Below are 57,671 nucleotides of genomic sequence, written 5' to 3' on the forward strand. Positions count from 1 at the left end.
GCCCGCCCAACCCAACGCAAAAGCGTCCCCCCCCGCGGGGCGCCCCATCACACCAACCCGGGGCCGGCCCCCGGGGGGCCCCCCCCCCTCACGCCCCGCCAAAAACCGCCCGCGCCGGCATAGCAGATCGTCGCCGCGACCACAGCAAGTTGCGGCAACAATTGCTGTCCGAGGCCGCCTAGCGCCGGGGCGCCGACAACGAGGCATATGCCGGCTATTCCCGCGGCGACGCCGAACAGCTTGCGCATGGTCGCCGGTTCGTGGCGGGTGATGAGGGCGGTCAGCAAAAAGGTGAAGATCGGCGAGGTCGCATTCAGGATCGTGGCCAGCCCGGCGTCCAGTGAGCGCTCGGCCGAGGCGATCAGCGTGAACGGCACGACGCTGTTGAGGCATGCCTGGAATGCAAACCGGCGCCAGCTTGCGGCATCGCCCGGCAAGGCCAAACCGCGCCAGCGGATCAGGGCAAACAGGATCCCACCCGCGATCAGGGTTCGCGCGGCGATCAGCGTCACCGGCGGGACCGTCGCGACGCCGACCTTGATGAAGCTGTAGGACGCGCCCCACAGCACCGCCAATATGACGAGCAGCACCAGCTCGATCCTGGTGTCGGTTTTCATGGACATGGCCGGCGGGAACCTCTGGGCATCGCTCATCATGCTTGTAAGCCAGGCACGCGGGAAATGCTTCGGCCGCCATCCAACGATGGTCGCGATGCTGACATTCGTCGGATCGCCGCATTGGCGACTAGGCAAAGCCGCATCAAACCGCTAGACCCGCCCGCGCCCGGCGTGGCAGAAAGCCGGTGGTTTTTTGGCGGAGACATGAATTGATGCCGGACTATGACGTGCTTTGTATCGGAAATGCCATCGTCGACATCATCGCCCAGTGCGACGAGGCGTTCCTGGAGACCAACGGCATCATCAAGGGCGCGATGAATTTGATCGACACGCGGCGCGCCGAACTGCTCTACAGCCGCATGGGCCCGGCCATTGAAGCCTCGGGGGGCAGTGCCGGCAACACGGCGGCCGGCGTCGCCTCCTTCGGCGGTCGCGCCGCCTTCTTCGGCAAGGTCTCCAACGACGCGCTCGGCGAAATCTATGCGCATGACATCCATGCCCAGGGCGTCGCCTTCGACACCAGGCCGCTCAACGGCGAACCGCCGACGGCGCGCTCGATGATCTTCGTCACGCCGGACGGCGAGCGCTCGATGAACACCTATCTCGGCGCTTGCATCGAGCTCGGCCCGGAGGACGTCGAGGCCGACAAGGCGTCGGGCGCCGCGGTCACCTATTTCGAGGGCTATCTATGGGACCCGCCGCGCGCCAAGGAAGCGATCCGCCAGACGGCCAAGCTCGCCCACGCCGCCGGGCGCGAAGTGTCGATGACCCTGTCGGACTCGTTCTGTGTCGACCGCTATCGCGACGAGTTCCTCGACCTGATGCGCTCAGGCACCGTCGACATCGTCTTTGCCAATAGCCACGAGATCAAGTCGCTCTACCAGACCGCGTCCTTCGACGAGGCGCTGGCGCAGATCCGCAAGGATTGCAAGATCGCCGCCGTCACTCGGTCGGAAAAGGGCTCGGTCATCGTCCGCGGCGACGAGACCGTCACCATCGAGGCCACCAGGATCCGCGAGCTGGTCGACACGACCGGCGCCGGCGATCTCTACGCCGCCGGCTTCCTCTACGGCTACACGCAAGGCCGCAGCCTGAAGCAGTGCGGCGATCTCGGCTCGCTGGCGGCCGGGCTGGTCATCCAGCAGATCGGCCCAAGGCCACACCAGAATCTGCGCCGCGAGGCCGAGCAGGCAGGATTGCTGTAGCGACACCTCTTCCTTCTCCCCTTGTGGGAGAAGGTGGATCGGCGCGCAGCGCGGAGCGCTGCCGCGCCAAGCGGGAACACCCCTCATCCGACCTCGCTTCGCGAGGCCACCTTCTCCCACAAGGGGAGAAGGGAGAGGCGCTGCTGCTGCCCCGCCGCTCAAGCCCCCGCGCTATACGCCGCAATCGCTGCCATATTGACTATGTCCGAATCCTTGGCGTTCAGCGAGACGATCTGAACCGGCTTGTTCAGGCCGACCAGCAGCGGGCCAATGACGGTCGAGCCGCCGAGCTCCTGCAGCATCTTGGTCGAGATCGAGGCCGAGTGGAAAGCCGGCATGACCAGCACGTTAGCCGGGCCGGTCAGCCTGATGAACGGGTACTGCGCCATGGCGCGGGCGTTGAGCGCCACGTCGGCGGCCATCTCGCCGTCATATTCGAAATCGACGCGGCGCTTGTCGAGGATGCGCACCGCTTCCTGGACGCGCTCGGAGCGCTCGCCCTGCGGATGGCCGAAGGTCGAATAGGCGAGCATGGCAAGCCTCGGCTCGTAGCCCATGCGGCGGGCGAAGCCGGCGGCCTCCTCGGCTATGTCGGCGATCTCGACAGCATTAGGCATATCGTGCACGGCGGTGTCGGCGACAAGCACGGTGCGACCCCGCGCCAGCACGATCGACACGCCGATGACGCAGTGGCCGGGCCTTGCGTCGATGACGCGGCGGATGTCGTCGAGCGCCGTCGAATAGTTGCGGGTAACGCCGGTGACGATGCCGTCGGCATCGCCCAGCGCCACCATGCAGGCGGCGAAATGGTTGCGGTCGTTGTTGATCAGCCGCTGGCAGTCGCGGAACAGGAAGCCTTTGCGCTGCATGCGCTCGTAGAGATAGTCGGTGTAGACGGAGTTGCGCCGCGACAGCCGCGCATTGATGATCTCGAGGCCTTGCTTGCCGAGGTCGATGCCGGCGTTCCTGGCGTTTTCCTTGATGATGTCGTCGCGGCCGAGCAGGATGGCGGTGCCGAGCCGCTGGTTCACATAAGAGACGGCGGCGCGCATCACCTGCTCCTCCTCGCCCTCGGCAAAGACGATGCGCTTGGGCTGGCGGCGGACGCGGTCGTAGATGCGCTGCAGCGTCGAGGCGATCGGGTCGCGGCGGGCGGAAAGCTCCTGCGCGTAGCGGTCGAGATCGAGGATCGGCTTGCGGGCGACGCCGGAGTCCATCGCCGCCTTGGCGACCGCGATCGGGATCGCCGATATCAGCCGCGGATCGAACGGCACCGGGATAATGTAGTTGGGGCCGAATTTCGGCCGGTTTCCCTGGTAGGCGGCGGCGACGTCGTCGGGCACGTCCTGGCGCGCCAGTTCCGCCAGCGCCCGGGCGGCGGCGATCTTCATGTCGTCGTTGATGGTGGTCGCCCGCACGTCGAGCGCGCCGCGGAAAATGTAGGGGAAGCCAAGCACGTTGTTGACCTGGTTGGGATAGTCGGACCGTCCGGTCGCCATGATGGCGTCGGTGCGGATCTCGGCGACTTCTTCCGGCGTGATTTCGGGGTCGGGATTGGCCATGGCGAAGATGATCGGGTTCTTGGCCATCGACTGCACCATCTTGGTGGTCAGCGTGCCCTTGGCCGAGAGGCCGAGGAACACGTCGGCGCCGTCCAGCGCCTCGGCCAGCGAACGCGCGCCGGTTTTCACGGCGTGCGCCGATTTCCACTGGTTCATGCCTTCGGTGCGGCCCTGGAAGACCACGCCCTTTGTGTCGCACAGGATGATATTTTCTGGCGCAAAGCCCATCGCCTTCATCAATTCGATGCAGGCGATGCCGGCAGCACCCGCGCCGTTGCAGACCATCTTGGTGGTCTTCATGTCGCGGCCGGTGACCTCCAGCGCATTGATCAGGCCGGCGGCCGAAATGATGGCGGTGCCGTGCTGGTCGTCATGGAAGACCGGTATGTCCATCAGCTCGCGCAGCCGCTGCTCGATGATGAAGCATTCCGGCGCCTTGATGTCCTCGAGGTTGATGCCGCCGAACGAGGGCCCAAGGAAGCGCACGCAGTTGATGAATTCGTCGGCATCCTCGGTGTCGACCTCGAGGTCGATGGAATCGACATCGGCGAAGCGCTTGAACAGCACCGCCTTGCCTTCCATCACCGGCTTCGAGGCCAGCGCGCCGAGATTGCCGAGGCCGAGGATGGCGGTGCCGTTGGAGATGACGGCGACCATGTTGCCGCGAACCGTGTAGTCGAAGGCGCGGCTCGGGTCCTCGGCGATGGCGAGAACCGGAACGGCGACGCCCGGCGAATAGGCAAGGCTGAGATCGCGCTGGGTCGCCATTGGTTTTGTGGCGACGATCTCCAGCTTGCCCGGACGCCCCATGGCATGGAATTCCAACGCCTCCTGGGCGCTGACGGAGGGCCCGTTGCTTTCGGTTTTCTTGGCCATGGTACTTTTGGTTTCCTCGCCCGTACGGCACCGCTTGCGATAGGTGCGCATGCTTTCTTTTGTGGAAGGTTCGGGATTAAGGCTACACTTCGCCGCTGTAAACCGCCAAGCATGGCTTGCAAAATTTTGGAAGCAGCTTCTTGAACGACGAGACGCCCATTCGAAGCGACAACGCCACGCCGGCCTTCGCGCCGGCGACGCCGATGATGGAGCAGTATATCGAGATCAAGGCAGCGAACCCGGATTCGCTGCTGTTCTACCGCATGGGCGATTTCTACGAGCTGTTCTTCGACGATGCCGAGAAGGCGAGCCGGGCACTCGGCATCGTGCTCACCAAGCGCGGCAAGCACCAGGGGCTCGACATCCCGATGTGCGGCGTGCCGGTGCATGCCGCCGACGATTATCTGCAGAAGCTGATCGGCCAGGGGTTCCGCGTCGCCGTCTGCGAGCAGATCGAGGATCCGGCCGAGGCGAAGAAGCGCGGCGGCAAATCGGTGGTGCGCCGCGACGTCGTCCGGCTGGTGACGCCAGGCACCATCACCGAGGACAAACTGCTGGCGCCGTCGGAATCGAGTTTTCTGATGGCGCTGGGACGGGTCAAGGGCGGCAGCAGTGATCACGCTTTCGCCTTGGCCTGGATCGAGATCTCGACCGGTGTCTTCCGCGTCGCCGAAACCACCGCCGACCGGCTGCTCGCCGATCTCTTCCGTGTCGACCCGCGCGAGCTTATCGTCGCCGAGCCGGTGTTTTACGACCCGGAGCTGAAACCGGTATTTGACGTGCTCGGCCGCGTCGCCAGCCCGCAGCCGCCGTCGCTGTTCGATTCGGCATCCGCTGCCGGCCGTATCGCCCGCTTCTTCGAGGTGGCGACGCCTGACAGTTTCGGCACATTTTCGCGCGCCGAGCTGTCGGCGATCTCAGGCGTCATCGCCTATGTCGAGAAGACGCAGAAAGCCGAGCGGCCGCCGCTGTCGCGGCCGCAGCGCGAGGAGCAGGGTTCGACCCTGTTCATCGACCCGGCGACGCGCGCCAATCTGGAGCTGCTGCGCACGCTGTCCGGCAGCCGCGACGGGTCGCTGTTCAAGGCGATCGACCGCACGGTGACCGGTGGCGGCGCAAGGCTGCTCGCCGACCGGCTGATGGCGCCGCTGACCGACCCGGCGGCAATCGCAGCAAGGCTGGACTCGGTGTCGTTCTTCCGCTCCGAGACGCGCCTCTGCCAGGCGGTGCGGGCAAGCCTGAAGAGCGTCGCCGACATGCCGCGCGCGCTGTCCAGGCTGGCGCTCAACCGCGGCGGCCCGCGCGACCTCGGCGCGCTGCGCGCCGGTTTCGAAGCGGCCGGCGCCATCGCCGAACTGTTCGGGCAAACCGCCTTGCCGGGCGAACTGACCGCGGCGTTGGGAGCTATCAAGGCACTGCCCGGTGAGCTGGCGACGCATCTGGCACAGGCGCTCGGCGACGAGCTGCCGTTGCTCAAGCGCGACGGCGGCTTCGTCCGTTCCGGCTACCACGCCGAACTCGACGAGATGCGGGCGTTGCGTGACGAGTCGCGAAAGGTCATCGCCGGGCTGGAACGCTCGCTGATCGACGAGACCGGCATTCGCTCGCTGAAGATCAGGCACAACAATGTGCTCGGCTACTATATCGAAGTCACCGCCAATCACCATGCGCTGATGACCGGCAGCGACGGCGCCAAGGCGCGCTTCATCCATCGCCAGACGATGGCCAACGCCATGCGCTTCACCACCACGGGACTCGCAGAACTGGAAACCAAGATCGCCAACGCCGCCGACCGGGCGCTGGCGATCGAGCTTGCCGCCTTCGAGGCGCTGACGGCCGAAGTCGTCGGCCAGGCCGACAGGATCCGCGCCGGCGCCGAAGCGCTCGCCGTGCTCGACGTTTCGGCCGCACTTGCCCTGCTTTCCGAAAGCGAGGCCTGGTGCCGCCCCCTGGTCGATGCCAGCCTTGCCTTCGAGATTGCCGGTGGACGCCATCCGGTGGTCGAACAGGCGCTGCGGCGTTCCGGCGAAGGCCCGTTCGTCGCCAATGATTGCGATCTGTCGCCGCAAGGCGATGCTAAGGCCGGCGCGATCTGGCTGCTGACCGGTCCCAATATGGGCGGCAAATCCACCTTCCTCAGGCAAAACGCGCTGATTGCCATCCTTGCCCAGACCGGCTCCTTCGTGCCGGCGGCATCAGCCCATATCGGCGTCGTCGACCGGCTGTTTTCGCGGGTCGGCGCCTCCGACGACCTGGCGCGCGGTCGCTCGACCTTCATGGTCGAGATGGTCGAGACGGCGGCGATCCTCAACCAGGCCGGCGAACGCGCACTGGTCATCCTCGACGAGATCGGCCGCGGCACCGCCACCTTCGACGGCCTGTCGATCGCCTGGGCGGCGGTCGAATATTTGCACGAGAAAAACCGCTGCCGGGCGATCTTCGCCACGCATTTCCACGAGATGACGGCGCTCGCCGGAAAACTGCCGCGGCTCTCCAACGTCACCATGCGGGTCAAGGAATGGGAAGGCGACGTGGTCTTCCTGCACGAGGTCGGCAAGGGTGCCGCCGACCGTTCCTACGGCGTCCAGGTGGCGCGGCTGGCCGGCCTGCCGGAAGCCGTCGTCGGCCGGGCCAAGGAAGTGCTGCACCAGCTCGAAGCCGGCGAGGTTTCGGGCAAGGCCAACCGCCTGGTCGACGACCTGCCGCTGTTTTCCGTGGCGGCGCAGCGGGAAGCGTCGAAGCCGGCGAAGAGTGATGGGCTGGGCGCGGCGCTAGCGGAGATCAATCCCGACGAGATGACGCCACGCGAGGCGCTGGAGGCGCTGTACCGGCTGAGGGGGATGGCTGGGAAGTAGTCTCGGCTATTGTTCGTCTGATGGCGTTGCTTCACACCCCCCTCTGTCCTGCCGGACATCTCCCCCGCAAGGGGGGAGATCGGATGTCATGACTGCCTTCGCTAGCTTCCAACGCCGAAGAAGACGTGCTGTCGATCAAGCTGCCAATCTCCCCCCTTGCGGGGGAGATGTCCGGCAGGACAGAGGGGGGTGTGAAGGAACGCAACCTCAGTTTCTGGTCCTCCCCCTCAAATCATCGCCAAACCACGCTTCCGCCTCGGCGGTTGGAAGGCGCGGTCAATTTCGGCGAAATCTCCGCTCGTGAGCTCGATGTCCAACGCCGCGACATTCTGCCGGATATGCTCCGGGCGGCTAGCTTTGGGAATGGCGATCACCCCGTCCTGTGCCATCACCCAGGCCAGCGCGATCTGCGCCGGCGTCGCACCGTGGCGATCGGCGATGGCATCTAACCTGGCGTTGCGCGCCAATACCCCCTGATCGACCGGCGAATAGGCCATCAGCGGCATGCCGCGTTGCCGGCTCCACGGGGCGAGGTCGAACTCGACGCCGCGCTGCGACAGATTGTAGAGCACCTGGTTGGTCTGGACATTGCCGCCGGCCGGCAACCGGACCAGCTCCTCCATCTCGCCGGTATCGAAATTGCTGACGCCCCAGTGGCGGATCTTGCCGGCTGCCTTCAACGCTTCGAATGCCTCTACCGTTTCCATCAAAGGCACGCTGCCCGGCCAATGCAGCAGATAAAGATCGATGCGGTCGGTGGCGAGATGCCTCAGGCTGTTCTCGCAGGCCCGTTTCACGCCGGTGCGCGAGGCATTGGACGGCAGCACTTTGGAGACCAGGAAAACCTCGTCGCGGCGCCCGGCGATGGCCTCCGCCACCACCTCCTCGGCGCCGCCGCTGGCATACATTTCGGCGGTGTCGATCAGCGTCATGCCGAGATCCAGCCCGAGTTTCAGGGCATTGGCCTCGTCGCCACGGCGGCGGCGGTCTTCGCCCATCTTCCAGGTGCCCTGGCCGAGCACCGGCACGGCTTCGCCGCACGGCAGGGTGGTCGTTCGTATCGTCGATGGCATGGCATGCTCCAGTTAGGCGACATCATAGCCGCCAAAGCGAATCCAGGTGAAGCCTCTTCCCCGGATTCGCTCTGATAGCGTGACGCCTACTTCACCGGATGGGCGGCGAGCCAATCCTGCATCTGCTTGATCTCGGCTTGCTGCGCGGCAATCACCGCTTCGGCCAGCTTGCGCATTTCCGGATCCTTGCCATTGGCGAGCTCGATCTTGGCCATGTCGATGGCCGCCTGGTGATGCGGGATCATGCCGCGGGCGAAATCGACATCGGCATTGCCGGAATATTCGATCGCCATCATGTCGGTATGCATCTTGTCCATCGCCGCCTTGTAGCCCTCGGTCGAGGGGCTCTGCGCGCCCATTGCGCCCATGTCGTGCTTCATCTCCTCGGCTTGTGCCGGAACGCTTTCGAGGAAAACAGCAAGCAGCATTCCCGCCGCCATCATCAAAAGCACGATCTTCTTGGCCAAGGTCATTCATTGTCTCCTTTTTCGAACAGGGTCTATCTGGAAGTTTTACTCAGAGTTTCAACGTCCTGAGCCGCAATGCGTTGGCTATCACCGAAACCGAAGACAGGCTCATCGCCGCTGCCGCGATCATCGGCGACAACAGCGTGCCGGTGAGCGGATAAAGCACGCCGGCAGCTACCGGCACGCCAAGCACATTGTAGAGGAAAGCGAAAAACAGGTTCTGGCGGATGTTGCGGATCGTCGCGCGGGCCAGCATTCGGGCCCTGACGATGCCGTTGAGATCGCCCTTGACCAGCGTAATTCCCGCACTTTCGACCGCAACATCGGCGCCTGTGCCCATGGCGATGCCGACATCGGCGGCGGCAAGTGCGGGCGCATCGTTGACTCCATCGCCGGCCATGGCGACGCCGGCACCGCTGGCGCGCAACTCCTCGACCAGCGCGTTCTTCTGTTCGGGCAAGAGCCCTGCACGCACCGCGTCGATGCCGAGCTTGGCTGCGATGGCCTTGGCGGTGCGCTCGTTATCACCGGTCGCCATGACGATCTTCAGCCCACTGTCATGCAGCGCCTTGATCGCCTCGGCGGTGGTCGCCTTGATCGGGTCGGCAACGGCAACGAGACCGGCGAGCTTGCCTGCGACAGCGGCGAACATCACGGTCTTGCCGTCGGCCTGCAGCGCCTCGGCGCTGGCCAGGACCGAAGCCGTATCGATGCCGAGATCGGCTATCATCGCGGCATTGCCGAGCGCCACCTTCTGTCCGGAAACCGTGCCGGAAACCCCCTTGCCGGTAACCGCCTCGAAACCGCTCGCGTCCGGGACTTTGACGCCGCGTTCGCGGGCGCCTTCGACGATCGCCTCGGCCAGCGGATGCTCGGAGCCTTTTTCCAGACCGGCGGCGAGCGCCAGCAGCTCGTCCTGTGCCATGCCTTCGACGGCAATGACGTCGGTCAGCCGCGGCCGGCCTTCGGTCAGCGTTCCCGTCTTGTCGACGATCAGCGTGTCGACCGAGGCAAAGCGCTCAAGCGCCGCCGCTTCCTTGATCAGCACGCCGGCATGCGCGCCGCGCCCGGTGGCGGTCATGATCGACATTGGCGTCGCAAGGCCGAGCGCACACGGACAGGCGATAATCAGCACCGAGACCGCCGAGACGATGGCAAAGACCAGGCTGGGTTCCGGTCCGACGATCGCCCAGGCGATAAACGCAATGATGGCAACCAGCACGACGGCCGGGACGAAGTAGAACGAGACGCGGTCGGCCAGCCCCTGGATCGGCGCGCGCGAACGCTGCGCCTTGGCGACCAGCTCGACGATGCGCGCCAGCGTCGTCTCGGCGCCGATCTTTTCGGCGCGCATGATCAGCGAGCCGTTCTTGTTGAGCGTGCCGCCGGTGAGGTTGTCGCCTTCGGTCTTTTCGACCGGCAGCGGCTCGCCCGTGATCATCGATTCGTCGATGGAAGAACGCCCTTCGAGCACAATGCCGTCGACCGGCACGGCATCGCCAGGCCGGACGCGCAAGCGGTCACCGGCCTTGACGGTTTCGAGCGGCACGTCGTTTTCGGAACCGTCCGAGCCGATCAGCCGCGCCGTCTTCGGCGCCAGGTCGAGCAGCGCACGGATCGCCGAGCCGGTTTTCTCGCGGGCGCGCAATTCCAGCACCTGGCCGAGGAACACCAGCGCGACGATTACCGCCGCCGCCTCGAAATAGACCGGCACGGTGCCGTCATGGCCGCGGAACTGGTGTGGAAAGAGGCCTGGAAACAGTGTGGCGACGACGCTGTAGAGATAGGCGGCACCGACGCCGAGCGAAATCAGCGTCCACATGTTGGGGCTGCGATTGCGGATCGAATCCCAGCCGCGCTGGAAGAACGGGAATGCCGCCCACAGCACCACGGGGCTGGCCAGCGCCAGTTCCAGCCAGACCTTCGCACGGTCGTCGATGAAGGCCTGGAACGTCAGGCCGAGCATCGGCGCCATGGCGATGACCAGCAATGGGACGGACAGCACCGCGCTCACCCAGAAGCGCCTGGTGAAGTCGACCAGTTCGGGGTTCGGTCCCTCGTCGCCGGTCGGCACCCCCATCGGCTCCAGTGCCATGCCGCAGATCGGGCAGGAGCCGGGCTTGTCGCGGATGATTTCGGGATGCATCGGGCAGGTGTATTGCGTGCCTTTCGGCATCGCCTGCGGCGCCGGCCTGTCGCCGAGATATTTTGCCGGCTCGGCCTCGAACTTCGCCTGGCAACCGGCGGAGCAGAAATAGAAGCCTTGGCCCTCGTGCCGCAAGAAGTGCCTGGCCGTGGCGCGGTCGACGCTCATGCCGCAGACGGGATCGGTTGCGGTCAGATATTTCTGGGGTTCGGCGACGAATTTCGAACGGCAGCTTTCACTGCAGAAATGATAGCGATGGCCGCCATGCTCGGCCGTCGGCTTGCCGGCGGCCGGATCGACGGTCATGCCGCAGACCGGATCGCGGACGACGGCGTCTGCAGCAGAGGAGGCGCCCTTTGCCGAGCAGCAATTGCCATGGGCGTGATGATGGTGATCGGAATGCGTCATGCCGAAAGCCCCTGTATTTCGATGTTGGGGCGGAGGTAGTGCTTCCAGTAACTGGAAGGTCAAGGGCTGTTTTCTATTTTTCGCGCCTAAGCCCTAGCCGAACCGACCGCGGGCGCGAGATGATCGTCCTGTCGGCGGCCGTGGAGAACGCGTCCGTCCGCCCCATACCCAGCGCCGCGAAAACGCGCTATAGACGCCGCCGAAACGGCGAGGCCGAACGGCATTCATGGCAAGAATATCCCTGAAGCTCGAGGAACTAATCGACGGCGAAGCCTTGCGCCGCGAGATGACCGAACTGACCGCGGCCACGGCAGGCGATGGTTCGGGCAAGGCCGCGCGCAGCGGCGTTCTCAAGCTGCTCAAAAGCCGGCTCGCCGACGGCCGCGCGATCGCCGAACGCATGCTGATGGACGACGGCAGCGGCACCGCCTGCGCCGCCCGGCTGTCGCATCTGATGGATGAGATCATCCGCGCGCTCTACGATTTCGCTGCCACCCATGTCTATCGAGTCAAAAACCCGTCATCGGCCGAGCGCATGGCGGTCGTCGCCGTCGGTGGCTATGGCCGCGGCACGCTGGCGCCGGGGTCCGACATCGACCTGCTGTTCCTGCTGCCCTACAAGCAGACGCCATGGGGCGAGCAGATCGTCGAATATATGCTCTACATGCTGTGGGACCTCGGCCTGAAGGTCGGCCACGCCACCCGCAACATCGACGAATGCCTCAGGCTGTCGCGCACCGACATCACCATCCGCACCTCGATCCTGGAGGCGCGCTTCCTTTGGGGCGAGCAAAAGCTCTATGACGAGCTTCTGCAGCGCTTCGACCACGAGGTGGTGCGCACCACCGGGCCCGAATATGTCCAGGCCAAGCTCGCCGAACGCGACGAGCGTCACGCCAAGGCCGGCGAGAGCCGCTACCTGGTCGAGCCCAACGTCAAGGACGGCAAAGGCGGCCTGCGCGACCTGCAGACGCTGTTCTGGATCGCCAAATATTTCTACCGGGTGCGCACCGGCGAGGAACTGATCGACAAGGGCGTCTTTACCGACGCCGAATACCGGGAATTCCAGAAGGCCGAGGACTTCCTGTGGGCGGTGCGCTGCCACATGCATTTCCTCACCGGCAAGGCCGAGGAGCGGCTGCATTTCGACATCCAGCGCGATATCGCCGAGCGGCTCGGCTACACCACCCATCCCGGCCTGTCGGCGGTCGAACGCTTCATGAAGCACTACTTCCTCGTCGCCAAGGACGTCGGTGACCTGACCCGCATTTTCTGCGCCGCGCTCGAGGAGGAGCAGGCCAAGCATGTGCCGGGCTTCAACCGCATCTTTCTCACCTTTTCGCGACGCAAGCGCAAGCTCGCCGGCACGGCCGATTTCATCGTCGACAACCACCGCATCAACATTGCCGATGACGAGGTGTTCGAACGCGACCCAGTCAATCTCCTCAGGCTGTTCTGGTTCGCCGACAAGCACGGCCTGGAATTCCACCCCGATGCGCTGAAGCTTCTGACCCGCTCGCTCGGCCTCGTCGGCAAGGCGCTCAGGCGCGACGAAGAGGCCAACCGGCTGTTCCTCGATATCTTGACCTCGGACCGCAACGCCGAGCTCAATTTGCGGCGCATGAACGAGGCCGGACTGCTGGCCAAGCTGATCCCGGATTTCGGCAAGATCGTCGCCATGATGCAGTTCTCGATGTACCACCACTACACGGTGGACGAGCACCTGATCCGCTGCATCGGCGTGCTGGCCGAGATCGAACGCGGCGACGGCGAAAAGGTCCATCCGCTTTCCCACTCGCTGATGCCGGGGCTGAAGAAGAGCCGCGAGGCGCTCTATGTCGCCGTGCTGCTGCACGACATCGCCAAGGGCAGGCCGGAAGACCATTCGCAAGCCGGCGCCAGGATCGCCCGGCGCATCTGCCCGCATATGGGGCTCTCGCCGGCTGACACCGAAACGGTCGCCTGGCTGGTCGAGAACCACCTCGTCATGTCGATGACGGCACAGACCCGCGATCTCAACGACCGCAAGACGATCGAGGATTTTGCCGCCATTGTGCAGTCGGTGGAGCGGCTGAAGATGCTGCTTGTGCTTACCGTCTGCGATATCCGCGGTGTCGGGCCTGGGGTCTGGAACGGCTGGAAAGGCCAGCTGCTGCGCACGCTCTACTACGAGACCGAGCTTTTGTTGACCGGCGGGTTTTCGGAGGTGTCGCGCGCCAAGCGGACGGCGGCGGCGCGCGAGCAACTGGCCGAGGCGCTTGCCGACTGGCCGGAAAAGGCCCGCAAGCGTTATGTCGGCCAGCACTACGAGAATTATCTGCTGGCGGTCGATCTTCCCGACCAGGTGCGCCATGCCGAATTCATCCGCGAGGCCGATCACGCCGGCAAGAAGCTCGCCACAATGGTGAAAACCCACCAGTTCGAGGCGGTGACCGAGATCACCGTGCTGGCGCAGGACCATCCGCGCCTGCTTTCGGTGATTGCCGGCGCCTGTGCGGCGGCCGGCGGCAACATCGTCGACGCGCAGATCTTCACCACCTCGGATGGTCGGGCGCTCGACACCATCCTGATCTCGAGGGAGTTCGACCGCGACGAGGACGAGCGCCGCCGCGCCGAGCGTGTCGGCCGACTGATCGAGGATGTGCTGTCGGGCAAGAGCTGGCTGCCCGAAATGATCGAGAAGCGCACCAAGCCACGGCGCGGCGCCAAGGTTTTCCGTATCCCGCCACGCGCCGAGATCCGCAACACGCTGTCGAACCGTTTCTCGGTGATCGAGGTCGAGGGGCTGGACAGGCCGGGCCTTCTGTCGGAGATCACCGGCATGTTGTCGGACCTGTCGCTCGACATCGCCTCGGCCCACATCACCACCTTCGGCGAAAAGGTCATCGACACATTCTACGTCACCGATCTCACCGGCCAGAAGATCGACAGCCCGTCGCGCACCGCGACTATCCGCAACAGGCTGATCGCGGTGCTCGATGGCACGGCGTCCGAGCGCGGCAAGACCAAAACGGCCGCCGAGTGACTGTTACCTTCCATTTGCCCCAATCGCACAGGCAGTCTTCAAGCGCATGAGCCTTGTCAAGAAATTCGCCACGGTCGCTTCCGGCACGCTGATGAGCCGCGCCCTCGGTTTCGGCCGCGAGATGCTGATGGCTGCCGCACTCGGCACCGGGCCGATCGCCGACGCCTTCAACGCCGCCTTCCAGTTCCCCAACACCTTTCGCCGGCTGTTCGCCGAAGGCGCCTTCAATGCCGCCTTCGTGCCGCTGTTCGCCAAGGAGATCGAGACGCACGGCACCGACGGCGCCAAGCGCTTTTCCGAAGAGGTGTTCGGCGTCCTGTTCACGGCGCTTCTGGCGCTGACCATCGCCATGGAACTGGCGATGCCGCTGATCGTGCGCTACCTGGTGGCGCCGGGCTTTGCCGACACGCCGGGAAAATTCGAGACGACGGTGGCACTGGCGACCGTCATGTTCCCCTACCTGATCTGCATGTCGCTCAGCGCCATGATGGCCGGCATGCTGAATTCGCTGCGCCGCTATTTCGCTGCCGCGGTGGCGCCGGTGTTCCTCAACGTCATCCTCATCGCCGTGCTTGCCTATGCCTGGTACAAGGGTTCGGATGCCCGCACCGTCGGTTTCGGTCTGGCCTGGGGCGTGCTGGCGGCCGGCCTGGTGCAGCTGGCGATCGTGTGGGCGGCGGTGCGCCATGCCGGCATTTCGATAGGCTTCCGGCGGCCGAAGATGACGCCGAACGTCAAGCGGCTGCTGATCCTGGCGCTGCCGGCGGCGATCACCGGCGGCATCACCCAGATCAACCAGCTGATCGGTACGGCGATCGCGTCGGCGCAGGACAGCGCGGTGTCGTCGCTGGCCTATGCCGACCGCGTCTACCAGCTGCCGTTGGGCGTCGTCGGCGTCGCCGTCGCCATCGTGCTTCTGCCGGAACTGTCGCGGGCGCTGAAATCGGGCAATCTGGTCGAGGCCGCCAATCTGCAGAACCGCTCGGTCGAGTTCACTTTGTTCATGACCTTGCCGGCGGCCGCCGCACTGCTGGTCATGTCCGAGCCGATCGTGCGGCTGGTCTATGAGCGCGGCGCCTTTGCCGCCAACAATTCGACGCCGACGGTCGCGGCAATCCTGGCGATCTTCGGCCTCGGCCTGCCGGCCTTCGTGCTGATCAAGGCGTTCACCCCTGGTTATTTCGCCCGCGAGGACACGCGCACGCCGATGATTTTCGCCGCCATCTCGGTGGCGATTAACATTACGACGGCACTGACGCTGTTTCCGACGATGGGCGCGCCCGGCATTGCCGTTGCCTCCGCCGTCGCCGGCTGGGTCAATGCGGCGATGCTGCTCGCCGTGCTGATCCGGCGCGGCCATTGGGGCCGCGACGTGCCGCTCATGAAACGCATCCCGCGGCTGGTGCTGTCGGCGGCGGTGATGGCGGCGGCGCTCTATTTTGCCGAACACTGGTTCGCCGCAAGGCTGGCTTCCGGCTCGCCTCTGGTGATCAAGGCGGTAACCCTGCTTGCGCTCGTCGCCGGCGGGGCGCTGCTCTACTTCGTCACCGCCTTCGCCATCGGCGGCGCAGATTTCGGCATGATCCGCCGCAATATCGGCCGGAAGGGATCCCAGCCGGTCAAGGAGCAATCTCCGGATTCATGAGGCGGAAAATTCGTCAGCGCCAATTTTGTTCTTGCTTTGTGCCGGCAGCTATGCTACTAATTTCGGTATGGTGCTAATTGGCTCCAGCGACCCGCCCGCCGAGGCGGGTTTTTGTTTCTGGTCGGCGCCATCCCCTCAAACAGCCTTCTGTTCGGCCAAGGCCAAAGCCCTGCGCGCCCTGGCCAACGCCCCTCTTGATCGTCTCCTCGCTCTCGTCCATAAGCGCGCCGTCGCAAGACTTTCGCCGCGCGCGAAACGGCCCTCCACAAGCCAGGGAAACACCATGACCGACCTCAACCAGTCCCCCTTCAAGCCGCTCGTCTTTTCCGGCGTTCAGCCAACCGGCAATCTGCATCTCGGCAACTATCTCGGCGCCATCAAGAAATTCGTCGCCCTGCAGGACACCTCCGACTGCATCTATTGCGTCGTCGACCTGCATTCGCTGACCGCACAGCTCGTCCATGAGGATCTTCAGGACCAGACGCGTTCGATCACCGCGGCGTTTCTCGCCTCGGGCATCGATCCGACCAAGCACATCGTCTTCAACCAGTCACGGGTGATGCAGCACGCCGAGCTTGCCTGGATCTTCAACTGCGTGGCGCGCATCGGCTGGATGAACCGCATGACGCAGTTCAAGGACAAGGCCGGCAAGGACCGCGAGAACGCCTCGCTCGGCCTGCTCGCCTATCCCTCCCTGATGGCCGCCGACATCCTCGTCTACCGCGCCACCCATGTGCCGGTCGGCGACGACCAGAAGCAGCATCTGGAACTGACCCGCGACATTGCGCAGAAATTCAACAACGACTTTTCGGACCGCATCGCATCGCTTGGCGTCGGCGTCGAGATGCAGGTCGGCGAGGAGACGGTGAACGGCTATTTCCCGCTGACCGAGCCGGTCATCGGCGGCCCAGCGGCGCGCATCATGTCGCTGCGCGACGGTTCGAAGAAGATGTCGAAGTCCGACCCGTCGGACCTGTCGCGCATCAATCTGACCGACGATGCCGATGCCATTTCGAAGAAGATCCGCAAGGCCAAGACCGATCCGGAGGCTTTGCCCGGCGAACTGGACGGGCTTGCCGGCCGGCCGGAAGCGGAAAACCTCGTCGGCATCTATGCCGGCCTCGCCGAAATATCGAAAGAGGCGGTGCTGACGGAATATGGCGGCCAGCAGTTTTCGGTGTTCAAGCCGGCACTGGCCGACCTTGCGGTGGAAAAGCTGGCGCCGATCGCCGGCGAGATGCGCCGCATCTCCGGCGACCGCGCCTATGTCGACGCGGTGCTGCGGGATGGCGGCGAGCGTGCCGGCGCATTGGCCGAAGCGACGATGAAGACCGTGCGCGACATTATCGGTCTGCTGCAGGGCTGAGCTGCACCAATATCGCCACAGCCGCCGGTCGCTTGCGGGCGGGCTGTGGCGGTGGCAGATTGCGACCGAAACCATCGAACAGGGTGAATATGGTCTCCAAACGCCTCAGCCGCGAAGCCGGTCATCGCCGCAAGTTCCTGGCGATCATCGACGACACGCCCGAATGCGAGCGCGCCGTCGCCTACGCCTCGAAGCGGGCGCAAAGCACGGGCGGCGTGCTGGTGCTGCTCTATGTCATCGAGCCGGATGATTTCCAGCACTGGCTGGGCGTCGAGAAGATCATGCGCGAGGAGGCGAACGCCACGGCGCGCGCCGCACTGGACAGCTACGCCAACAAGGTGCGCCAGAAGCTCGGCATCGAGCCGGAGCTGGTGGTTCGCGAGGGCAAGCCGACCGAAGAGATCCACAAGCTGATCGAGGAAGACCAGGACATCGCCATCCTGGTGCTGGCGGCAGGCGCCGGCAAGGAAGGACCCGGGCCGCTGGTCGGCGCGGTCGCCGGCAAGGGCGCCGCCTTTCCCATCCCGGTCACGGTGGTGCCGCAGAACCTGTCGGACGAGGAGATCGACAGCCTCGCCTGAGATGCGCTGATATTCAGGTGAGGCCGGCCTGCAAATGGCGGCTTCCTCCGCTTCCGGTGCTCACGTACCCAAAAGTACGCTCCGCTCCGGTTCTCGGAACCCACCATTTTCGACTCGGCCTGACCTGAATCTCAACACATCTCCAATCGTTTCAGCGAGTTAGCAAAACATTCCGCCCGCCAGCCGTTCCCGCGATGCCTTTCGCTTGAATGTCGGGCGGATAAAGCCTAATTAGAATTATTCCAAACTAGCTGCCCGAAACGGGCACGGAGACGGCCATGTTCATCCAGACCGAGTCGACGCCAAACCCGGCGACGCTGAAATTCCTGCCCGGCAAGGAAGTGCTGCAAGAAGGCACCGCCGATTTCCGCGATGCCGACAGTGCCGCGACGGCTTCGCCGCTGGCCGGCCGGCTGTTCGAGATCCCCGGCGTCACCGGCGTCTTCTTCGGCTACGATTTCATCACCGTGACCAAGGACGGCCCCGACTGGCAGCATCTGAAGCCGGCTATCCTCGGCGCCATCATGGAGCATTTCATGTCCGGTGCCCCGGTGATGGCCAAAGCCGGCCCCGCCGCCGAGACCAGCCAGACCGGCGAATTCTACGACAAGGCCGACGAGGAGCTGGTCGTCACCATCAAGGAGTTGCTCGATACGCGGGTGCGCCCGGCGGTGGCCCAGGACGGCGGCGACATCACTTTCCGCGGTTTCGAGAACGGCACAGTGTTCCTGCACATGAAGGGCGCCTGCGCCGGCTGCCCGTCGTCGACCGCGACGCTGAAGCACGGTATCCAGAACCTGCTCCGACACTTTGTGCCGGAAGTGCAGCATGTCGAACAGGTCTCCTGACGCGCCGTTTCTTCGTCAACATCGATAGACAACAAAAAACCGGGCCAAAGTGCCCGGTTTTCTGTTTGCGACGTCTGTGTTGTTGCCTAGACGGTCCGCGTATAAGGGTTTTATATCACAATGACCTTGGCGCCGACCGAGGTGCGGTCGTAGAGGTCGATAATGTCCTGGTTCATCAGCCGGATGCAGCCCGACGACATCGCCTTGCCGATCGAATTCCATTCCGGGCTGCCATGCAGGCGGTAGCCCATGTCGCCGCCCTTGTTGAACAGGTACATGGCGCGCGCGCCGAGCGGGTTCTTCAATCCCGGCTCCATGCCGCCGGCGAACTTGGCCAGCTCCGGCTGGCGCCTGATCATCTGCGAAGGCGGCGTCCAGGTCGGCCATTCGCGCTTCAGCGCGATATGGGCGGTGCCGCGCCATTCGAAACCCTCACGGCCGACGCCGATGCCGTAGCGCATCGCTTCGCCGTCGCCCATGACGAAATAGAGGAACTTGTTCTGCGTATCGACGATGATGGTGCCCGGCTTTTCCTTGGTGTCGTAATCGACGATCTGCCGGCGGTATTTGAACGGCACCTTTTCGATCGGAACGCGCGGCAGGTGATAGCCGGCGTCGGTCACCGCGCCGTAATTGTTGGTGAAGATCTGCGAGCCGATGGTGCTGCAACCGGCGACAGCCGTCGACAGCGCCAGGGCCGCGACGATTGCAAGTGACTTCATGCGCATGAAAAGGTCCGATGCCTGCCCAAACAACAGCGGCTCGAGTCGGCCGCTTTTTTCATCTTCATTCATGCTGGCATTTGCTTTGCTTGCCAAGCGGGCGATGCCTATATCCTTGGGCTTGCGTGCTGGTAAACCTGCGACTATGGCATTTCGGCAACAGCCCCCGCAGGATTATGCTGCAAAATCAATGGGCCAAGAACAAGAGCCGGAGACGAGGAAATCGCCGTGAACGTCGGTGGCGCTGCCCGGCGCTCTGGCCTGCCGGCCAAGACCATCCGCCCCTTCGAGGAGATCGGCCTGAGACGCGGCCGCTGCAGGAGATAATCCTGACGGGCCGGGTCTAATAAAGGACGCCGCGAAGTACGATCCAGGCCAGAAGCCCGAACGTGCCGATCACCAACCAATGCACCAAGGACCGTGCCGATCTTTTCAGGCAGTCCATCGGGGCGACCAGGAGCGTCGGCCATTCAACTATCGATCATGACGTAGGCGGCACCAAACACGGCAACGATGATTGCCCCAAGCACCGCCCATCCTTTGATGGCCGAGCGGATTTCCTCCGGCGTCGCCGATTTCCGGTCGTCATCTTCCGTCATGCTGTAACCCGTGGCCGACATTGAAAGCGCAAGCTGCCGGCGCTGCCAAGAGGGTGCAGCGGACATTTTTTGCGCAAAGGTGTAGGAACGTGCGCCGTTCCAGAGCAAGCGTTGCCCAGCCTTCGACACTCCGCAAAGCGCGGGCGGCGGTCACGATCCCGGTGGGCGATACCGGATCGACTTGGCTTTCCCCAGCGCCTCCATCGTCTCTTCGACACTTAACAGGACGGTGGTCTCGTACGAGCTGAGCGCGCCTCCCGCACCGATGGCGAGCATGACGGATGCCATGGATACATTGTCCGGCGCCTCCCACAGGTTCCAGCCATCGTACTCTCCGAAGGCATACCAGAACCCGTGCAGCTTGCCGCCGACCGACTCGATGTAAGAACGGGCAGCCTCGCGTCTATCCTCGGGATTATCCATCAAGCGCGCCCAGGTTTCGGGCCTGTAGCTGAATCGCGTGAGATACATCGGCATGGTTCGTCTCCTCCCAGAGCTGCCCCCACCAAGACAGTTAAGCGCCCCAATCCGGGAGAACGCGAGTCCGTTTCCGAGGCGTAGTACCGGTGGCTTAGTTGCGGGACCGCTAATAGACCTGTTTCAATTGCCTTTCCCAAGGGGAGTAAAGTCAATGGCCGCATATCTCATTGCCGATGTCGACATCACCGACGCCGCCGTTTTCGAGGAATACCGCCGTGACGTGCCGGCAACCGAAGCCCGCTACGGGGGCAGGTACATCGCTCGCGGCGGAGCCACCAAAGTTCTGGAAGGCGATTGGGAACCTCATCGCCTCGTCATTGTCGAATTCCCTGATATGGCGTCCCTCCTGGCATGGTACGACTCTCCGGAATACGGCCGCCTCAAAGTCATCCGCGAACGCTGCGCAAAGACGAGGATCATTGCTCTGGAGGGCATGATTCCGGTTAGCTAGAGGGCTGGGTCGATGACAATGGCAAATCTGAGTTGCCATATCTGGGGCGGCCCGGCGACAGAACAGGATATGAATCAGCAAGCTTCAAACTTTCGGGCGGAAAATGACGGCCAACGATGGGAGGATGACGCCGGAAGCACTCATTGAACGGGACCTACACATCAATATGGCCCCACACCGGATCGGCAGACCTAGGGTTGTGTCATGGCGTTGAAAATGCCGGCGCCAACTATCGCACATAAGACTGCGGCCCCAAGCCCTCCCACAATGATGCACCACCAGGCGCGGCCATTTCCCCGAAGTACGGGATTCATTTTTATCATCCGTCGCGCCAGAAGCCCCCTGATAGAGTGCATAAGAAGACCCGAAACCGGCGAGCCAAATGACGGAAAATACGACGCCCCGCGTGAGCATCCTATTGAGCCTAGTCTGCTCGACCGTCAAACTTGCATTCTCAGTAACCATGCTTCGCCACCTTTTTGATTACGCTGCGACCACTATCGGGCATGCAGCGGTGAATATTAGATCAACCGCGACGCCTCGCGAAAACATAGCTCCCCTCACCAGTAGGAACCGCATTCATAACGCGAGCGGCCCGCCTTGTGGAAGAGCGGGCCTTGTGGCGACCGCTCCACAGTATTTTGCAGATAGGTTTGTCAGCCAGGTAATCGCCTAGCCATTCCCCTACGGCTGGGTAGCGCCGATGGCGCTTGTAAGGACGATGGGCGATCACTATCTACAAAATGATAGCGAACAAGCTGGAAACGTCGGTGCGAATCCGACGACCCCGACCAATCGGGGTTTCGTCTAGAGTAGGACACCACACTTGGTAAACGCCGCTCCCTTCCGGTCGAGCGGCGTTTTCGTTTCCCCCCTAAGGGACCCCTAAGGGTGGGTAGCGTCAGCCTGCTGGTCTGCCTCTACGATCCGATCCGGGCAAGATATTGTCGCCTACGAGACGGTCTTCGGACGATAGTTTGGGCGGTATGAAAGGACCGGTTGCGCCGATCTCGCCTAGCCAATCTTCATAGCCATCGTTCATCTTGGCTTTCAGAGCGTCAGGCTCAATTACTCCGGATTGGAACAGGCTCATGAGACGCCGCCCGAAGTGTTGCCGTGCGGGGTGCCATTCGGGGATTCCAGCTTCGTCGCAGTAGCCTTTGAGCACGGTAGCGAGCATTGAAAGCTGCCTGGGGTCGATTGAAGTGTCGTGTGACATTTGCTTTTCCCTTGTGGGGCGAAAGCGTGATCGACTCTTCCAAGCGCCAGGCGCCCGTTCAAATTGGCCAGCGACGTTCCTTCAGTACGCTTTAGTCAGGGATTAGCGAGTCAAATCGGTGCCGGCCTGTCTCGTCCTTAACGAATCCGCACCTTGGGTTTGTCAACCATACAATCGCCCGCAAAAACCGGGTTCAAACCGTGAACAAAATCTGGCATGGTGCGGCCATGCCGATCATCTCACCTCTACCCCTCAACCCGCTCATCGATGGCCGCCAGTCGGAGCGCGCCATGCTGGTCAGGCGTGGCGTGCAGCGGCTGCTCAAGCAGATGGGCGCGCATGTCTTGCCCGAACTGTCGCTGGCGACCGGGCGCCGCGCCGATCTCGTGGCGCTAACCCGCCAGGGCGACATCTGGATCATCGAGATCAAATCCTCGATCGAGGATTTCAGGGTCGACCGCAAATGGCCGGACTACCGGCTGCATTCCGACCGCTTCTTCTTCGCCACGCATCCGGGCGTGCCCCAGGAGATCTTTCCGGAAGAGTGCGGCTTCATTCTCTCCGACGGCTATGGTGCCGAGATTTTGCGCGATGCGCCCGAGCACCGCATGGCGGCGGCGACACGCAAGGCGCTGATGCTAAGGATCGCGCGCACCGGCGCTGCGCGGCTGCTGGCAGCGGAGCTTGCCGGGGTGTCGGTGCCGGCGCTGGAGGGTGAGAGCGAGTAGGGGGTTTCCCTCTCCGTAGTCATGGAGGCTTGCGCTGCCCCGGCTGCCGCCACCTTGCATAAGAGATGACGTATGACTGCGGTGTTCCGCAAGGAACGCCAACAGCCGGGTGTAGCCTTCGTCTTCCCAGTGCAGGTCGAGATTTGGAAATGAAACCCGGCACGAGGACGAGATCGAGCGATCCCTGGCCGACCACCTGATAGGCGATCCGCACGTCGCCACTGAGGGCGTATCGAGTTTCGATCGGCCTCACGAGTTGTCCGCCCGACCCGACGATTTCTTATCGCCGGATCATAGCAGAGGCGCGCGGCTTGCGGCAGATGAAACTTTAGAGCGGGTGAATGTAGGCCCGCGGCGCCTACTTCTGTGACGCGGCGGTCTCGGTGTTCGCTCCGCCGACGCTAAAACCTGCGCCCTCCGGCGCGCCCGGCCGCTTGATGTGTGGCGCGGCCGCGACGACAAGCTCGTTGAACCCTTCGCCGCCGCTGTCCAGCATCTGGAACAATTGCCGGCGCATTCTCGGCTCCCAGAACTTGTTGATGTGCTCGGCGACGCCTGCAATGCCTTGCTCGCGCGGCTTGGAGTGGAAAAAGGCGGCGATCTGGTTGGCCATGCGAACCAGCTTTTCGCTGGTGCTCATGAGGTGGCCTTCGTCATGCGACATGCTTGGCAACTCCGGAAACCACGCGGTCAGGATGGGTGAAAATATCGAAATCGTCGCCGCGCACCAGCGCCACCAGCGTCATGCCGGCGTCGTCCGCGGTGCGGATGGCAAGTGCCGTCGGCGCCGAGACGGCGATGATGACGGCCGAGCCGATCGCCGCGGTCTTCTGCACCATCTCGACCGAAACACGCGACGTGACGACGATGGCCCCCGACCTGCCGTCGATACCGGTCCTGGCCAGTGCGCCGGCCAGCTTGTCCAACGCGTTATGGCGGCCGACATCTTCGCGCGCCATGACGATGCCCTTGCCGGGAAGGTAAAAACCGGCGGCGTGGACGGCACCGGTTTCGGCGTGCAGTGGCTGCAGCTTCGACAAAAGCTTGACCGAGCGGACGATGTCATCGGCCTGAAGTGTAAGTTGCGACGCACCGACCGGGTTTACCGAGCGCATCGCCTCCTCGATCGATTCGATACCGCACAACCCGCAGCCGACCGGGCCGGCCAGCCGTCTGCGACGCGCCTCGAAGCGGGTGTTGGCGCTGTCCTTCAGCCTGATCTGGATATCGATGCCGGCGCCGTGGTCCTCGACCTCGATCGCTTCGATTTCGTCCGGCGAGGCAATGATGCCTTCGGTCAGCGAGAAGCCGAGCGCGAAATCCTCGAAATCGGCCGGGCTTGCCATCATCACCGCATGCGTGGTGCCGGCAAAGGAGAACGCCACCGGCGTCTCTTCCGGCACCATGCGGTTGGCGGCCGCAGTGCCGCCCGCGCGGCGCGCGAGGCGCGAGATCTGCGCAATGGCTTTGCGGCGCGCGGTCAAGGACTACTCCGCCGCTTCCAACTTCGCAATGCGGCGGCTTTGCTTTGCCTGCTCGTCATAGTCGCGCTGCCATTCCGACGGGCCGTTGGATGCACCCACCTGCACCGCGGTCACTTTGTATTCCGGGCAGTTGGTCGCCCAGTCGGAGAAGTCGGTGGTGATGACGTTGGCCTGGGTGTCAGGATGGTGGAAGGTCGTATAGACGACGCCCGGCGACACCCGCTCGGTGATCAGCGCGCGCAGCGTCGTCTCGCCGGAGCGGCTGGTCAGCCGCACCCAGTCGCCATCGCGCAGGCCGCGATTTTCGGCATCGTGCGGATGGATCTCCAGCCGGTCCTCGCTGTGCCACACGACGTTGTCGGTGCGCCGGGTCTGCGCGCCGACATTGTATTGCGACAGGATGCGGCCGGTGGTCAGCAGCAGCGGGAAGCGCGGCCCGGTCCTCTCGTCGGTCGCGACGTATTCGGTGCGGATGAACTTGCCCTTGCCGCGCACGAAGCCGCCAATATGCATGATCGGCGTGCCTTCCGGCGACTTCTCGTTGCAGGGCCACTGCACCGACCCCACCCGGTCGAGAAGGTCGAAGGAAACACCGGCAAAGCTCGGTGTTGTCTTGGCGATCTCGTCCATGATCTGCGACGGATGCGTGTAGTTCCAGCCGAGGCCGAGCGCCTTGGCGAGCTGCTGCGTCGCTTCCCAGTCGGCATAGCCGCATTTCGGCTCCATCACCTTGCGCACCATGTTGATGCGGCGCTCGGCATTGGTGAAGGTGCCGTCCTTCTCGAGGAAGGTCGAGCCAGGCAGGAAGACATGCGCGTAGTTGGCCGTCTCGTTGAGGAAGAGGTCGTGCACGACCACGCATTCCATCGCGGCGAGACCCGCGGCGACATGCTTGGTGTCGGGGTCCGACTGCAGGATGTCCTCGCCCTGAACATAGAGCCCCTTGAACGAGCCGTCGACGGCTGCGTCCAGCATATTGGGGATGCGCAGGCCGGGCTCGTCGTCGAGCTTGACGCCCCACAGGCTCTCATAGATGGCGCGCACGGCGTCGCCTGAAATGTGGCGATAGCCGGGAAGCTCGTGCGGGAACGAGCCCATGTCGCAGGAGCCCTGCACATTGTTCTGGCCGCGCAGCGGGTTCACGCCGACGCCCGGCCGGCCGATATTGCCGGTCGCCATGGCGAGATTGGCAATGGCGATGACGGTGGTCGAGCCCTGGCTGTGCTCGGTCACGCCGAGGCCGTAATAGATCGCGCCGTTGCCGCCGCGGGCGTAGAGCCGTGCCGCGCCGCGTATGTCGTCGGGATCGACATTGGCAAGCTGGCCGACGACCTCCGGGCTGTTTTCCGGCAGTGCCACGAACGATGCCCAATCCTGGAACTCGTCCCAGTCGCAGCGCTCGCGGATGAAAGCCTCGTCGAACAGGCCTTCGGTGACGATGACATGGGCAAGCGCTGTCAGCATGGCGACGTTGGTGCCCGGCTTCAGCGGCAGATGGAACTGTGCTTCGACATGGGCCGAGCGCACGATGTCGGTGCGGCGCGGATCGAGAACGATCAGCTTGGCACCCTGGCGCATGCGCTTTTTCATGCGCGATGCGAACACCGGATGCGCATCGGTCGGATTGGCGCCGATCAGCAGGATGACATCCGTCTGCTCGATCGAATCGAAATCCTGCGTGCCGGCGGAGGTGCCGAAGGTCTGGCCGAGGCCATAGCCGGTCGGCGAATGGCAGACGCGGGCGCAGGTATCGACATTGTTGTTGCGGAAGCCCTGCCGGACCAGCTTCTGGACGAGGTAGGTCTCCTCGTTGGTGCAGCGCGACGAGGTGATGCCGCCGATCGAGGTGCGGCCGTACTGGTATTGGATGCGGCGGAATTCGTTCGCCGTGTGGGTGAGCGCCTCTTCCCACGACACTTCGCGCCACGGATCGCTGACCCGCTCGCGGATCATCGGCTTCAGGATCCGGTCCTTGTGCGTCGCATAGCCATAGGCGAAGCGGCCTTTGACGCAGGAGTGGCCGTGGTTGGCCTTGCCTGCCTTGTAGGGCATCATGCGGATAACCTCGTCGCCCTTGACCTCGGCCTTGAACGAGCAGCCGACGCCGCAATAAGCGCAGGTGGTGACGGTCGAGCGCTCGGGCAGGCCTTTCGCCAGCACTGTCTTTTCCCTCAGCGCATCGGTCGGGCAGGCCTGCACGCAGGCCCCGCACGACACGCATTCGGAATCGACGAACGCCTCGTGCATTCCGGCCGAGACCCTGGATTCGAAGCCGCGGCCCTCGATGGTCAGCGCGAACGTGCCTTGGACCTCTTCGCAAGCGCGCACGCAGCGCGAGCAGACGATGCACTGCGCCGGATCGTAGGTGAAATACGGGTTCGATTCATCGCGGGCGATGTAGTCGATGGTCAGCGAGCCATGGCCGGGCGCCACGCCGTTTTCCTGCTTGACGTGGTTGCGGCCGTCCACGCCATAGCGGTTCTCGGTCAGGCCGACCGTCCTGGCGACCTTGTCGAACTCGCTGGCGCCGGTGCCGGCCTTCTCGCCCCACGCCGCCGGGTGGTCGGAGACATAGAGTTCCATCACGCCGCGGCGGATGGCGTTCAGCCGGTCGCTCTGCGTATGCACGACCATGCCTTCGCCCACCGGCGTCGTGCACGAAGCCGGCGTGCCGCCGCGCCCATCGATTTCGACGAGGCAGACCCGGCAGGAGCCGAACGAGTCCAGCATGTCGGTGGCGCAGAGTTTCGGGATTTCAACGCCCGCTTCCATCGAAGCGCGCATGATCGAGGTACCCGCCGGCACCGTCACCGACTTGCCGTCGACCGTCAGCGTCACCTGCTGTTCAGCGTCGGAGGCGGGCGTGCCGTAGTCGATTTCCTGGACCAGCGATTTGATGTCGAATGCCGCGTTCATGCCTGTCCGCTCCTATTCCGCTGCTTCGGCGACCGGCGTCGGCCGAAAGTCGTCCGGGAAATGGTTGAGTGCACTCATCACTGGATATGGGGTGAAGCCGCCGAGAGCGCAAAGCGAGCCGAACTTCATCGTGTTGCAAAGGTCGGTGACCAGCGCGATCTGCTTTTCCGGTTCGATGTTCTGGGCGAGCCGGTCCAGCACCTCGACGCCGCGCGTCGAGCCGATGCGGCACGGCGTGCACTTGCCGCAGCTCTCGATGGCGCAGAATTCCATGGCAAAGCGTGCCTGCTTCAGCATGTCGGCGCTGTCGTCGAAAACGACGATGCCGGCATGGCCGATCAGCCCGTCCTTGGCGGCAAACGCCTCGTAGTCGAACGGCGTGTCGAACAGGGCGCGCGGGAAATAGGCGCCGAGCGGGCCACCCACTTGCACCGCCTTGACCGGACGCCCGGTCGCCGTGCCGCCGCCGATATCGTCGACGATCTCACCCAGCGTCATGCCGAATGCGGCCTCGTAGAGACCGGGATACTTGACGTTGCCGGCAATCTGGATCGGGATGGTGCCGCGCGAACGGCCCGTGCCGAAATCCTTGTAGAAGGCGGCGCCCTTGTCCATGATCACCGGCACCGAGGCCAGCGAGATGACGTTGTTGATTACCGTCGGCTTGCCGAACAGGCCCTTGTGCGCCGGCAGCGGCGGCTTGGCCCGCACCTGTCCGCGCTTGCCTTCGAGGCTGTCGAGCAGGGCGGTCTCCTCGCCGCAGACATAGGCGCCGGCGCCGACGCGGACTTCCATGTCGAATGAATTGGCCGAGCCGAGCACATTGATGCCGAGCACGCCGGCCTTGCGGGCGATCTCGACGGCCTTCTGCATCACCGCCACCGCATGCGGGTATTCGGAGCGGATATAGATGAAGCCCTTGGTCGCGCCGGTGGCGAGGCCGGCGATCGCCATGCCTTCGATCAGCACGAAGGGGTCGCCTTCCATGATCATGCGGTCGGCGAACGTGCCAGAATCGCCTTCATCGGCATTGCAGACGATGTATTTGCGGTCGGCCGACGTATCGAGCACCGTCTTCCACTTGATGCCGGTCGGGAAGCCGGCGCCGCCACGACCGCGCAGCCCGGACTCGGTCACCTGCTTGACAATGTCCGCCGGCGTCATCGCCACTGCATTCTGCAGGCCTTTGAGCCCGCCATGCGCCTTGTAGTGATCGAGCGACAGCGGATCGGTGACACCGCAGCGCGCAAAGGTCAGCCGCGTCTGTCTGGCCAGGAACGGGATCTTGTCCGGTGCGCCCAGCCAGCGCTTGTGGCGGCCGCCGGTGAGGAAGCCGCAGTCGAACAGGCTTTTGACGTCGGAGGGCTTCACCGGCCCATAGGCGACGCGGCCATTGGCTGTTGCCACTTCGACCATCGGCTCGAGGAAATAGGCGCCGCGCGAGCCGTTGCGCACGATCTTGGCCTCGATGCCACGCTCGGCCAATTCCGCCCGAATCGCCTTGGCGACCTTTTTCGCACCCAGCGCCAGCGCGCCGGAATCGCCGGGAATATAGATACGCGGGATCATGAGCGCACCTCGGCAACGATCTCATTGAGCTTTTCGTCGTCGAGCCGCCCGATCACCTCGCCGTCCAGCATCGCCGACGGCGAGCAGGCGCAAAGGCCGAGGCAATAGACCGGCTCCAGCGTCACCGAACCGTCGCGGGTTGTCTCGTGGAAGCCTATGCCCAGCAATGATTTGAGCTTGGCGGCAATCGCATCCGAACCCATCGACTGGCAGGCTTCCGCCTGGCAGAGCTTCAGCACATGGCGGCCGGCCGGCTGGCTGCGATAATCGTGATAGAAGGTGACGACGCCATGCACCTCCGCCCTGGAAATGTTCAGCGCCTCGGCGATGACCGGCAGCGCGTCCTGCGGCACATAGCCGAACTCTTCCTGTATGCCGTGCAGGATCGGCAACAGCGGGCCTTCGAGGCCTTTCAGCTCGTGGATGATCGCCGCCGTGCGCGATGCGATCTCGGTACTTGCAGGCTGCATCGTCATGCAGCGCCCTCCCTGGTCGTGGCGGTCTTCCGCTAAGTGCTTAGGAAATCAGAGGAAACCCGCTAAATCAATAAAGCCGATCCGTTGCTCGATAGAAATTTTCTATCGTTCGCGGTCACCAGCATTGTCTAGCCTAGCGACGGGCGCGGAAATCGTCCGCCAGCGCCATTGCCTCGTCCAACAGCGCCGAGACCAGCGGCGTGTGCGGCTCGCGCGGCGCCGCCACCAACCCGACGGTGTGGCTGGCATCGGGCTCGACGATCGGGATAGCCCGGATCGGCTCGGAAAAGCCGAACGTTTCCGCAAGGTTAAGCGGCATGATGGACGACCATTTGCCGGTGCGGATATGCGAAAACAGCACGATCATCGAGTTGGATTCCAATGTCGGCCGCACCTGCACGCCGGCTTCGGCCAGATGCTGGTCGATGATGCGGCGGTTCTGCATGTCCGGCGTCAGCAGGCAGAGCGGCAGCTGGCTGAGTTCCGCCCATGTCACTTTGTCGCGGTCGAAATAGGGGTTCCCGACGGCGGTGATCAGCTGGTAGCGCTCGTCGTAGAGCGGCACGCTGGTGACGCGCCCGAGCGGCTCGTTGTCGAGATAGGTGATGCCGGCGTCGATGTCGAAATTGCCGAGCAGCGAGAGCACCTCGATCGAGGTCCGCGACAGTACCGAGAAGGTAACGCCGGGGTGCTTTGCCCGAAACGGCGTCGTCAATCGCGCCACCATGGCGAGTGCTGTCGGGATCGCCGCGATACGGATGCGCCCTGACAGGCCGTGGCGTGCCGCCCGCATCTCTTCGCGCATGGTCCTGCTGTCGCCGACGATGCGGCGCGCCCACACCAGCACCTGCTTGCCTTCCGGCGTCAGCCCCTGGAAGCGCGAGCCGCGCAGCACCAGCATCACGCCGAGCTGGCCCTCCAGCTGCTTGATGCCGGCCGAAAGCGTCGGTTGGGTGACGCCGCACACCTCCGCCGCCCGGCCGAAATGTTCTTCCCTGGCAAGTGCGATGAAGAATTCCAGCTTGTCGATCATGCCGTCGGAAGCCTGTCACGGACGCTGTGTCCGATTGTAGCGCGCAACGTCGTGGAAATCGCCTTCGGCCGCAAGCCGCGTGTGTAAATCGTCCGCATCCACATCTTTCAGCCGGCTTACTGTTTCCCGCGATGGAATGCGGCGCTATGTGGATGAGACGGGGTCGTGGACTGGACACGACGGGAGACCGAACATGCTGGGCTGGTTCCGCAAGCTTTTGCCGCGCGAAGATCGCTTCTTCGACCTGTTCGAGCGGCATTCCCGCACCGTGGTCGGCGGCGCCGAGGCACTGCAGCAGCTTTTGCAGGGCAACGACATCGACCGCTGGTGTCAGACGATCATCGATCTCGAGGACGAAGCCGACCAGATCACCGCGGAAGTGCTGCTGGCCGTGCGCCGCTCCTTCATCACGCCCTTCGATCGCGGCGACATCAAGGACCTGATCCAGTCGATGGATGATGCCATCGACATGATGCACAAGACCGTCAAGACGGTAAGGCTGTTCGAAAAGAAGGAATTCGACCCGCTGATGCAGGAGATGGGGGGCGTCATCGTCGAGGCCGCCAAGTTGGTGGCCGAGGCGATCCCGCTGCTCGGCAAGGTCGGGGCGCATACGGTGCGCCTAAACGCCATCGCCGAGGAAGTCATGCGCGCCGAAGGCCGGGCCGACGACCTGCACGAGCAAGGCCTGAAGGACCTGTTCAAGCGGCACGGCCGCAGCGACCCGATGGCCTATCTGATCGGCAGCGAGATTTACGGCCAGCTGGAAAAGGTGGTCGATCGCTTCGAGGACGTCGCCAACGAAATCAGCGGCATCGTCATCGAGAACGTATAGTGGAAGCCGCAATAGCCTTTCCCGTGCTGGTCGGCCTTGTCGTCGTCGCGCTGTTCTTCGATTTCCTCAACGGCCTGCACGATGCCGCCAACTCCATCGCCACCATCGTCTCCACCCGGGTGCTGCGGCCACATTATGCGGTTTTCTGGGCGGCTTTCTTCAATTTCATCGCCTTCATGTTCTTCGGTCTTCACGTGGCGGAGACGCTGGGAACCGGCATCATCGACGCCAGCATCGTCACGCCGGCAGTGATCTTCGCAGCACTTGTCGGCGCCATCGTCTGGAATATCGTCACCTGGCTCGTCGGCATCCCGTCCAGCAGCTCGCACGCGCTGATCGGCGGTTTGGTCGGCGCCGGCGTTGCCAAGGCAGGCACCGGTGCCATCGTCTGGGCCGGGTTGGGCAAGACGACGGCGGCCATCGTGCTATCGCCGGCGGCAGGCTTTCTGCTGGCGCTCGTCTTGATCCTCGCGGTCTCCTGGCTGTTCGTGCGGCAGACGCCGTTCGCCGTCGACAGCACCTTCCGCGTCATGCAGTTCTTTTCCGCCTCGCTCTATTCGCTCGGCCATGGCGGCAACGACGCGCAGAAGACCATGGGCATCATCGCCGTGCTGCTCTATTCGCAAGGCATGCTCGGCGCGAATTTTTACGTGCCGCTGTGGGTCGTCATCACCTGTCAGTCGGCGCTGGCGCTGGGCACGTTGCTCGGCGGCTGGCGCATCGTCCACACCATGGGATCGAAGATCACCCGGCTGAACCCGATGCAGGGTTTCTGCGCCGAGACCGGCGGTGCGATCACCCTGTTCGCCGCCACCTGGCTCGGTATTCCGGTATCGACTACGCACACGATCACCGGCGCCATCATCGGCGTCGGCGCCGCCCGCCGCGTCTCCGCCGTTCGCTGGGGCATTGCCGGCAACATCGTGGTGGCATGGATCGTCACCCTGCCGGCAACCGCGGCGATCGCGGCTCTCACCTATCTCGCGGTCAGCCTGGCATGGTGACAGCACCGTAGCACTGCGCGGCAGGCGATGCGCCGTATCTACCTATCCACAAGGTTCAGGATGTTGCCGTCGGGATCCTTGAACCATGCCACCTTCATGCCCTGACCGACATGAACGTCACCCTCCAGCGTCAGGCCTGGCATGTCGTAATGCTCGAAGGTCACGCCCTTCGATTTCAATGCCTCAACGATCTTGCCGAGTTCGTCGCCGACCGTCCAGGTCACAGCCGTCGCCTTGTTGGTTCCAGCGAAGTTCGAACGGTACACGTTGATGCTGGTATCGCCGCTTTTATAGACGATCAGTTCGCCACCCTCATTGTGCACCTCTTTGAGGCCGAGCACCCCTTCGTAGAAAGCCCTGGCCTTGGCCAGGTCCTTCACAGCGAGATTGGCCGTTGCGTTGCTGTTTGCGAGCATGGTTCGTCTCCTTCCCTGGCGGTCATTCCCTGTCCATTGAAATAGGCTGCGTTGACGATTTGGCGACGGCTGCTCCCACTGGAAATGCCGTCATATGGTCGCCGCCTCCCTGATACGCCGCTGCAACTGTTGGTCCATTGCTTGGTTCTGTTCCGGAACTGCATTATCTGGAGCGGAAAAGTAGAGGAAAAACTCATGCCCGCCGCCAATGAAAACGTGACCAAGGAAATCGTTATCGAGCGCCTGAAAACGGTCAATGGGCCGGATTTCACCGGCAATATCGTCGACCTCGGCCTGGTTTCCGAGATTTTCATTGCCGATGCCAAGGTGTTCTTTTCGATCACCGTTCCCGCTGCCCGAGCCCAGGAGATGGAACCGCTGCGTGCGGCGGCCGAGCGTGTCGTCAAGGCGATCCCCGGTGTTGCCGGCGCCGTGGTCGCGCTGACGGCTGAAAAGAAGGGCGGTGGCATGGAGGCGCCGGTTCCGCAAAGAACGGCTCAGAGGCACGCTCCGCCGGCCGCACCTACGCGTCCCGCGCCGCAGGCGCCCGCCTCGCACAGCCAGGGCAAGCGCGGCGTACCCGGCATCGAAGCGATCATCGCCGTCGCTTCCGGCAAGGGCGGCGTCGGCAAGTCGACCACCGCCGTCAATATCGCCCTTGGGCTTGCCGCCAACGGGCTGCGGGTCGGTGTGCTCGATGCCGATATTTATGGCCCCTCCATGCCGCGTCTGCTCAACATTCATGGCAGGCCGCAGACCGTCGACGGCAAGATCCTGAAACCGATGCAGAATTATGGCCTCAAGGTCATGTCGATGGGCTTCCTCGTCGATGAGGAGACGCCGATGATCTGGCGCGGCCCGATGGTGATGTCGGCATTGACGCAGATGCTGCGCGAGGTCGAATGGGGACCGCTCGATGTGCTCGTCGTCGACATGCCGCCCGGCACCGGCGACGCCCAGCTGACCATGGCCCAACAGGTGCCGCTGGCCGGCGCCGTCATCGTCTCGACGCCACAAGACCTGGCCCTGATCGATGCGCGCAAAGGCCTCAACATGTTCAGAAAGGTCGACGTGCCGCTATTGGGTATCGTCGAAAACATGAGCTATTTTCTCGCTCCCGATACGGGAAAACGCTACGACATCTTCGGCCATGGCGGCGCGCGCCGCGAGGCCGAGCGTCTCGGCGTCACCTTCCTTGGTGAAGTGCCGCTCGTGATGGGCATCCGCGAAAGCTCCGATGCCGGCACGCCGGTGGTGGTCTCCAAGCCGGATGGCGCTGAGGCGAAAATCTATCGCGACATCGCCGCCAAGGTCTGGGACCGCGTCAATGAAGAGCGCGGCGCGGCCGAGGCTGCAGTGCCGAGCATCGTGTTCGAGTGATGCGGATATCCCTCCCCCAAGTGGGCCCCTTGAGGGGAGGGTGGCCCGAAGGGCCGGGCGGGTCCGCGGCGACACGCTCCAACTTTTCCGGGATAGCGGGCTGACAAACCCCGATCCGGTCTGGCGCGGAGGCAGATGTGTGTCTATCGCACCAAAGTGCGGATTCGGATGGTGCGTGCCCCTTGCCTGCTTCCGCGCGTTGTCATATCGATTTGTCATACAAATACGGAGACCACGATGGCAGGCGCCCCCACCAGCAAGAAAAAATTTCGCTCGCAGGAGTGGTTCGACAATCCCGACAATCCGGGCATGACGGCACTCTATCTGGAACGTTACCTGAATTACGGGCTGACGCGGGCCGAACTGATGTCCGGCAAGCCGCTGATCGGCATCGCCCAGACTGGCTCGGACCTGTCGCCCTGCAACCGCCATCACATCGAACTGGCCAAGCGCGTGCGCGAAGGCATCGTCTCGATGGGTGGCATTCCTTTCGAGTTCCCTTGCCACCCGATCCAGGAGACCGGCAAGCGGCCGACTGCTGCACTTGACCGCAACCTTGCCTATCTCAGCCTGGTGGAGGTACTCTACGGCTATCCGCTCGACGGCGTGGTGCTCACCATCGGCTGCGACAAGACGACGCCGGCCATGCTGATGGCCGCGGCCACCGTCAACATTCCGGCTATCGCGCTTTCGGTCGGCCCGATGCTCAACGGCTGGCACAAGGGCAAGCGCACCGGCTCCGGCACTATCGTCTGGGAATCGCGCCAGCGCCTGTCGGCCGGCGAGATTGGCTATGACGAGTTCATGGATATCGTTGCCTCCTCGGCGCCGTCGACCGGCTATTGCAATACGATGGGCACCGCCACCACGATGAATTCGCTGGCCGAGGCGCTCGGCATGCAATTGCCGGGCTCGGCCGCTATCCCCGCCCCCTATCGCGAACGCGGCCAGATCGCCTACGAGACCGGAAAGCGCATCGTCGACATGGTGCATGAGGATCTGAAGCCCTCCGACATCATGACCCGCAAGGCCTTCGAGAACGCCATCGTCGTCAACTCGGCGATCGGCGGCTCGACCAATGCGCCGATCCACCTTAACGCCATCGCCCGCCATCTCGGCGTGCCGCTCGACAATGACGATTGGCAGAAGGTCGGCCTCAACATACCGCTCATCGTCAATCTGCAGCCGACGGGCGAATATCTCGGCGAGGACTATCACCATGCCGGCGGCGTGCCGGCCGTGGTCGCCGAACTGATGAAGGGCGGCCTGCTGCCCTATCCGGAAGCCGTGACAGTTAATGGCAAGACCATCGGCGACAATTGCAGCGGCGCCGTCAACGAGAACCTCGACGTCATCCGCACGGTTGCCGAGCCGCTGAAAGCGAATGCCGGCTTCATCAATCTCAAGGGCAATCTGTTCGATTCGGCGATCATGAAGACCAGCGGCATCTCGCCCGAATTCCGCGAGCGCTATCTGTCGAACCCGAAGGACCCCGAAGCCTTCGAGGGCAACGCCATGGTCTTCGACGGCCCCGAGGACTATCACGCCCGCATCGACGACCCGGCACAGGGCATCGACGAGCACACCATCCTGTTCATGCGCGGCGCCGGCCCGATCGGCTATCCCGGCGGCGCCGAAGTCGTCAACATGCAGCCGCCTGCCTATCTGATCAAAAAGGGCATCCACGCGCTGGCCTGTATCGGCGACGGTCGCCAGTCGGGCACGTCGGGCTCGCCATCGATCCTCAACGCCTCGCCGGAAGCCGCCATCGGCGGCGGCCTGGCGCTGCTGAAGACCGGCGACCGCGTCCGCATCGACCTGCGCAAGGGCACCGCCGACATCCTCGTCAGCGACGACGAAATCGCGCGGCGCCGCGCCGAGCTGCAAAACAATGGCGGCTATCACTATCCGAAGCACCAGACGCCGTGGCAGGAAATCCAGCGCGGCATGGTCGATCAGTTTTCCGAAGGCATGGTGCTGAAGCCGGCGGTGAAATACCAGGATGTGGCTCATACGAGCGGCGTACCGAGGGACAATCACTGACCAGGATCAGTCGCATGAGGCGGCCGGGAAAACTGCTGCGTACAGCTCTTTTACCGGCTGCTTCGTTGCTGCCGTTCGTTGCTTCAGCCACCGAATTTCCGGTAACGGCCAATGGCTGGACGGTTGCGGTCGCTGGGCGCTGGTGCAACGCGTCCAACCGCGATCCGGTTGAATTCGCCGCCACGCCCTATAACGGCCTGAATTTCGGGCGCACGCGCGACTGGACGGGAATTGTCATGCGCGTGTTCCTGTGGCCGGGTGCCGTCAAGGACGACATGCCCGTCACCGCGACGCTGCTACTTGGCAATGCCGACACGCCGCTGGAAATGACCGCGATGACCACGGTCGACTACATAGTCGACTTCGACCAAGCGCTGACGACGGACGAGCAGAAGGCCGTCGCCGGCGCCGGATCGATGACCGTGCGGGTGACGGGCGTCGAACAGCCGCTGGTCTTTCGCACCGAAGGTCTTGCCGAAGCGCTGGTGCTGCTCAACGAGTGCGCCAAGTCGATCGAGCAGGAGTGAGGATCGCCTGCAGCAGGAATTTCGTCTCGGCTGTTCCGCTTTTTACCGGGCGTCCGGCAAGCTGGACGTGTCAAGATCAAGCAGAATGCTTGACAAGCGGGCGTGACAAATCCACGATCAACCTCAGGGGTGCATCGCGACGACCCCGTGAGGCGTCAGCCCAACGTTCGCGTCCAAGCTTCTCTTTCAAGGAGGTGGACGCCATGCCGTCAACAACCGCTATCACTGTATCGCAACTGTCCCGTCTGATTGGGCTGCCGGGTGCACCCGCAATCATCGACGTCCGCATCGACGATGACTACAACGCCGATCCGCGCCTGCTGCCGGGGTCGGATCGTCGTGATTTCAGGACTGTCTCGAACTGGGCTGCCGACTTCGCCGGCAGGCAAGTGACGGTCGTTTGCCAGCAGGGAAAAAAGCTCTCGCAAGGCGTGGCCGCATGGCTGCGGCAGGAGGGCATTGCCGCCGAATCGCTCGACGGCGGGTTTGAAGCATGGCGCGATGCCAAGGGCCTTCTCGTTTACGCGGACAAGATACCGCCCGCCGATGCCAAGGGCCGCACCGTTTGGGTAACGCGTACGCGCCCGAAGGTCGACCGCATCGCCTGCCCCTGGCTGATCCGGCGCTTCATCGATCTTCACGCGGTCTTTCTCTTCGTCGAGCCGGCCGAAGTGGCGGCCGTCGCCGATCGCTTTCAGGCCGTGCCTTTCGACATCGAGAACGTGTTCTGGAGCCACCGCGGCGAACGCTGCACCTTCGACACCATGATCGAGGAGTTCGGGCTTAAATCCGAAGCGCTCGATCGCCTGGCCACGATCATACGCGCTGCCGATACTGCGAGCCTCGATGTTGTTCCACAGGCGGCCGGGTTCCTGGCCGCCTCGCTTGGCCTGTCACGGATGTTTCGCGACGATCTGGAGCAGCTCGAGGCCGGCATGCTGCTTTACGATGCGTTCTTCCGCTGGTGCCGCGATGCCACCGAGGAGACGCATAACTGGCCGGCCGCCGGCGCAGTCAGTCTCGGCGCGGGCAAACCAGCGTGAGCGCCGTCCTTTCGAAAAAGCCGGCGGAGATCCAGGAGCCCGCTGTGCCGAGCTTCCGGGAGGCCGTGAAGGTCTGGGCGAAAATCGGCGTGCTCAGCTTTGGCGGCCCGGCCGGGCAGATCGCGCTCATGCACAAGGAACTGGTCGAGGAACGTCGCTGGATCGGCGAACAGCGCTTCCTGCATGCGTTGAACTACTGCATGCTGCTGCCTGGCCCCGAGGCCCAGCAGCTCGCCATCTATATCGGCTGGTTGCTGCACAAAACGGCCGGCGGCCTTGTCGCCGGCCTTCTCTTCGTCGTGCCGGGCGCGCTTGTCATGCTCGTCCTCAGCAGCCTTTATGCGCTCTATGGCGATGTACCACTCGTCGCGGCGCTGTTTTTCGGGGTCAAGGCGACCGTGCTCGCCATTGTCATCGAGGCGGTGATCCGGATCGGCAGACGCGCGCTGAAAAACCCGGTCATGGTGTCGATCGCACTCGCCGCCTTCATCGCCATCTACGCGTTGAACGTGCCGTTTCCGCTGATCGTGCTGCTTGCCGGCCTGGCAGGCTGGATCGGCAACCGTAGTGCGCCGGCATTTTTTTCCGGCGCCTCGCATGGCAAGGGCGATGTTCCCGACATAAAGGGCGTGGTCGATCTGATGTTCGAGCGCGGCGAACTGACCCATGTCAGGCCGACGCGATGGCATGCGCCGCGCACTTTGGCGATCTGGCTGCCGATTTGGCTGGGGCCTGTTCTGCTGGTCTGGGCTGTCACCGGCCCTGCCAGCGTTTGGACGCAAATCGGTGGCTTCTTCAGTGCCATGGCGGTCGTCACCTTCGGCGGTGCCTACGCCGTGCTTGCCTATGTCGCGCAGGCAGCGGTCGAGTCCTTCGGCTGGCTGGCACCCGGTGAAATGGTGGACGGCCTTGGGCTTGCCGAAACCACGCCGGGTCCGCTCATCCTGGTCTTGCAGTTCGTCGGCTTCGTTGCCGCGTTCCGCCAGCCGGGCTTGCTGGCGCCGCTGCTTGCCGGACTGTTTGGCGGGCTGTTCACGCTGTGGGCGACGTTTACCCCATGTTTCCTATGGATATTCCTTGGCGCGCCTTACATCGAAGCGCTGCGCGGCAACAAGGCGCTGTCGGCGGCGCTCGGTGCGATCACCGCCGCCGTCGTCGGGGTCATCATGAACCTCGCTCTATGGTTCGGCTTGCACGTCATCTTCGGCGAAGTGCGCAATGTCGGGCTTGGAATGGACGTGCCGGTGCTTTCATCGATAGACTGGCGCGCGGCGCTGCTTTCCTGTGCCTCGATGATCGCCATCCTGAAGCTGAAGATCGGTATGCTGCCGACGCTTGCTGGATCGGCGCTGGCCGGTGTCTTGTTGCTGGCGGCGAGCGGGTAACGCTCAGCCGCCCATTCTGCCGCGCGGCAACTTGATCATATCGCCGAAGCGGGCGCGCAATTTGTCGTCGACCGGCTTTGGCACGTGGCGCGGGAAGCGTTCGGCAAGCACGCGTTTCTTCTCGATGATCGCCCGCTGCAGGATATCGGGCCTGCCTTTCTCATTCCATTCCTTTGGCGAAAAGCGGTCGCCGACGGCCGGATAGAAATATTCGGTCTGCATCAGCCGCAGCGTCTGCTCGTTGCCGAGATAATGGCCCGGGCCCTTCAGGCAGACATCGGCAATGGTGTCGATCGACAGCGACTCGTCCGTCACTTCGATGCCGCGCACGCAGCGCAGGCAGTGGCCGAGCATGTCGTTGTCGATGATCAGGCTCTCAAGGCAAAAGCCGAGCAGCGAGGCGTGCATGCCGGCCGATTCATAGACGAGGTTGAGGCCGGCAAGACCGGCCATCACGTCGGTTATTCCCTTTTCGTAGCCGGACTGGATGTCAGGCAGTTTCGAATCTGTCATGCCGGCGGCAGAGCCGCCCGGCAGGTCGTAAAATTGCGCCATCTGCGCGCAGGCCGCTGTCAGCACCGCCTGCTCGGCCGAACCGCCCGACATGGCGCCGGTCCGGAGATCCGAGACGAACGGCCAGGTACCGAAAATCGCCGGATGGCCTGGCTTGATGGCGTTGACGTAGATGAGGCCGACGAGCACTTCGGCGACCGCCTGCACCACGGCGCCGGCAACCGCCGCCGGTGCCGTCGCACCCGCCTGTCCTGCCGACAGTAGCAGGATCGGAATGCCGCCCTCGACGCAGGCTTCGAGTACGCCGCAGGCGTCCTCTGCAAACTTCATCGGCGGTACGACGAAGCAGTTGGAATTGGAGACGAAAGGCCGGGCGCGAAAATTCTCTTCGCCGCCCGCGATCGCATAGAGCATGTCGAGCGCCGGCTTGACGTTCTCACGCACGGTAAACGAGGTGCCAACATGCTTCGACGTGCCCATGACGCAGGCGTAGAGCGTGTTGAAATCCATATCGAGCGGGTCGGGAATGTCGCGCGGCACCATCGGCCGCTGGAAGAAATGGATGTTGTCGAGCCCTTCGACCAGGCGCGCGGCATCGTAAATGTCCTGCAACAGCGACTCGCGATACTCACGCTTTTCGACATCGACGAGATGCACCGCAGCACCGGCCGTGCCGTAATGCACGCGCTTGCCCTGGATCACCATGTCATGCTTCGGATCCTGGCCGTGCAGGGTGAAATGCCGTGCCGCTTTCTTGATCGTGTCGAGCACGAGACCGCGGGGAAAGCGCAGGCGGCCGTCCTCACTGAGGGTCGCGCCGGCCTTGGTCAGTGCCTCGATGCAGGAGGGGATGGCGTTGGCGAAACCGACTGTCTCCAGAAGGGTAAGCACGGCCTCGTGGATACGTTCGCAATCATTGCCGCTGAGCGGGCTGTAGCTTCCGCCTTCGAGGCCAGCGCGCACCGGCTTGACGTCGTCGGCAAGCGGTGCCGCCCGCATGGCGCGGCGCGCCTCGCGCCCGCCGGACCGCCGCGAACGCTGGTCTGCGGACACGTCCTGCTTCTCATGGGCAATTGGCATGAAGGCACTCCAACTTTAGCTGCGGAGCGGGCGCGGCGGTTGGTCCACCATCGGCCTGCTTCGTCCCCTTTATACAGCGACTATGCCGCCGGCATTGGCACAGCCTATGTGCCAGCCGGTCCCGTCGCATATGCCAAGGAGCTAAAGAACCGGAGCCGCACTACATGCGCCAGGCTCCGGTCGGGGAAGAGAGATCAGGCCGCTGCCGGTCTGCGTCCAGCTGCCGTCGCCAGTTCGCGGATGCCGGGTTCGATGTGCTGCAACGCGATCGAGGAAATGCCCAAGCGCATGAAACGCGATGGTTTTTCGGTGCGGTCGAAGAAGCGGTCGCCGGGCTCGATGATGACGCTGCGCGAGGCCGCGGCCTCCGCCAGCCCGCGCGAATCGGTGCCGCGCGGCCCCTCGAGCCAGAGTGATGTGCCGCCGGCCGAATCGGTCGAACGCCATTCCGGCAGGAAGGCGGAAATCGCATGGACCAGACGCTTGCGCCTCTCGTCGAAGGCGCTCGACAGCCGCCGCACCAGCGCCTCGTGATGGCCGAGCGACAGGAACAAAGCGACGGCGCGCTGGTTGTTCGCCGGCGGATGGCGCAGCATGAAGCGGCGCAGCGCCCGAAGCTCGGAGATCAGCCCGGCCGAGGCGACGATGTAGCCGAGCCTGAGGCCGGGAGCCAGCGTCTTCGACATCGAGCCGACATAGACGACGCGGCCGGACCGATCGAGGCTCTTCAGCGCCTGTTGCGGCGCCTCGTCCAAGAGCTGGCTGTCATAGCCGTCCTCGATGATGATCTGGTTGTGCCGGTTGGCGCGCGCCAAAAGATCCTGCCGTCGCTCTGCCGACAGCGGCACCATGGTGGGGCAATGGTGGCTGGGCGTGACGAAGACGAAGCCGGAATCATTGGGAATAGCCGAGGTTACGATGCCGGAGTGGTCGACCGGAACCGGCTGGATGTCGGCGCCGGCCAGCCGGAAGATCGAACGTGCATCGGGATAGCCCGGGTCCTCCATCGCCACCTTCGAGCCCTTGGTCATCAACAGCGTCGCCAGCATGTAAAGCGCGTTCTGGGCGCCCAGCGTCACGATGATCTCGTCGGGATTGGCGAAGATGCCGCGTCGCGGCAGCAGCCGTGCCTGGATCTGCTCGATCAGGAGCGGATCGTCGCGGTCGACCATGTCGGACGCCCAGTTGCGGATTTCGAGCACCGCCAGCGCCATGCGGTTGCACTCGCGCCATTCGGCGGTCGGGAACAGCGCCGGGTCGAACTGGCCATAGACGAAGGGGTAGGACGACTTGATCCAGTTGTCGTGCTTGGCCGGCGGTGGCATGTCGCTCGCCGCGATCTGCCGGCGCGCCTTCCAGTCGATCTCGTTGGCCTGGTCGGGCGCCTTCTGGTGCGGCTTGGCCGGCGTCGCCAACACTTCGGGATTGACGAAATGGCCGCGGCGCTCGCGCGCCACCAGGAAGCCCTGGTCGACCAGCTGCTGGAAGGCCAGCACCACGGTGCCGCGCGCTACGCCGAGCTTTTCGGCAAGAATCCGGCAGGACGGAAGCGGCATCGAAGCTGCGATCTGCCGGTCGAGGATGGCGGCGACGATCGCCTGGCGGATCTGCGCCTGCAGGGTCTGACCGGATTCCGCCGAAATCCGGAACAGGCCGGACCATATGGCCGTGTCGTTTCGCTGTGGCATGGGAGATGTTCCTCGATGGCCAGCTTTTTTCACTTGGCTGGACCAGCCGAATGTACCGGTGGCACAAGGTGTTGCGCCAATCAATTTTTCTGATCGCTGGGATTTATGCCAGTGATCCTTTGCGCCGGCCCACGCCGCGCTGCGGCATCGCTGCGCATTGAAACAGATGGAATTCGACCCGATAGTTTGCCGCGACGACACGCGCCGGAAACATCCGGCCTGATAAGATGCATCTCAAGAGACCGGAGCGAAGCAGTGGATCAATCGTCCTTTCAAAAGCAGCTCGACGCATTGCGCGATCATCGTGCGGCCAAATCGGGCTCGATGCGCGACGCTTTCGCTGCCGATCCGCAGCGCTTCGAGAAATTCTCCGCCAGCGACGGAGACCTGCTGCTCGACTGGTCGAAATGCGCGGTCGATGCGCGGACGATGGAGTTGCTGGAGAAGCTGGCTGCGGCCGCCGACCTCGAAGGCCGGCGCGACGCGATGTTTGCTGGCAAGAAGATCAACATCACCGAAGGCCGTGCCGTGCTGCACACGGCGCTGCGCAACCTGACCGGCAAGGGCATCGTGCTCGACGGGCAAGACGTGAAGGCGGAAGTCCTTGCCGTTCTCGACGCGATGGGTGCCTTCGCCGACGCGGTGCGTTCCGGCAAGGCGGCCGGCGCGACCGGCAAGAAGATCACCGACATCGTCAACATCGGCATCGGCGGCTCCGATCTCGGCCCGGCCATGGCGACGCTGGCGCTGGCGCCCTATCACGACGGGCCGCGCGCGCATTACGTATCCAATATCGACGGTGCCCATATCCACGACACGCTGAAGGGTCTTTCCGCCGAAACCACCCTGTTCATCATCGCCTCCAAGACCTTCACCACGGTCGAGACGATGACCAATGCCGAGACCGCGCGCGGATGGGTCGAGAAGGCGCTCGGCAAGGAAGCGGTCGGCAAGCATTTCGCCGCCGTGTCGACGGCGCTCGACCTGGTAGCCAATTTCGGCATCGCACCCGATCGCGTCTTCGGCTTCTGGGACTGGGTCGGCGGCCGCTATTCCGTCTGGGGTGCGATCGGTCTGCCGGTGATGATCGCCATCGGGCCAAGGGATTTTCGCGCCTTTCTCGACGGCGCGCATGAGATGGACGAGCATTTCCGCACCGCGCCGCTGGCGAAGAACCTGCCGGCGCTGATGGGGCTGATTGGCTGGTGGCACCGGGTGGTCTGCAAATACCCCGCTCGCGCCGTCATCCCCTACGATCAGCGCCTGTCCAGGCTGCCGGCCTACCTGCAGCAGCTCGACATGGAATCGAACGGCAAGAGCGTCACCCTGGACGGCGGCGCTGTAACGACGCCGACCGGCCCGCTGGTCTGGGGCGAGCCCGGCACCAATGGCCAGCATGCCTTCTTCCAGCTTCTGCATCAGGGCACCGATTTCATTCCGGTCGAATTCCTTGCCGCTGCCGTCGGCCACGAGCCGGACCTGAAGCATCATCACGACCTTCTGCTTGCCAATTGCCTGGCGCAGTCGGAAGCCTTCATGAAGGGCCGCACGCTTGAGGAAGCCCGCGCGCAGATGTTGGCCAAAGGCATGAAGCCGGCTGATGTCGACAGGATTGCTCCGCACCGCGTCTTCTCCGGCGACCGCCCCTCGGTGACGATCCTCTACAGGAAACTCGACCCCCACACATTCGGACGGCTGATTGCGCTCTACGAACACCGCGTCTTCGTCGAAGGCACGCTGTTCAACATCAACTCCTTCGACCAGTGGGGCGTCGAGCTTGGCAAGGAACTGGCGACCGGGCTGCTGCCCGTCGTTGAAGGCAAGGAGAACGCCGCAAAGCGGGATGCCTCGACTGCCGGACTGGTGGAATACATTCACCGCTTGCGCGGCCTGGAGTGAAAAGCTTGGCGGACATCAAGGCAATATTGTTCGACAAGGACGGCACGCTCGTAGATTTCAACGCGACATGGCTGGGCATCGCCGATTTCATGGCGATGGATGCGGCCGAAGGCGATCGCTGGAAAGCAGACAGGCTGCTTGCGGCGGCGGGCTTCGACTTCGCCACCAAGCGCTTCAAGCCGGATTCGATTTTTGCCTCCGGCACCAACATGGACGTCGTCGAGCTGTGGTTTCCACGGCTGTCCGACGAGGACCAGATGCTGGCCGTCGCCCGCTTCAACGCCATCACTTCGGCGCAAGGATCGGCAATGGCGGTGGCGCTGCCGGGTGTGGTCGAGACGCTTGGCCTGCTTCACAGAAAATCCTACCGGCTTGGCGTCGCCACCAACGACTCGACCAGCGGCGCGGAAAAGACCTTGGTCACGCTGGGCGTCGCGCAGCTTTTCGACGCCGCCTATGGTTACGACGCGGTGGCCAATCCAAAACCGGCGCCGGATACGATCCTTGCCTTCTCGGATCTGACAGGGCTCAGGCCAGCGACGATCGCAATGGTCGGCGACAATCGCCACGATCTGGAGATGGCGCGCGCCGGCGGCTGTGGCCTGGCGATTGGCGTGCTGTCCGGCACCGGCACACGTGAATCGCTGTCGCAGATCGCCGACGTCATCCTGGATTCAGTTGCCGATCTGCCCGATTTTCTTTCCGCCCGAGTCAGCGAGACGGTCTAGACTCGCAGCTGGCTGGTCCGAACGAGAACACGCCGCTCGGTTTCATCGCCGCATTCCTGCCTTCGCCGACATCCGACACCTCGTATTCGGCCAGCAGGCGAAGCCGCGAGCGGGGCAGATAGGCGCGGCCCGGATCGCCGATCAGCACGGCGATGCCGGCCCCAAGGCAGCGGTCGAGGAAAGGAAGGACCCGGCCGGCAAGATCATGGGCGTAAAACAGGTCGCCGACCACCACGATGTCCACCGGTGGCGGCGGACCGCTGGTGATGTCCTCGCCGATCGTCGCGATCACAACGCCGTTCGCAGTCGCATTGAGGCCGAGCGCAACCACACCATTGCGATCGATCTCGGCCGCGACGACCGCGCTTGCCCCGGCTGTTGCCGCTGCGATGCCGACGAGACCCGAACCGGCGCCGAAGTCGAGCACGCGACGGCCGGCCACGGTCTCCGGCCGGTCGAGTATGTAGCGGGCGAGCACCGCGCCGCCGGCCCAGACATAGGCCCAGTACGGTGGCTCCGGTTCAGGGCCGTCTTCTTCGGTCGCGTGTTGGTTCCACTCGACAAGCCGCCTGAGCCCGCTTCCCGGATGGGCGGTGTAAAGCCGAATTTCGGGAATCGCAGGCACTGCCGCGATCCGCATGTTCGCCCGGATGAACTCTGCCGGGTCCGGACGCGCACCTGTATCCATGGCGTGGGCGTCGGCGATGCAATGACTCAAGCTGCGCCTAGCCCCGCAACGCCCGGCGCAGGATCTTGCCGACCGGTGTCTTCGGCAGTTCGGTGCGGAACTCGATATATCTGGGGCGTTTGTAGCCGGTCAGGTTCTCGCGGCAATAAGCCGTCAGCATCTCGGCGGTCAGTGCCGGGTCCTTTTTGACGACGAACAGCTTCGGCACTTCACCCGAATGCTCGTCCGGCACGCCGATCGCCGCCACTTCGAGTACGCCCGGATGCTGCGCCACCACCTCCTCGAGTTCGTTCGGATAGACGTTGAAGCCGGAAACAAGGATCATGTCCTTCTTGCGGTCGACGATCTTGGTGTAGCCGCGCTCGTCCATGAAGCCCATGTCGCCCGACTTGAAGAAGCCATCCTCGGTCATCACCTTGGCGGTCTCGTCTGGCCGGTTCCAGTAGCCGGCCATCACCTGCGGTCCGCGGATGCAGATTTCGCCGACTTCGCCGAGCGGCAAATTGTTGCCGTCGTCGTCGCGGATGGCGATCTCGGTCGAGGGCAGCGGCAGGCCGATCGTGCCGGTGTAAACGCCGTCGCTGAACTTGTTGATGGTTGCCCCCGGCGAGGTCTCGGTGAGCCCGTAGGCTTCGCTGATCGGGCAGCCGGTCAGCGCCTTCCAGCGTTCGGCGATGGCCCTCTGCACCGGCATGCCGCCACCCAGCGTCAGGATCAGCGGCTTGAAATCGAGCTTGCGGAAATCCTCATTGTTGAGCAGCGCATTGAACAGCGTGTTGAGGCCCGGAAAGATGTGGATTGGGTATTTCTGCAGCTCCTTGACGAAGCCGGGAATGTCGCGCGGATTGGGGATGAGGACATTCTGTGCGCCTTGCTGCATGCCTACCAGCACGTTCGCCGTTAGCGCAAAAATGTGATAGAGCGGCAGCGCGCAGAGGAAGTTCATATGCGCCGGCTTCGGTTTGACGGTAAAGGCGTCTTCGGCCCATAACGCGTTCTGCGCGACGTTCGCCAAAATGTTGCTGTGCAAAAGCATCGCGCCCTTGGAGATGCCGGTCGTGCCGCCCGTGTATTGCAGGAAGGCGATGTCGTCGGCCGCGACCTTTGCGGGCCTGAAGGCCAGGCCGGAGCCGGCCTTCAACGCAGCGTTGAACTTGATATGGCCGGGCAGCGACCATGCCGGCACCATCTTCTTGACGCGGCGTACAACGAAATTGACGATCGTTCCCTTGAGCCCGCCGAGCATGTCGCCCATCGAGGCGACCACGACATGCTTGACCGCGGTCCTGGCGATCACCGCCTGCAGGGTGCAGGCGAAATTTTCGAGGATGACAATGGCTTGAGCGCCGGAATCCTTGAGCTGGTGCTCCAGCTCGCGCGGCGTGTAGAGCGGATTGATGTTGACCACGACATAGCCGGCGCGAAGCACTGCCATAATCGCCACCGGGTATTGCAGCACATTCGGCATCATCAGCGCGACGCGCGCGCCCTTCTGCAGCCCCGTTGATTGCAGATAGGCGCCGAAGGCGGCCGACTGCCGCTCGAGGTCGGCATAGGTGATCGATTTGCCCATGCAGACGAAGGCCGGCCGATTCGCAAACTGCTTGCACACTGCGACGAGAAAGTCGCCGATCGAGCTGGAGGGCAGGGCGCCGATCTCGGCCGGCACGATCTTTGGATAACTCTTGAGCCACGGTTTTTCCGGCAGGCCGGCGGTCAGCGACGTGATCGCCTTCGGTAATCTCTTGGCCGGACCTGCCGGCGGTCGTGGCGCTATCGGCACTGCCTTCGCCGCCGGCTTGGCGGCAGACTTTGCTGCCGGCGCCGTTTTGCCGGTTGCCGGTTTAGCAGCCGTTCCAGCCGTGGTCTTCGCCGCCGGCTTCGCGCTTGCCTTCGCGGTAGCCGTCGGCTTGGCGGCGGCCGTTTTTGACTTGACCGCTTTCGATGCTGCCTCGGCCTTTGCTTTCGCCGCGTTGGTTGTCTTTGCCGGTTTTGCCACCTGTCGCTCCCTCAATCGTTCTTATTGTTTCGGCATGCTTGCGCGCCGCCGCCCCTGACCAACAAAGGTATCCCACGCTTGCCGCCATGGCCGGAACCTGGGAAATCCAGCACACTGTCCATCTATCTATGTATTGCCACACGCGGCGGCCGTGCAAGCCTCGCCACTTGGAGTGCGGTAAGACTTGCTGTCAAACCTCTTGGCCGCGACCGGTTTTCGGACGCGCATCTCTTGAGCCGAACGGCTCGATTCCCCCCCAATTGGCGGCATTACCGATCAACAAAAAATTGAAGTCGCTAATAATGTCGTGATCTGCGGATTCGGCTCGTTTTTTCCACAATTTGTCGCGTGCCGGAATTTTTTTCTGCTTCCCGTGGGTTAGGCAAACAAGCAGTTCCAAAGCTAGAAAAACGGTGCTTATATGCGGCCTTCGCGAGCCTGACAGAGGGGCTTGGAAGAACATCAGGGAGTGCTCAATGAAAAAGAAACTGACTTTTGCAGCCGCGTTGCTGGCTGCAAGCGTCCTCGGCGGCATGGCCAATGCAAAACAACTGGTCTATTGCTCGGAGGCTTCGCCGGCCGGCTTCGACCCGTCGCCATGGAGCGGCGGCAACGACTTCGATGCCTCGTCGCGCACCATCTATTCGCGCCTGGTCGAGTTCGAGCATGGCAAGACCACCATCTCGCCCGGCCTGGCCGAGAGCTGGACGGTTTCCGACGACGGTCTCGAATACACCTTCAAGCTTCGCCCGGGTGTGAAATTCCAGACGACCGATTATTTCACGCCGACGCGCGACCTCAACGCCGACGACGTGATCTTTTCCTTCGAACGCCAGTGGAAGAAAGAAAGCCCGTGGTACAGCTATCTGGAAGGCACCGGCTGGGAATATTTCACCGGCATGGGCTTCCCCGATCTCCTGAAGGAAATCGTCAAGGTCGACGACCTGACGGTGAAATTCGTGCTGAACAAGCCTGAAGTCGCGTTCCTGCCGGACCTCGGCATGGATTTCGCCTCGATCGTCTCCAAGGAATATGCCGACCAGCTCGACAAGGCCGGCACCAGGCAGCAGTTCACCCAGAAGCCGGTCGGCACTGGTCCGTTCCAGTTCGTCGACTATCAGGTCGATGCGGTCGTGCGCTATGCGGCGTGGGACGGCTACTATGGCGGCCGCCAGAAGATCGATGATCTGATCTTCGCCATCACGCCCGATCCGGCCGTGCGCGCGCAGAAGCTGAAGGCAGGCGAGTGCGATATCATGTCATACCCGGCGCCGGCCGACATTGCCGGGCTGCAGGGTGACGCGAACCTCAAGGTCGACGAGCAGGAAGGCCTGAACATAGGCTATCTCGCCTACAACACGACGCAGCCGCCTTTCGACAAGGTCGAGGTCCGCAAGGCCCTCAACATGGCGGTCAACAAGAAGGCGATTATCGACGCCGTCTATCAGGGCGCCGGCAAGGTTGCCGTCAATCCGATTCCGCCGACCATGTGGTCCTACAACAAGGACATCAAGGACGATCCCTATGATCCCGAGGCGGCCAAGAAGATGCTGGCCGATGCAGGCGTCAAGGATCTGTCGATGAAGATCTGGGCAATGCCGGTCAGCCGACCCTACAACCCGAACGCCCAGCGCGTGGCCGAGTTGATCCAGGCCGACTACGCTGCCGTCGGCGTCAAGGCGGAGATCGTCAGCTACGAATGGACCGAATACCGCCAACGCGGCAAGGCCAAGGATCGTGACGGCGCCTTTGAACTGGGCTGGACCGGTGACAATGGCGACCCGGACAATTTCCTGTTCCTGCTCGGTTGCGATGCTATCGGCCAGTCCAACTATGCGATCTGGTGCAACAAGGAGTTCGACGATCTGCTGAAGAAGGGCAAGGCGACGACCGACGTCGCCGAGCGCACCAAGATCTACGAGGAAGCTCAGGTGGTGTTCAAGCGTGAGGCTCCGTGGCTGACCATCGCCCACTCCAAGGTCTTCATGCCGATGAACAAGAAGGTGTCGGGCTTCGTTATGGACCCGCTCGGCATTCATCGGTTTGACGGCGTCGACGTCACCGAATAAGTCCTGAGAAATTGAACGGCGGCGCTGGACTTCCCGCGCCGCCGTTCTATGAAGCAAGATGCTCCGTTATCTCCTCCACAAGCTCGCTTTGATCATCCCGACCGTGTTCGGCATATCGCTGGCGGCGTTCGCCTTCGTCCGGCTTCTGCCTGGCGATCCCATCCTGGCCCTGGCCGGCGAGCGTGGCGTCAGCCCCGAACGCTACGCCCAGCTCATCGAGCAGTTTGGCTACAACCGGCCCTATGTCATCCAGTACCTGGAATATATCGGCAGGGTCCTCACAGGCGATTTCGGCATATCCATTGCCACCAAGCGGCCGGTGCTCGGCGAATTCCAGGCGCTGTTTCCAGCCACGCTGGAACTGGCGACGGTGGCGTTGATCATCGCCGTCCTGCTTGGCATCCCCGCCGGTATCTTCGCTGCGGTCAAGCGCGGCTCATGGTTCGACCAGGCGACGATGGGTGTCGCCCTGACCGGCTATTCGATGCCGATCTTCTGGTGGGGGTTGCTGCTCATTATCTTCTTCTCCGGCTATCTCGGCTGGACGCCGGTTTCCGGCCGCATCGGCCTGCAGTATTTCTTCAGGCCGACGACCGGGTTCATGCTCATCGACAGCCTGATCTCCGGCAGGAGCGGCGCTTTTAAATCTGCCGTCAGCCATTTGATCCTGCCGTCGATCGTGCTGGCGACGATCCCGCTCGCCGTCATAGCGCGCCAGACGCGCTCGGCGATGCTCGAGGTGCTGGGCGAGGACTATGTCCGCACCGCGCGCGCCAAGGGCCTGGCGCCGCGCCGCGTCATCGGTCTGCACGCTTTTCGCAACGCGCTGATCCCGGTGGTCACCACCATTGGCCTGCAGGTCGGCACATTGATGGCGGGCGCCATTCTGACCGAGACCATTTTTTCCTGGCCAGGCATCGGCAAATGGATGATCGACGCCATCGGCAAGCGCGACTATGTCGTCGTGCAGAGCGGATTGCTGATCATCGCGCTGATCGTCATGGCGGTGAACCTGATCGTCGACGTGCTCTACGCCGTCATCAACCCGCGCATCCGGGTGCAGTGAGATGACCGACGAATCCGCCGCCGAAGCTACCGCCGCCTCCATCCCGACAGGCGGCAGGCAACGGGCTTTCGCCGAGTTCTGGCATTACTTCTCGATGAACACCGGGGCCGTCATCGGCCTTGTCGTGTTTTCGGCGCTGGTGCTGGTGGCGATCTTTGCGCCGTTCGTCGCCCCGCATTCGCCCGACGAGCAGTTTCGCGATGCACTGCTGGCGCCTCCTGCCTGGCAGGAAGGCGGCAAATCGATGTTCCTGCTCGGCACCGATGCGGTCGGCCGTGACATGCTTTCGCGGCTGATCTTCGGGGCGCGTTTTTCGCTGTTCATAGGCCTGGTGGTCGTCGTCTTCTCACTCACCAGCGGCATCGTGCTTGGCGTGCTCGCCGGCTATTTCCGCGGCTGGGTCGACACGCTGATCATGCGCATCATGGATATCATCCTGGCCTTCCCGTCGCTGCTTCTGGCGCTGGTGCTGGTGGCGATCCTCGGCCCAGGCCTGTTCAACGCCATGCTGGCGATCGCGCTGGTGCTGCAGCCGCATTTCGCGCGCCTCACCCGCGCCGCCGTGATGGCAGAAAAGAACCGCGAATATGTGATCTCCGCCAAGGTGGCTGGTGCCGGTCATCTTCGCTTGATGGTGAGGACGATCCTGCCGAACTGCCTGGCACCGCTGATCGTGCAGGCCACGTTGTCCTTCTCCAACGCTATTCTCGAGGCTGCGGCGCTCGGCTTCCTCGGTGTCGGTGCGCAGCCGCCGACGCCGGAATGGGGCACGATGCTGGCCTCGGCGCGCGAGTTCATCCTGCGCGCGCCTTGGGTGGTGACCTTCCCCGGCCTTGCCATCCTGATCACTGTGCTTGCCATCAATCTGATCGGCGATGGCTTGCGCGATGCCTTCGATCCCAAGCTGAAGAGGTCATAATCCAATGCCTCTTCTCGAGATCAAGAACCTGACCGTTTCGTTCGACACCGCCGCCGGACCATTCATGGCGGTACAAGGCATCGACCTGTCGGTCGAACCGCGCGAGGTGCTGGCGATCGTCGGCGAATCCGGTTCGGGAAAATCGGTGGCGATGCTGGCGGTGATGGGGCTTTTGCCCAACACCGCGACAGTGAGGGCCGACAGCATGGCCTTCGACGGCATCGACCTGCTTAAGCTCGGCCCATCCGAGCGGCGCAAGATCGTCGGCAAGGACATTTCGATGATCTTCCAGGAGCCGGTCGCCAGCCTCAACCCGTGCTTTACCGTCGGCTTCCAGATTGAGGAGGTGCTGCGCTTCCACATGGGTATGGACCGCGCCCAGCGCCGGGCGCGCGCCATTGAACTGATGAAGCTCGTCGGCATCGCCGACCCCGAGGAACGGCTGGGCTCCTTCCCGCACCAGATGTCGGGTGGTCAGTGCCAGCGCGTCATGATCGCCATCGCCATCGCCTGCAATCCGAAGCTTTTGATCGCCGACGAGCCAACCACAGCGCTCGACGTCACCATCCAGAAGCAGATCCTCGATCTGCTGGTCGGCCTGCAGGCCAAATATGGCATGGGTCTGATCATGATCACCCACAATATGGGGGTGGTTGCCGAGACCGCCGACCGTGTCATCGTCCAGTACAAGGGCCGCAAGATGGAAGAGGCCGACGTGCTGTCGCTGTTCGAGTCCCCCAAGAGCAACTACACGCGCGCGCTCCTGTCGGCGCTGCCGGAAAACGCCGTCGGCGACCGGTTGCCTACTGTTTCCGACATGCTGTTCGAGCCGGCCCCATCTGTAGTCGCAGCGCGGTCCGCAGGAGGAACCGCCTCATGAGCGTGACGGTAGTCGAAGGCAAGAACATCGTGCGCGACTATCATGTCGGCGGCGGGCTTTTCCGCCCTTCCCGTACGGTTCATGCGGTCAAGGGTGTTTCGTTCAGCGTCAACAAGGGCAACACGCTGGCCATCGTCGGCGAGAGCGGCTGCGGCAAGTCAACACTTGCCCGCATCATCACCCTGATCGATCCGGCGACCTCCGGCGAGCTTTTCATCGACGGCAAGAAGGTGGACATCGCAAGGGACGGCCTGTCGAAGGAAATGCGCCGCAAGGTGCAGATCGTCTTCCAGAACCCCTATGGTTCGCTCAATCCACGCCAGAAGATCGGCGACGTGCTTGGCGAGCCGCTGCTCATCAACACCGACAGCACGGCCGACGAGCGGCGCGATCTTGCCATGAAGATGCTGAAGAAGGTCGGTCTCGGCCCCGAGCACTATAATCGCTACCCGCATATGTTTTCGGGCGGCCAGCGCCAGCGGATCGCCATCGCCCGCGCGCTGATGCTCAACCCCAGCCTTCTGGTGCTGGACGAGCCGGTCTCGGCGCTTGACCTGTCGGTGCAGGCGCAGGTGCTGAACCTGCTTGCCGACCTGCAGGACGAGTTTCAGCTGACCTATGTTTTCATCAGCCACGACCTGTCGGTGGTGCGCTACATCGCCGACGACGTGATGGTGATGTATTTCGGCGAAGCGGTCGAATACGGCTCGCGCGACGAGGTCTTCGCCGACCCCAAGCACAGTTACACCAGGACGCTGTTTGCGGCGACGCCGCGTGCCGACGTCGCCAGCATCAAGGCCAGGTTGGCGAAGAAGAAGGCCGCCTGATCCGGCGAGGTTTGCCGGCTGGCTACCGCTTCTCGATACCCGGAATGCCGGAGGTCTGCTCGACGAGAAAGTCGACCAGTAGCCGCACCCGGGCAATGCCCGCACGCTCCGGAACGATCAGCATGCTCAGCGGGACGGGAGGCGGAAAATAGCCCGGCATGACCACCTCCAGCCGGCCGGCCGCCAGGAGATCGTCGACAAGCCAGTGGTGGGCGGGTGCGATACCGCGTCCGGCGACAAGGGCTTCCCGCGCGGCAAGCCCATGGTCCACACGAAATCGCCCGCCAAAGGGCACCGCAAAAGTCTCGCCGCCCGGCCCCTGCAGGACGAGCATGTCGCTTCCCGCGATGTTCGACATCCGGATGCCTTCATGGCCAGGCAGATCCTGCGGGACAGCCGGTCTGCCGCGCGCCGCCAGATAGGCCGGCGCCGCCACCAGCAGACGTCGGGACTGGCCGAGCGCCCGCAGTTTCATCGAGCTGTCGGTGAGCGGACCGAGACGAAGCGCGATGTCGACGCCCTCCCGCACAAGGTCGATGCGCTCGTCGGTTAGGCTGAGATCGATGCCGATGTCGGGATAGCTGTCTTGAAAGCCGAAGATCAGCCGGCTGACATGCAAGACCCCGAGCGCCGCCGTGCAGGATATCCGGATCGTGCCGGCCGACGCGCCGCGCGTGCCCCGCGCCTCATCGCCGGCCTGCTCAACGAGGCGCAGGATCTGGACGCTGTCGGCATAGTAACGGCTGCCTTCATCGGTCATCGTGACACGCCGGGTGGTCCTGCTGAGCAAGGGCACGCCGACGGCCTCCTCGAGTTCCCGCAAATGCCGTGTGATCGTCGACTGTCCAACTCCGAGCTCGCGCGCCACCGCCGAGAGGCTGCCGCGCTCGGCGACGCGAACGAAGGTGCGCATGCGCTCGAGAGTGACGTCCGATCTATCCATTATTCGGCATTATCTTATACATTTCCTACATATAGCGGATCAGCCAACGGCTGGCTACCTTTGGTGTCTATCGCCCTTCTTCGAAGTAGACCCATGAAAGTCCTGCTTGTTTTCGCTCATCCTGAACCGCGTTCGCTCAACGGCGCGTTGCGTGACGTCGCCATCAGGGAACTCGAGGCCCAGGGCCACGAGGTGCGGGTGTCTGACCTCTATGCCGATGGCTGGAAATCCGAGGTAGACCGTGCCGACTTTCCGTCGTGGCCGCCCGAAGCACGTTTCCTGCCGGCCGGCGCCTCCAAAAAGGCTTTCGCGACGAACACTCTGACCGATGACGTCAATGCCGAGATCGACAAGCTGCTATGGGCCGACACCCTGATCCTCCAGTTCCCGCTGTGGTGGTACGCCATGCCGGCGATCCTCAAGGGCTGGGTCGACCGGGTGTACGCCTACGGCTTCGCCTATGGCGTTGGCGAGCACAGCGACAAGCGGTGGGGCGACCGCTTTGGTGAGGGAACGCTCGCCGGCAAGCGCGCAATGCTGATCGTGACCACCGGCGGCTGGGAGGAGCATTATTCCGCCCGCGGCGTCAACGGCCCGATCGACGATCTGCTGTTCCCGATCAATCACGGGATTCTCTACTATCCGGGCTACGACGTGCTTCCGCCGTTCGTGGTCTACAGGGTGGACCGTTTCGGGGAGGCCGATTTCGAGCCTGTCGCGGAGCGACTGCGCGAGAGGATGCGGACGCTCGAGACAATCCGGCCCATTCCTTATCGGCAGCAGAATGGCGGCGATTACTTGATCCCAAGCATGCAATTGCGCCCTGGCCTGGAGAACCCGGGTGCGACCGCCTTCGCGCTCCACGAGAATCGCGCCGGCGCCGCCGGTCAGCCCGATCAGGACAGCCGGGCGATGATGGTGCGGAGCGCCTCGCCGAAGCGCCGGACTTCCTCGATCGTATTGTAATGCACCAGCGAGGCGCGCACCGCGCCGCTGTCCATGCTGAGATTGAGCCGCTTCATCAGGCGCGGCGCGTACATGTGGCCGTCGCGGATGCCGATCTGCATCTCGGCCATCTCCTCGACGATCCTCTGCGGCGACAGCGTGCCGATGTTGAAGCAGAAGGTCGGCACGCGCTCGCCGAGGCGTGCCTCTTCGGTCACGCCGTAGATCGTAGCGCCGCAATCTTTGAGCACCGCCAGCATTTCGCGCGCCAGCACCTGCTCGTAGTCGCGGATGGCATTCATGCCGGCGACGATGTTGTCGCGGCGCGACCGGTTATTGGCTGGAGCAAAATTGCGGCCGATCGATTCGAGGTAGCGCACCGCGGCATCCATGCCGGAGACGTTCTCGTAAATGAAGGTACCGGCCTCGATCTTGTAAGGCGGCTCGTCGGGGATGAAATCCTCGCGGAAGGTCGGCAAGCGCTTCAACGTTTCGAAGCGGCCCCACAGGAAGCCCATATGCGGCGAGAAATTCTTATAGCCGGAGCAGACCAGATAGTCGCAATCCCAAGCCTGCACATCGATCAACCCGTGCGGTCCGTAATGCACGCAGTCGAGGAACACTTCAGCGCCTGCCGCATGCGCAATCCCAGCCACGGAGGCAACGTCGACAATCGAGCCGATCGAATGCGCCGTCACCGTGCAGGCCACGAGCCGGGTGCGCTCGGAGACCAGCGGGCGCAAATCGTCGACATGCAGATTACCGTCCTCGCGCATCCGCCACCATTTGAACTTGGCGCCGGCCGGCGCCAGCGCCAGCCACGTCGCGATATTGGCGTCGTGGTCCATGTCGGTGATGACGATCTCATCACGCTCCTCGTTTGGTCGCTCGGAAAGCATCTGGCCGATGCCGAGGCTGACCAGGCGGATGAACGAAGTGGCGTTCATGCCGAAACAGATTTCCGCCGGGTTGGTGGCGTTGATCAGCAAGGCCACGCTTTCGCGTGCGCCGGCGACGGCTTGGTCGACGGTGACGCTGCGGCCATAGCGGCCGCCGCGCTGCACATTATGCGCGACCAAATGGTTGGTGACCGCATCGAGTACGCTTTGCGGGATCTGCGCGCCGGCGGCATTGTCCATGAAGACGAAGTCCCCGGCTTGCTGCAAGGCGGGAAACATGGCGCGGATCGTCTCGACCGGGAAAGCTGCGGCATCGCCGGTTTTCGAAATCTGATGCTGGTTCAAGGTCGTCTCCTGCGAAGTGCGCTGACAGATTCAGCGGGTCTTTTCGGTTTGGAAGCGGCGTTCAAGGAGGCTGACGAGACGGACCATCGGCCAGAGAAAGATGAGATAGACCAGCGCCGCGCCGATCAGCGGTGAGGGGTTGGCATAGAGCGACTGCGCGTTGGTCGCTTCCTTCAGCAGTTCGGGCAGCGCCACGGTGGATGCGAGCGAAGTATCCTTGAACATCGAAACGCAATTGCTGGTCATTGGCGGAATGACCACGCGGATCGCCTGCGGCAGCACTACCTTGCGCAAGGTCAGCAAGAACGGCAGTCCGAGCGCCTGCGCCGCCTCGAACTGGCCGCGCGGAATGCTCTCTATGCCGGAGCGGAACACCTCGGCCGAATAGGCCGCCATGATGATGGCGAACGCCATCACCGCGGAAGTCCACGATGACAGGCGAATACCGAGGAACGGCAGCGCATAGTAGATCAGGATCAGCGCGACCAGCACCGGCATCGCCCGGAAAATGTCGATGTAGCCGACAGCCAGCAGCCGAAGCGGCTTTGGCGCATAGAGCCGCACCAGGCTGATCGCGAGGCCGACGGGAATACCGATGCCGATGCTCATGATTCCAAGCAGCAGCGTGTTCAGGAAACCGCGCAGCAGCGCCGGCAGGCTGGAGACCATGACGTCGGCGTTGAAGAAGGTGTCCAGCAGCGACATCGCAGCATTTCCGAAACGTTTGGCGTCCCGCGACGCTCGAGCCCGAGCCCGAAATCCGAAATCGTGCCGGCACGAAAGCCGGCACGACATTTAAGCGCGAACTGACGTTCAGGCCTTCGGCATAGGTATTTCCTTGACGGTCGAGGAATCGGCCGGTGCATCGCTGCCGAACCACTTCTTGTGGATCGCGGCCAGCGTGCCGTCCTTCTTCATCGCGGTCAGCGCGTCGTTCAGCTTGCCGAGCAGCGGGTGGTCCTTGGTCATCATCAGGCCGTACTGCTCGCCGGTCTTGATGCGCTCTTTTACGGCGAGATCCTTCATCCTGGTGAAAGAATATTCCAGGCCCGGAATATCGCTGACCGCCGCATCGACGCGGCCGGAGCTGAGATCGAGCAGCAGATTCTGCTGGGTGTCGTAGCCTTTGACGTCACTGAACCCGTCCGCTTCCTGATGGGCCTTGACCCAGGCTTCGCCGGTCGAGCCGGACAGCACGC

Annotated in this window: 47 protein-coding genes and 2 pseudogenes (1 of these 49 running past the window's edge); 25 read left to right on the forward strand and 24 right to left on the reverse strand. The window is 63.5% G+C overall.

The annotated features are described in order from the left end of the window. Nucleotides 1-74: 74 nt before the first annotated feature. Nucleotides 75-656 (reverse strand): annotated as a pseudogene (locus NKG60_RS25085) (DMT family transporter); the annotation flags it as partial. Between the two features lie 173 nt (nt 657-829). Between NKG60_RS25085 and NKG60_RS25090 the strand changes: the two are divergent. Continuing rightward, a complete protein-coding gene (locus tag NKG60_RS25090; protein ID WP_352866832.1) occupies nt 830-1,822 on the forward strand; it encodes an adenosine kinase in 993 nt (330 codons plus the stop codon). 158 nt (nt 1,823-1,980) lie between these two features. Here NKG60_RS25090 and NKG60_RS25095 read toward each other — a convergent pair whose 3' ends face one another. Next, nucleotides 1,981-4,260: an NADP-dependent malic enzyme gene (locus NKG60_RS25095; RefSeq protein WP_352866835.1), complete on the reverse strand. Its 2,280-nt coding sequence runs from the start codon at nt 4,258-4,260 to the stop codon at nt 1,981-1,983. Nucleotides 4,261-4,463: 203 nt separating this feature from the next. On the opposite strand from NKG60_RS25095, the gene mutS reads away from it, so the two are divergent. After that, nucleotides 4,464-7,115, forward strand: coding sequence for a DNA mismatch repair protein MutS (mutS, locus tag NKG60_RS25100; protein ID WP_352975882.1), 2,652 nt, complete (start codon nt 4,464-4,466; stop codon nt 7,113-7,115). Nucleotides 7,116-7,342: 227 nt separating this feature from the next. On the opposite strand, the gene NKG60_RS25105 is transcribed toward mutS, so the two are convergent. The 3 genes from NKG60_RS25105 to NKG60_RS25115 form a co-directional block, all read right to left on the reverse strand. Next, entirely contained in the window at nt 7,343-8,188 is an 846-nt protein-coding gene (locus tag NKG60_RS25105) for an aldo/keto reductase (RefSeq protein ID WP_352866838.1), read from the reverse strand. An 86-nt stretch (nt 8,189-8,274) separates the two neighbouring features. Next, nucleotides 8,275-8,661, reverse strand: coding sequence for a CopM family metallochaperone (gene copM, locus NKG60_RS25110; protein ID WP_352866840.1), 387 nt, complete (start codon nt 8,659-8,661; stop codon nt 8,275-8,277). A gap of 43 nt (nt 8,662-8,704) precedes the next feature. After that, a complete protein-coding gene (locus NKG60_RS25115) occupies nt 8,705-11,209 on the reverse strand; it encodes a heavy metal translocating P-type ATPase (protein WP_352975860.1) in 2,505 nt (834 codons plus the stop codon). 226 nt (nt 11,210-11,435) lie between these two features. On the opposite strand from NKG60_RS25115, the gene NKG60_RS25120 reads away from it, so the two are divergent. The 5 genes from NKG60_RS25120 (at nt 11,436) to NKG60_RS25140 (ending at nt 18,674) form a co-directional block, all read left to right on the forward strand. After that, the gene (locus NKG60_RS25120; protein WP_352866844.1) at nt 11,436-14,234 is read left to right on the forward strand and encodes a [protein-PII] uridylyltransferase; all 2,799 of its coding nucleotides are present in this window, start codon (nt 11,436-11,438) and stop codon (nt 14,232-14,234) included. A 46-nt stretch (nt 14,235-14,280) separates the two neighbouring features. Next, nucleotides 14,281-15,879 carry a murein biosynthesis integral membrane protein MurJ gene (gene murJ, locus NKG60_RS25125; protein WP_352866847.1) on the forward strand — a complete coding sequence of 533 codons (1,599 nt, stop codon included), beginning with the start codon at nt 14,281-14,283 and terminating at the stop codon, nt 15,877-15,879. A gap of 283 nt (nt 15,880-16,162) precedes the next feature. Next, nucleotides 16,163-17,245 carry a tryptophan--tRNA ligase gene (gene trpS / locus NKG60_RS25130; protein ID WP_352866850.1) on the forward strand — a complete coding sequence of 361 codons (1,083 nt, stop codon included), beginning with the start codon at nt 16,163-16,165 and terminating at the stop codon, nt 17,243-17,245. Between the two features lie 89 nt (nt 17,246-17,334). Next, nucleotides 17,335-17,826, forward strand: coding sequence for a universal stress protein (locus NKG60_RS25135; RefSeq protein ID WP_352469977.1), 492 nt, complete (start codon nt 17,335-17,337; stop codon nt 17,824-17,826). Nucleotides 17,827-18,104: 278 nt separating this feature from the next. Continuing rightward, the gene (locus NKG60_RS25140) at nt 18,105-18,674 is read left to right on the forward strand and encodes a NifU family protein (protein ID WP_023676386.1); all 570 of its coding nucleotides are present in this window, start codon (nt 18,105-18,107) and stop codon (nt 18,672-18,674) included. 110 nt (nt 18,675-18,784) lie between these two features. Here the strand turns inward: NKG60_RS25140 and NKG60_RS25145 are convergent, their stop codons facing one another. Continuing rightward, complete coding sequence (locus NKG60_RS25145) at nt 18,785-19,402, reverse strand: L,D-transpeptidase (RefSeq protein WP_352866852.1); 618 nt, start codon at nt 19,400-19,402, stop codon at nt 18,785-18,787. A gap of 222 nt (nt 19,403-19,624) precedes the next feature. On the opposite strand from NKG60_RS25145, the pseudogene NKG60_RS25150 reads away from it, so the two are divergent. Continuing rightward, nucleotides 19,625-19,699 (forward strand): annotated as a pseudogene (locus tag NKG60_RS25150) (Cu(I)-responsive transcriptional regulator); the annotation flags it as partial. A gap of 167 nt (nt 19,700-19,866) precedes the next feature. On the opposite strand, the gene NKG60_RS25155 reads toward NKG60_RS25150, so the two are convergent. Both NKG60_RS25155 and NKG60_RS25160 read right to left on the reverse strand, forming a co-directional pair. After that, entirely contained in the window at nt 19,867-20,103 is a 237-nt protein-coding gene (locus tag NKG60_RS25155; RefSeq protein ID WP_352866854.1) for a hypothetical protein, read from the reverse strand. 42 nt (nt 20,104-20,145) lie between these two features. Next, the gene (locus NKG60_RS25160) at nt 20,146-20,472 is read right to left on the reverse strand and encodes a GYD domain-containing protein (RefSeq protein WP_352476054.1); all 327 of its coding nucleotides are present in this window, start codon (nt 20,470-20,472) and stop codon (nt 20,146-20,148) included. Nucleotides 20,473-20,626: 154 nt separating this feature from the next. Between NKG60_RS25160 and NKG60_RS25165 the strand changes: the two genes are divergently transcribed. Both NKG60_RS25165 and NKG60_RS25170 read left to right on the forward strand, forming a co-directional pair. Further along, nucleotides 20,627-20,926, forward strand: coding sequence for a DUF1330 domain-containing protein (locus NKG60_RS25165; protein WP_352665380.1), 300 nt, complete (start codon nt 20,627-20,629; stop codon nt 20,924-20,926). 1,446 nt (nt 20,927-22,372) lie between these two features. After that, complete coding sequence (locus NKG60_RS25170) at nt 22,373-22,873, forward strand: MmcB family DNA repair protein (RefSeq protein WP_352866950.1); 501 nt, start codon at nt 22,373-22,375, stop codon at nt 22,871-22,873. A gap of 358 nt (nt 22,874-23,231) precedes the next feature. On the opposite strand, the gene NKG60_RS25175 is transcribed toward NKG60_RS25170, so the two are convergent. The 6 genes from NKG60_RS25175 to NKG60_RS25200 form a co-directional block, all read right to left on the reverse strand. After that, nucleotides 23,232-23,537, reverse strand: a complete 306-nt coding sequence (locus NKG60_RS25175; protein ID WP_352866857.1) for a formate dehydrogenase subunit delta — start codon at nt 23,535-23,537, stop codon at nt 23,232-23,234. After that, complete coding sequence (fdhD, locus tag NKG60_RS25180) at nt 23,527-24,357, reverse strand: formate dehydrogenase accessory sulfurtransferase FdhD (RefSeq protein ID WP_352866860.1); 831 nt, start codon at nt 24,355-24,357, stop codon at nt 23,527-23,529. Before fdhD ends, NKG60_RS25175 begins: the two co-directional genes overlap by 11 nt. A 3-nt stretch (nt 24,358-24,360) precedes the next feature. Then, nucleotides 24,361-27,273 carry a formate dehydrogenase subunit alpha gene (gene fdhF, locus NKG60_RS25185; RefSeq protein ID WP_352866862.1) on the reverse strand — a complete coding sequence of 971 codons (2,913 nt, stop codon included), beginning with the start codon at nt 27,271-27,273 and terminating at the stop codon, nt 24,361-24,363. Between the two features lie 12 nt (nt 27,274-27,285). Beyond that, nucleotides 27,286-28,842 carry a formate dehydrogenase beta subunit gene (locus NKG60_RS25190; protein WP_352866864.1) on the reverse strand — a complete coding sequence of 519 codons (1,557 nt, stop codon included), beginning with the start codon at nt 28,840-28,842 and terminating at the stop codon, nt 27,286-27,288. Further along, nucleotides 28,839-29,318 carry a formate dehydrogenase subunit gamma gene (locus tag NKG60_RS25195; RefSeq protein WP_352448523.1) on the reverse strand — a complete coding sequence of 160 codons (480 nt, stop codon included), beginning with the start codon at nt 29,316-29,318 and terminating at the stop codon, nt 28,839-28,841. The genes NKG60_RS25190 and NKG60_RS25195 overlap by 4 nt, the downstream gene beginning before the upstream one ends. 133 nt (nt 29,319-29,451) lie before the next feature. Next, nucleotides 29,452-30,351 (reverse strand): LysR family transcriptional regulator, encoded by a 900-nt coding sequence (locus tag NKG60_RS25200; RefSeq protein WP_023717897.1) that lies wholly within the window; start codon nt 30,349-30,351, stop codon nt 29,452-29,454. A 193-nt stretch (nt 30,352-30,544) separates the two neighbouring features. Between NKG60_RS25200 and NKG60_RS25205 the strand changes: the two genes are divergently transcribed. Both NKG60_RS25205 and NKG60_RS25210 read left to right on the forward strand, forming a co-directional pair. Then, the gene (locus NKG60_RS25205; RefSeq protein ID WP_254816177.1) at nt 30,545-31,186 is read left to right on the forward strand and encodes a DUF47 domain-containing protein; all 642 of its coding nucleotides are present in this window, start codon (nt 30,545-30,547) and stop codon (nt 31,184-31,186) included. Next, the gene (locus NKG60_RS25210) at nt 31,186-32,190 is read left to right on the forward strand and encodes an inorganic phosphate transporter (protein ID WP_352665373.1); all 1,005 of its coding nucleotides are present in this window, start codon (nt 31,186-31,188) and stop codon (nt 32,188-32,190) included. Before NKG60_RS25205 ends, NKG60_RS25210 begins: the two co-directional genes overlap by 1 nt. A gap of 38 nt (nt 32,191-32,228) precedes the next feature. Here NKG60_RS25210 and NKG60_RS25215 read toward each other — a convergent pair whose 3' ends face one another. After that, entirely contained in the window at nt 32,229-32,606 is a 378-nt protein-coding gene (locus NKG60_RS25215) for a VOC family protein (protein WP_352448526.1), read from the reverse strand. Nucleotides 32,607-32,801: 195 nt separating this feature from the next. On the opposite strand from NKG60_RS25215, the gene NKG60_RS25220 reads away from it, so the two are divergent. The 5 genes from NKG60_RS25220 (at nt 32,802) to chrA (ending at nt 38,984) form a co-directional block, all read left to right on the forward strand. Continuing rightward, nucleotides 32,802-33,986, forward strand: coding sequence for an Mrp/NBP35 family ATP-binding protein (locus NKG60_RS25220; RefSeq protein WP_352866869.1), 1,185 nt, complete (start codon nt 32,802-32,804; stop codon nt 33,984-33,986). Nucleotides 33,987-34,223: 237 nt separating this feature from the next. Next, the gene (locus tag NKG60_RS25225) at nt 34,224-36,029 is read left to right on the forward strand and encodes an IlvD/Edd family dehydratase (protein WP_352866871.1); all 1,806 of its coding nucleotides are present in this window, start codon (nt 34,224-34,226) and stop codon (nt 36,027-36,029) included. A gap of 14 nt (nt 36,030-36,043) precedes the next feature. Then, nucleotides 36,044-36,556, forward strand: coding sequence for a hypothetical protein (locus tag NKG60_RS25230; RefSeq protein WP_352866873.1), 513 nt, complete (start codon nt 36,044-36,046; stop codon nt 36,554-36,556). Between the two features lie 203 nt (nt 36,557-36,759). Next, nucleotides 36,760-37,599 carry a chromate resistance protein ChrB domain-containing protein gene (locus tag NKG60_RS25235; protein WP_352866876.1) on the forward strand — a complete coding sequence of 280 codons (840 nt, stop codon included), beginning with the start codon at nt 36,760-36,762 and terminating at the stop codon, nt 37,597-37,599. Next, nucleotides 37,596-38,984: a chromate efflux transporter gene (chrA, locus tag NKG60_RS25240; protein WP_352975864.1), complete on the forward strand. Its 1,389-nt coding sequence runs from the start codon at nt 37,596-37,598 to the stop codon at nt 38,982-38,984. Before NKG60_RS25235 ends, chrA begins: the two co-directional genes overlap by 4 nt. A 3-nt stretch (nt 38,985-38,987) precedes the next feature. On the opposite strand, the gene NKG60_RS25245 is transcribed toward chrA, so the two are convergent. Together NKG60_RS25245 and pdxR are read right to left on the reverse strand one after the other, a co-directional pair. After that, complete coding sequence (locus NKG60_RS25245; protein WP_352866881.1) at nt 38,988-40,577, reverse strand: trimethylamine methyltransferase family protein; 1,590 nt, start codon at nt 40,575-40,577, stop codon at nt 38,988-38,990. A 194-nt stretch (nt 40,578-40,771) separates the two neighbouring features. Further along, nucleotides 40,772-42,265, reverse strand: a complete 1,494-nt coding sequence (gene pdxR, locus NKG60_RS25250; RefSeq protein WP_352488079.1) for a MocR-like pyridoxine biosynthesis transcription factor PdxR — start codon at nt 42,263-42,265, stop codon at nt 40,772-40,774. Between the two features lie 255 nt (nt 42,266-42,520). Between pdxR and pgi the strand changes: the two genes are divergently transcribed. Continuing rightward, the gene (gene pgi, locus NKG60_RS25255; protein ID WP_352866884.1) at nt 42,521-44,164 is read left to right on the forward strand and encodes a glucose-6-phosphate isomerase; all 1,644 of its coding nucleotides are present in this window, start codon (nt 42,521-42,523) and stop codon (nt 44,162-44,164) included. A gap of 5 nt (nt 44,165-44,169) precedes the next feature. Continuing rightward, a complete protein-coding gene (locus NKG60_RS25260; RefSeq protein WP_352866886.1) occupies nt 44,170-44,892 on the forward strand; it encodes an HAD family hydrolase in 723 nt (240 codons plus the stop codon). Here the strand turns inward: NKG60_RS25260 and NKG60_RS25265 are convergent. From NKG60_RS25265 to NKG60_RS25275, 3 genes are all read right to left on the reverse strand, one after another. Further along, nucleotides 44,876-45,580 (reverse strand): class I SAM-dependent methyltransferase, encoded by a 705-nt coding sequence (locus NKG60_RS25265; protein WP_352866952.1) that lies wholly within the window; start codon nt 45,578-45,580, stop codon nt 44,876-44,878. The genes NKG60_RS25260 and NKG60_RS25265 overlap by 17 nt on opposite strands. A gap of 37 nt (nt 45,581-45,617) precedes the next feature. Then, a complete protein-coding gene (locus NKG60_RS25270) occupies nt 45,618-47,579 on the reverse strand; it encodes a long-chain fatty acid--CoA ligase (RefSeq protein WP_352866889.1) in 1,962 nt (653 codons plus the stop codon). Between the two features lie 190 nt (nt 47,580-47,769). Then, the gene (locus NKG60_RS25275; RefSeq protein WP_352866891.1) at nt 47,770-48,042 is read right to left on the reverse strand and encodes a hypothetical protein; all 273 of its coding nucleotides are present in this window, start codon (nt 48,040-48,042) and stop codon (nt 47,770-47,772) included. 13 nt (nt 48,043-48,055) lie between these two features. Here NKG60_RS25275 and NKG60_RS25280 point away from each other — a divergent pair, with 13 nt between their 5' ends. The 5 genes from NKG60_RS25280 to NKG60_RS25300 are packed head-to-tail and all read left to right on the forward strand — an operon-like array spanning nt 48,056 to nt 53,340. Then, nucleotides 48,056-49,648 carry an ABC transporter substrate-binding protein gene (locus NKG60_RS25280; protein ID WP_352665360.1) on the forward strand — a complete coding sequence of 531 codons (1,593 nt, stop codon included), beginning with the start codon at nt 48,056-48,058 and terminating at the stop codon, nt 49,646-49,648. A 58-nt stretch (nt 49,649-49,706) separates the two neighbouring features. Beyond that, on the forward strand, nt 49,707-50,714 hold the full coding sequence (locus tag NKG60_RS25285; protein WP_023676822.1) for an ABC transporter permease subunit: 1,008 nt from the start codon (nt 49,707-49,709) through the stop codon (nt 50,712-50,714). A gap of 1 nt (nt 50,715) precedes the next feature. After that, nucleotides 50,716-51,633 (forward strand): ABC transporter permease subunit, encoded by a 918-nt coding sequence (locus tag NKG60_RS25290; RefSeq protein WP_023676823.1) that lies wholly within the window; start codon nt 50,716-50,718, stop codon nt 51,631-51,633. 4 nt (nt 51,634-51,637) lie between these two features. Beyond that, nucleotides 51,638-52,513 (forward strand): ABC transporter ATP-binding protein, encoded by an 876-nt coding sequence (locus NKG60_RS25295; protein ID WP_352665358.1) that lies wholly within the window; start codon nt 51,638-51,640, stop codon nt 52,511-52,513. Beyond that, the gene (locus NKG60_RS25300; RefSeq protein WP_352975866.1) at nt 52,510-53,340 is read left to right on the forward strand and encodes a dipeptide ABC transporter ATP-binding protein; all 831 of its coding nucleotides are present in this window, start codon (nt 52,510-52,512) and stop codon (nt 53,338-53,340) included. The genes NKG60_RS25295 and NKG60_RS25300 overlap by 4 nt, the downstream gene beginning before the upstream one ends. Nucleotides 53,341-53,362: 22 nt before the next feature. Here the strand turns inward: NKG60_RS25300 and NKG60_RS25305 are convergent, their stop codons facing one another. Next, nucleotides 53,363-54,283: a LysR family transcriptional regulator gene (locus tag NKG60_RS25305; protein WP_352866896.1), complete on the reverse strand. Its 921-nt coding sequence runs from the start codon at nt 54,281-54,283 to the stop codon at nt 53,363-53,365. A gap of 93 nt (nt 54,284-54,376) precedes the next feature. Here NKG60_RS25305 and NKG60_RS25310 point away from each other — a divergent pair, with 93 nt between their 5' ends. Next, the gene (locus NKG60_RS25310) at nt 54,377-55,249 is read left to right on the forward strand and encodes an NAD(P)H-dependent oxidoreductase (RefSeq protein WP_352866898.1); all 873 of its coding nucleotides are present in this window, start codon (nt 54,377-54,379) and stop codon (nt 55,247-55,249) included. Here NKG60_RS25310 and NKG60_RS25315 read toward each other — a convergent pair. From NKG60_RS25315 to NKG60_RS25325, 3 genes are all read right to left on the reverse strand, one after another. After that, nucleotides 55,180-56,472 (reverse strand): cysteine desulfurase-like protein, encoded by a 1,293-nt coding sequence (locus NKG60_RS25315; RefSeq protein WP_352975869.1) that lies wholly within the window; start codon nt 56,470-56,472, stop codon nt 55,180-55,182. The genes NKG60_RS25310 and NKG60_RS25315 overlap by 70 nt on opposite strands. A gap of 30 nt (nt 56,473-56,502) precedes the next feature. Beyond that, the gene (locus tag NKG60_RS25320; RefSeq protein ID WP_352866904.1) at nt 56,503-57,177 is read right to left on the reverse strand and encodes an amino acid ABC transporter permease; all 675 of its coding nucleotides are present in this window, start codon (nt 57,175-57,177) and stop codon (nt 56,503-56,505) included. Nucleotides 57,178-57,285: 108 nt separating this feature from the next. Then, nucleotides 57,286-57,671, reverse strand: partial view of an ABC transporter substrate-binding protein gene (locus NKG60_RS25325; protein ID WP_352448543.1) — the 3' portion only. Its footprint extends 406 nt past the window's final position; only the last 386 of its 792 coding nucleotides appear in the window; its start codon lies beyond the right edge, outside the window; it ends in the stop codon at nt 57,286-57,288.

This window comes from Mesorhizobium sp. M1428 (assembly GCF_040317515.1).
GTDB lineage: Bacteria > Pseudomonadota > Alphaproteobacteria > Rhizobiales > Rhizobiaceae > Mesorhizobium.

What these genes read in the sequence shown, in the direction of transcription:
- NKG60_RS25170 (WP_352866950.1), top strand. Translation starts at nt 22,373, where the DNA reads ATGCCGATCATCTCACCTCTACCCCTCAACCCGCTCATCGATGGCCGC.
- NKG60_RS25230 (WP_352866873.1), top strand. Translation starts at nt 36,044, where the DNA reads ATGAGGCGGCCGGGAAAACTGCTGCGTACAGCTCTTTTACCGGCTGCT.
- pdxR (WP_352488079.1), bottom strand. Translation starts at nt 42,265, where the DNA reads ATGCCACAGCGAAACGACACGGCCATATGGTCCGGCCTGTTCCGGATT.
- NKG60_RS25305 (WP_352866896.1), bottom strand. Translation starts at nt 54,283, where the DNA reads ATGGATAGATCGGACGTCACTCTCGAGCGCATGCGCACCTTCGTTCGC.
- NKG60_RS25200 (WP_023717897.1), bottom strand. Translation starts at nt 30,351, where the DNA reads ATGATCGACAAGCTGGAATTCTTCATCGCACTTGCCAGGGAAGAACAT.
- NKG60_RS25205 (WP_254816177.1), top strand. Translation starts at nt 30,545, where the DNA reads ATGCTGGGCTGGTTCCGCAAGCTTTTGCCGCGCGAAGATCGCTTCTTC.
- NKG60_RS25225 (WP_352866871.1), top strand. Translation starts at nt 34,224, where the DNA reads ATGGCAGGCGCCCCCACCAGCAAGAAAAAATTTCGCTCGCAGGAGTGG.
- copM (WP_352866840.1), bottom strand. Translation starts at nt 8,661, where the DNA reads ATGACCTTGGCCAAGAAGATCGTGCTTTTGATGATGGCGGCGGGAATG.
- NKG60_RS25265 (WP_352866952.1), bottom strand. Translation starts at nt 45,580, where the DNA reads ATGGATACAGGTGCGCGTCCGGACCCGGCAGAGTTCATCCGGGCGAAC.
- NKG60_RS25095 (WP_352866835.1), bottom strand. Translation starts at nt 4,260, where the DNA reads ATGGCCAAGAAAACCGAAAGCAACGGGCCCTCCGTCAGCGCCCAGGAG.
- NKG60_RS25285 (WP_023676822.1), top strand. Translation starts at nt 49,707, where the DNA reads ATGCTCCGTTATCTCCTCCACAAGCTCGCTTTGATCATCCCGACCGTG.
- NKG60_RS25220 (WP_352866869.1), top strand. Translation starts at nt 32,802, where the DNA reads ATGCCCGCCGCCAATGAAAACGTGACCAAGGAAATCGTTATCGAGCGC.
- murJ (WP_352866847.1), top strand. Translation starts at nt 14,281, where the DNA reads ATGAGCCTTGTCAAGAAATTCGCCACGGTCGCTTCCGGCACGCTGATG.
- NKG60_RS25160 (WP_352476054.1), bottom strand. Translation starts at nt 20,472, where the DNA reads ATGCCGATGTATCTCACGCGATTCAGCTACAGGCCCGAAACCTGGGCG.
- NKG60_RS25245 (WP_352866881.1), bottom strand. Translation starts at nt 40,577, where the DNA reads ATGCCAATTGCCCATGAGAAGCAGGACGTGTCCGCAGACCAGCGTTCG.
- NKG60_RS25190 (WP_352866864.1), bottom strand. Translation starts at nt 28,842, where the DNA reads ATGATCCCGCGTATCTATATTCCCGGCGATTCCGGCGCGCTGGCGCTG.
- NKG60_RS25300 (WP_352975866.1), top strand. Translation starts at nt 52,510, where the DNA reads ATGAGCGTGACGGTAGTCGAAGGCAAGAACATCGTGCGCGACTATCAT.
- NKG60_RS25290 (WP_023676823.1), top strand. Translation starts at nt 50,716, where the DNA reads ATGACCGACGAATCCGCCGCCGAAGCTACCGCCGCCTCCATCCCGACA.
- NKG60_RS25310 (WP_352866898.1), top strand. Translation starts at nt 54,377, where the DNA reads ATGAAAGTCCTGCTTGTTTTCGCTCATCCTGAACCGCGTTCGCTCAAC.
- NKG60_RS25275 (WP_352866891.1), bottom strand. Translation starts at nt 48,042, where the DNA reads ATGTTCTTCCAAGCCCCTCTGTCAGGCTCGCGAAGGCCGCATATAAGC.
- mutS (WP_352975882.1), top strand. Translation starts at nt 4,464, where the DNA reads ATGATGGAGCAGTATATCGAGATCAAGGCAGCGAACCCGGATTCGCTG.
- NKG60_RS25215 (WP_352448526.1), bottom strand. Translation starts at nt 32,606, where the DNA reads ATGCTCGCAAACAGCAACGCAACGGCCAATCTCGCTGTGAAGGACCTG.
- NKG60_RS25140 (WP_023676386.1), top strand. Translation starts at nt 18,105, where the DNA reads ATGTTCATCCAGACCGAGTCGACGCCAAACCCGGCGACGCTGAAATTC.
- trpS (WP_352866850.1), top strand. Translation starts at nt 16,163, where the DNA reads ATGACCGACCTCAACCAGTCCCCCTTCAAGCCGCTCGTCTTTTCCGGC.
- NKG60_RS25115 (WP_352975860.1), bottom strand. Translation starts at nt 11,209, where the DNA reads ATGACGCATTCCGATCACCATCATCACGCCCATGGCAATTGCTGCTCG.
- NKG60_RS25120 (WP_352866844.1), top strand. Translation starts at nt 11,436, where the DNA reads ATGGCAAGAATATCCCTGAAGCTCGAGGAACTAATCGACGGCGAAGCC.
- NKG60_RS25090 (WP_352866832.1), top strand. Translation starts at nt 830, where the DNA reads ATGCCGGACTATGACGTGCTTTGTATCGGAAATGCCATCGTCGACATC.
- fdhF (WP_352866862.1), bottom strand. Translation starts at nt 27,273, where the DNA reads ATGAACGCGGCATTCGACATCAAATCGCTGGTCCAGGAAATCGACTAC.
- NKG60_RS25145 (WP_352866852.1), bottom strand. Translation starts at nt 19,402, where the DNA reads ATGCGCATGAAGTCACTTGCAATCGTCGCGGCCCTGGCGCTGTCGACG.
- NKG60_RS25320 (WP_352866904.1), bottom strand. Translation starts at nt 57,177, where the DNA reads ATGTCGCTGCTGGACACCTTCTTCAACGCCGACGTCATGGTCTCCAGC.
- NKG60_RS25175 (WP_352866857.1), bottom strand. Translation starts at nt 23,537, where the DNA reads ATGTCGCATGACGAAGGCCACCTCATGAGCACCAGCGAAAAGCTGGTT.
- NKG60_RS25105 (WP_352866838.1), bottom strand. Translation starts at nt 8,188, where the DNA reads ATGCCATCGACGATACGAACGACCACCCTGCCGTGCGGCGAAGCCGTG.
- NKG60_RS25235 (WP_352866876.1), top strand. Translation starts at nt 36,760, where the DNA reads ATGCCGTCAACAACCGCTATCACTGTATCGCAACTGTCCCGTCTGATT.
- NKG60_RS25135 (WP_352469977.1), top strand. Translation starts at nt 17,335, where the DNA reads ATGGTCTCCAAACGCCTCAGCCGCGAAGCCGGTCATCGCCGCAAGTTC.
- NKG60_RS25280 (WP_352665360.1), top strand. Translation starts at nt 48,056, where the DNA reads ATGAAAAAGAAACTGACTTTTGCAGCCGCGTTGCTGGCTGCAAGCGTC.
- NKG60_RS25165 (WP_352665380.1), top strand. Translation starts at nt 20,627, where the DNA reads ATGGCCGCATATCTCATTGCCGATGTCGACATCACCGACGCCGCCGTT.
- NKG60_RS25295 (WP_352665358.1), top strand. Translation starts at nt 51,638, where the DNA reads ATGCCTCTTCTCGAGATCAAGAACCTGACCGTTTCGTTCGACACCGCC.
- NKG60_RS25195 (WP_352448523.1), bottom strand. Translation starts at nt 29,318, where the DNA reads ATGACGATGCAGCCTGCAAGTACCGAGATCGCATCGCGCACGGCGGCG.